The organism is Streptomyces sp. NPDC006463 (assembly GCF_042870715.1).
Classification (GTDB): domain Bacteria; phylum Actinomycetota; class Actinomycetes; order Streptomycetales; family Streptomycetaceae; genus Streptomyces.
Genome location: NZ_JBIAHP010000010.1, coordinates 194955 through 252375, shown reverse-complemented (window position 1 = coordinate 252375; position 57421 = coordinate 194955). Strand labels below are relative to the sequence as shown.

Annotated in this window: 50 protein-coding genes (1 of these 50 running past the window's edge); 24 read left to right on the top strand and 26 right to left on the bottom strand. The window is 70.0% G+C overall.

Going from position 1 to position 57421, the window contains the following annotated elements:
• Nucleotides 1-77 precede the first annotated feature (77 nt).
• The 4 genes from ACFYOB_RS20225 to ACFYOB_RS20210 are packed head-to-tail and all read right to left on the bottom strand — an operon-like array spanning nt 78 to nt 4399.
• Nucleotides 78-749 (bottom strand): response regulator, encoded by a 672-nt coding sequence (locus ACFYOB_RS20225; protein ID WP_388561250.1) that lies wholly within the window; start codon nt 747-749, stop codon nt 78-80.
• Between the two features lie 6 nt (nt 750-755).
• On the bottom strand, nt 756-2066 hold the full coding sequence (locus ACFYOB_RS20220) for a histidine kinase (RefSeq protein ID WP_388561248.1): 1311 nt from the start codon (nt 2064-2066) through the stop codon (nt 756-758).
• A gap of 22 nt (nt 2067-2088) precedes the next feature.
• A complete protein-coding gene (locus ACFYOB_RS20215; protein WP_388561246.1) occupies nt 2089-3318 on the bottom strand; it encodes an acyltransferase in 1230 nt (409 codons plus the stop codon).
• A complete protein-coding gene (locus ACFYOB_RS20210; protein ID WP_388561244.1) occupies nt 3311-4399 on the bottom strand; it encodes an alpha/beta hydrolase in 1089 nt (362 codons plus the stop codon). The genes ACFYOB_RS20215 and ACFYOB_RS20210 overlap by 8 nt, the downstream gene beginning before the upstream one ends.
• Nucleotides 4400-4587: 188 nt before the next feature.
• On the opposite strand from ACFYOB_RS20210, the gene ACFYOB_RS20205 reads away from it, so the two are divergent.
• Nucleotides 4588-5100 carry an HIT family protein gene (locus ACFYOB_RS20205; protein ID WP_388561243.1) on the top strand — a complete coding sequence of 171 codons (513 nt, stop codon included), beginning with the start codon at nt 4588-4590 and terminating at the stop codon, nt 5098-5100.
• Here the strand turns inward: ACFYOB_RS20205 and ACFYOB_RS20200 are convergent.
• From ACFYOB_RS20200 to ACFYOB_RS20180, 5 genes are all read right to left on the bottom strand, one after another.
• Nucleotides 5097-5780 carry a LysE family translocator gene (locus ACFYOB_RS20200; RefSeq protein WP_388561241.1) on the bottom strand — a complete coding sequence of 228 codons (684 nt, stop codon included), beginning with the start codon at nt 5778-5780 and terminating at the stop codon, nt 5097-5099. The genes ACFYOB_RS20205 and ACFYOB_RS20200 overlap by 4 nt on opposite strands.
• Before the next feature lie 5 nt (nt 5781-5785).
• The gene (locus tag ACFYOB_RS20195) at nt 5786-6175 is read right to left on the bottom strand and encodes a nuclear transport factor 2 family protein (RefSeq protein WP_388561239.1); all 390 of its coding nucleotides are present in this window, start codon (nt 6173-6175) and stop codon (nt 5786-5788) included.
• A gap of 90 nt (nt 6176-6265) precedes the next feature.
• A complete protein-coding gene (locus tag ACFYOB_RS20190; RefSeq protein WP_388561237.1) occupies nt 6266-7822 on the bottom strand; it encodes a serine/threonine-protein kinase in 1557 nt (518 codons plus the stop codon).
• A 153-nt stretch (nt 7823-7975) separates the two neighbouring features.
• Nucleotides 7976-8518 carry a MarR family winged helix-turn-helix transcriptional regulator gene (locus tag ACFYOB_RS20185; protein WP_388561235.1) on the bottom strand — a complete coding sequence of 181 codons (543 nt, stop codon included), beginning with the start codon at nt 8516-8518 and terminating at the stop codon, nt 7976-7978.
• The gene (locus ACFYOB_RS20180; protein WP_388561234.1) at nt 8511-9140 is read right to left on the bottom strand and encodes a DJ-1/PfpI family protein; all 630 of its coding nucleotides are present in this window, start codon (nt 9138-9140) and stop codon (nt 8511-8513) included. Before ACFYOB_RS20180 ends, ACFYOB_RS20185 begins: the two co-directional genes overlap by 8 nt.
• 209 nt (nt 9141-9349) lie before the next feature.
• Here ACFYOB_RS20180 and ACFYOB_RS20175 point away from each other — a divergent pair, with 209 nt between their 5' ends.
• The 3 genes from ACFYOB_RS20175 to ACFYOB_RS20165 all read left to right on the top strand — a co-directional run bounded on the left by ACFYOB_RS20175 (nt 9350) and on the right by ACFYOB_RS20165 (nt 12328).
• Nucleotides 9350-10717, top strand: coding sequence for an aspartate aminotransferase family protein (locus tag ACFYOB_RS20175; protein ID WP_388561232.1), 1368 nt, complete (start codon nt 9350-9352; stop codon nt 10715-10717).
• Nucleotides 10718-10865: 148 nt separating this feature from the next.
• Nucleotides 10866-11534, top strand: a complete 669-nt coding sequence (locus ACFYOB_RS20170) for a GntR family transcriptional regulator (RefSeq protein ID WP_388561230.1) — start codon at nt 10866-10868, stop codon at nt 11532-11534.
• A 143-nt stretch (nt 11535-11677) separates the two neighbouring features.
• On the top strand, nt 11678-12328 hold the full coding sequence (locus ACFYOB_RS20165; protein ID WP_388561228.1) for a hypothetical protein: 651 nt from the start codon (nt 11678-11680) through the stop codon (nt 12326-12328).
• A gap of 115 nt (nt 12329-12443) precedes the next feature.
• On the opposite strand, the gene ACFYOB_RS20160 is transcribed toward ACFYOB_RS20165, so the two are convergent.
• A complete protein-coding gene (locus tag ACFYOB_RS20160; protein WP_388561226.1) occupies nt 12444-13190 on the bottom strand; it encodes an SLATT domain-containing protein in 747 nt (248 codons plus the stop codon).
• Nucleotides 13191-13445: 255 nt separating this feature from the next.
• On the opposite strand from ACFYOB_RS20160, the gene ACFYOB_RS20155 reads away from it, so the two are divergent.
• The 7 genes from ACFYOB_RS20155 (at nt 13446) to ACFYOB_RS20125 (ending at nt 19559) form a co-directional block, all read left to right on the top strand.
• Entirely contained in the window at nt 13446-13790 is a 345-nt protein-coding gene (locus ACFYOB_RS20155; RefSeq protein ID WP_078892798.1) for a YbaB/EbfC family nucleoid-associated protein, read from the top strand.
• A 43-nt stretch (nt 13791-13833) separates the two neighbouring features.
• Entirely contained in the window at nt 13834-14433 is a 600-nt protein-coding gene (gene recR / locus ACFYOB_RS20150; protein WP_030010802.1) for a recombination mediator RecR, read from the top strand.
• Nucleotides 14426-15073 (top strand): DUF5063 domain-containing protein, encoded by a 648-nt coding sequence (locus tag ACFYOB_RS20145; protein ID WP_388561223.1) that lies wholly within the window; start codon nt 14426-14428, stop codon nt 15071-15073. Before recR ends, ACFYOB_RS20145 begins: the two co-directional genes overlap by 8 nt.
• A gap of 122 nt (nt 15074-15195) precedes the next feature.
• Nucleotides 15196-16470 carry an aspartate kinase gene (locus ACFYOB_RS20140; protein WP_328926825.1) on the top strand — a complete coding sequence of 425 codons (1275 nt, stop codon included), beginning with the start codon at nt 15196-15198 and terminating at the stop codon, nt 16468-16470.
• Entirely contained in the window at nt 16467-17540 is a 1074-nt protein-coding gene (locus ACFYOB_RS20135; protein WP_388561220.1) for an aspartate-semialdehyde dehydrogenase, read from the top strand. The genes ACFYOB_RS20140 and ACFYOB_RS20135 overlap by 4 nt, the downstream gene beginning before the upstream one ends.
• Before the next feature lie 169 nt (nt 17541-17709).
• The gene (locus ACFYOB_RS20130) at nt 17710-18489 is read left to right on the top strand and encodes a SigE family RNA polymerase sigma factor (RefSeq protein ID WP_388561218.1); all 780 of its coding nucleotides are present in this window, start codon (nt 17710-17712) and stop codon (nt 18487-18489) included.
• Entirely contained in the window at nt 18486-19559 is a 1074-nt protein-coding gene (locus ACFYOB_RS20125) for a hypothetical protein (RefSeq protein WP_388561216.1), read from the top strand. Before ACFYOB_RS20130 ends, ACFYOB_RS20125 begins: the two co-directional genes overlap by 4 nt.
• Before the next feature lie 18 nt (nt 19560-19577).
• Here the strand turns inward: ACFYOB_RS20125 and ACFYOB_RS20120 are convergent, their stop codons facing one another.
• Nucleotides 19578-20399 (bottom strand): SURF1 family protein, encoded by an 822-nt coding sequence (locus tag ACFYOB_RS20120; RefSeq protein WP_388561214.1) that lies wholly within the window; start codon nt 20397-20399, stop codon nt 19578-19580.
• Nucleotides 20400-20441: 42 nt separating this feature from the next.
• Nucleotides 20442-22247, bottom strand: coding sequence for a prolyl oligopeptidase family serine peptidase (locus ACFYOB_RS20115; protein WP_388561212.1), 1806 nt, complete (start codon nt 22245-22247; stop codon nt 20442-20444).
• Nucleotides 22248-22334: 87 nt separating this feature from the next.
• Between ACFYOB_RS20115 and ACFYOB_RS20110 the strand changes: the two genes are divergently transcribed.
• Genes ACFYOB_RS20110 through ACFYOB_RS20100 form a run of 3 tightly spaced genes read left to right on the top strand, consistent with a single transcriptional unit; the run spans nt 22335 to nt 24466 of the window.
• Nucleotides 22335-22511 carry a hypothetical protein gene (locus tag ACFYOB_RS20110; protein ID WP_376679000.1) on the top strand — a complete coding sequence of 59 codons (177 nt, stop codon included), beginning with the start codon at nt 22335-22337 and terminating at the stop codon, nt 22509-22511.
• Nucleotides 22512-22558: 47 nt separating this feature from the next.
• Entirely contained in the window at nt 22559-23860 is a 1302-nt protein-coding gene (codA, locus tag ACFYOB_RS20105) for a cytosine deaminase (protein WP_388561210.1), read from the top strand.
• 6 nt (nt 23861-23866) lie between these two features.
• The gene (locus ACFYOB_RS20100) at nt 23867-24466 is read left to right on the top strand and encodes an HD domain-containing protein (protein ID WP_388561208.1); all 600 of its coding nucleotides are present in this window, start codon (nt 23867-23869) and stop codon (nt 24464-24466) included.
• Between the two features lie 10 nt (nt 24467-24476).
• Here ACFYOB_RS20100 and ACFYOB_RS20095 read toward each other — a convergent pair whose 3' ends face one another.
• Entirely contained in the window at nt 24477-25151 is a 675-nt protein-coding gene (locus ACFYOB_RS20095; RefSeq protein ID WP_388561206.1) for a TetR/AcrR family transcriptional regulator, read from the bottom strand.
• A 101-nt stretch (nt 25152-25252) separates the two neighbouring features.
• On the opposite strand from ACFYOB_RS20095, the gene ACFYOB_RS20090 reads away from it, so the two are divergent.
• Complete coding sequence (locus tag ACFYOB_RS20090) at nt 25253-26059, top strand: alpha/beta fold hydrolase (protein WP_388561204.1); 807 nt, start codon at nt 25253-25255, stop codon at nt 26057-26059.
• Nucleotides 26060-26135: 76 nt separating this feature from the next.
• Entirely contained in the window at nt 26136-26657 is a 522-nt protein-coding gene (locus ACFYOB_RS20085; protein ID WP_388561202.1) for a DUF5956 family protein, read from the top strand.
• Here ACFYOB_RS20085 and ACFYOB_RS20080 read toward each other — a convergent pair.
• Both ACFYOB_RS20080 and ACFYOB_RS20075 read right to left on the bottom strand, forming a co-directional pair.
• Nucleotides 26654-27895 (bottom strand): cation:proton antiporter, encoded by a 1242-nt coding sequence (locus ACFYOB_RS20080; protein ID WP_388561200.1) that lies wholly within the window; start codon nt 27893-27895, stop codon nt 26654-26656. The two genes, ACFYOB_RS20085 and ACFYOB_RS20080, sit on opposite strands and share 4 nt — an antisense overlap.
• Before the next feature lie 152 nt (nt 27896-28047).
• Complete coding sequence (locus tag ACFYOB_RS20075) at nt 28048-29556, bottom strand: SulP family inorganic anion transporter (protein ID WP_388561198.1); 1509 nt, start codon at nt 29554-29556, stop codon at nt 28048-28050.
• Between the two features lie 609 nt (nt 29557-30165).
• Here ACFYOB_RS20075 and ACFYOB_RS20070 point away from each other — a divergent pair.
• From ACFYOB_RS20070 to ACFYOB_RS20060, 3 genes are all read left to right on the top strand, one after another.
• Nucleotides 30166-30441 (top strand): hypothetical protein, encoded by a 276-nt coding sequence (locus ACFYOB_RS20070; RefSeq protein WP_388561197.1) that lies wholly within the window; start codon nt 30166-30168, stop codon nt 30439-30441.
• A 238-nt stretch (nt 30442-30679) separates the two neighbouring features.
• On the top strand, nt 30680-30886 hold the full coding sequence (locus tag ACFYOB_RS20065; RefSeq protein WP_388561195.1) for a hypothetical protein: 207 nt from the start codon (nt 30680-30682) through the stop codon (nt 30884-30886).
• Between the two features lie 585 nt (nt 30887-31471).
• Entirely contained in the window at nt 31472-32944 is a 1473-nt protein-coding gene (locus tag ACFYOB_RS20060) for a sialidase family protein (RefSeq protein WP_388561193.1), read from the top strand.
• 162 nt (nt 32945-33106) lie between these two features.
• On the opposite strand, the gene ACFYOB_RS20055 is transcribed toward ACFYOB_RS20060, so the two are convergent.
• Nucleotides 33107-33316 carry a hypothetical protein gene (locus tag ACFYOB_RS20055; RefSeq protein ID WP_388561191.1) on the bottom strand — a complete coding sequence of 70 codons (210 nt, stop codon included), beginning with the start codon at nt 33314-33316 and terminating at the stop codon, nt 33107-33109.
• 736 nt (nt 33317-34052) lie between these two features.
• Between ACFYOB_RS20055 and ACFYOB_RS20050 the strand changes: the two genes are divergently transcribed.
• The 3 genes from ACFYOB_RS20050 (at nt 34053) to ACFYOB_RS20040 (ending at nt 41889) form a co-directional block, all read left to right on the top strand.
• Complete coding sequence (locus tag ACFYOB_RS20050) at nt 34053-36464, top strand: hypothetical protein (protein WP_388561189.1); 2412 nt, start codon at nt 34053-34055, stop codon at nt 36462-36464.
• A gap of 111 nt (nt 36465-36575) precedes the next feature.
• Nucleotides 36576-40034 (top strand): hypothetical protein, encoded by a 3459-nt coding sequence (locus ACFYOB_RS20045; RefSeq protein ID WP_388561187.1) that lies wholly within the window; start codon nt 36576-36578, stop codon nt 40032-40034.
• A gap of 10 nt (nt 40035-40044) precedes the next feature.
• Nucleotides 40045-41889, top strand: coding sequence for a hypothetical protein (locus ACFYOB_RS20040; RefSeq protein ID WP_388561185.1), 1845 nt, complete (start codon nt 40045-40047; stop codon nt 41887-41889).
• A 273-nt stretch (nt 41890-42162) separates the two neighbouring features.
• On the opposite strand, the gene ACFYOB_RS20035 is transcribed toward ACFYOB_RS20040, so the two are convergent.
• The 6 genes from ACFYOB_RS20035 to ACFYOB_RS20010 form a co-directional block, all read right to left on the bottom strand.
• Nucleotides 42163-42819 carry a hypothetical protein gene (locus ACFYOB_RS20035; RefSeq protein WP_388561183.1) on the bottom strand — a complete coding sequence of 219 codons (657 nt, stop codon included), beginning with the start codon at nt 42817-42819 and terminating at the stop codon, nt 42163-42165.
• 5 nt (nt 42820-42824) lie between these two features.
• Nucleotides 42825-44483, bottom strand: a complete 1659-nt coding sequence (locus ACFYOB_RS20030) for a DEAD/DEAH box helicase family protein (RefSeq protein ID WP_388561181.1) — start codon at nt 44481-44483, stop codon at nt 42825-42827.
• Between the two features lie 10 nt (nt 44484-44493).
• On the bottom strand, nt 44494-46839 hold the full coding sequence (locus tag ACFYOB_RS20025) for an ATP-binding protein (RefSeq protein ID WP_388561179.1): 2346 nt from the start codon (nt 46837-46839) through the stop codon (nt 44494-44496).
• A 418-nt stretch (nt 46840-47257) separates the two neighbouring features.
• The gene (locus ACFYOB_RS20020) at nt 47258-48034 is read right to left on the bottom strand and encodes a very short patch repair endonuclease (protein WP_388561177.1); all 777 of its coding nucleotides are present in this window, start codon (nt 48032-48034) and stop codon (nt 47258-47260) included.
• The gene (locus ACFYOB_RS20015; protein WP_388561175.1) at nt 48031-49365 is read right to left on the bottom strand and encodes a DNA cytosine methyltransferase; all 1335 of its coding nucleotides are present in this window, start codon (nt 49363-49365) and stop codon (nt 48031-48033) included. The genes ACFYOB_RS20020 and ACFYOB_RS20015 overlap by 4 nt, the downstream gene beginning before the upstream one ends.
• Nucleotides 49366-49784: 419 nt before the next feature.
• Nucleotides 49785-50018 (bottom strand): hypothetical protein, encoded by a 234-nt coding sequence (locus ACFYOB_RS20010; protein ID WP_388561173.1) that lies wholly within the window; start codon nt 50016-50018, stop codon nt 49785-49787.
• A 761-nt stretch (nt 50019-50779) separates the two neighbouring features.
• Between ACFYOB_RS20010 and ACFYOB_RS20005 the strand changes: the two genes are divergently transcribed.
• Nucleotides 50780-52666: a WD40 repeat domain-containing protein gene (locus ACFYOB_RS20005; RefSeq protein WP_388561171.1), complete on the top strand. Its 1887-nt coding sequence runs from the start codon at nt 50780-50782 to the stop codon at nt 52664-52666.
• A gap of 141 nt (nt 52667-52807) precedes the next feature.
• On the opposite strand, the gene ACFYOB_RS20000 is transcribed toward ACFYOB_RS20005, so the two are convergent.
• Nucleotides 52808-53443: a hypothetical protein gene (locus tag ACFYOB_RS20000; RefSeq protein ID WP_388561169.1), complete on the bottom strand. Its 636-nt coding sequence runs from the start codon at nt 53441-53443 to the stop codon at nt 52808-52810.
• Between the two features lie 252 nt (nt 53444-53695).
• On the bottom strand, nt 53696-54163 hold the full coding sequence (locus ACFYOB_RS19995) for an NUDIX hydrolase (protein WP_388561167.1): 468 nt from the start codon (nt 54161-54163) through the stop codon (nt 53696-53698).
• A gap of 484 nt (nt 54164-54647) precedes the next feature.
• Between ACFYOB_RS19995 and aspS the strand changes: the two genes are divergently transcribed.
• Entirely contained in the window at nt 54648-55964 is a 1317-nt protein-coding gene (gene aspS, locus ACFYOB_RS19990; RefSeq protein WP_388561165.1) for an aspartate--tRNA(Asn) ligase, read from the top strand.
• A 61-nt stretch (nt 55965-56025) separates the two neighbouring features.
• On the opposite strand, the gene ACFYOB_RS19985 is transcribed toward aspS, so the two are convergent.
• Nucleotides 56026-56808 carry a hypothetical protein gene (locus tag ACFYOB_RS19985; protein ID WP_388561163.1) on the bottom strand — a complete coding sequence of 261 codons (783 nt, stop codon included), beginning with the start codon at nt 56806-56808 and terminating at the stop codon, nt 56026-56028.
• A gap of 14 nt (nt 56809-56822) precedes the next feature.
• A protein-coding gene (locus tag ACFYOB_RS19980; protein ID WP_388561158.1) for a radical SAM protein crosses the window boundary here: on the bottom strand, nt 56823-57421 show its 3' portion. It continues 280 nt past the right edge of the window; only the last 599 of its 879 coding nucleotides appear in the window; its start codon lies off the right edge, out of view; it ends in the stop codon at nt 56823-56825.

Below are 57421 nucleotides of genomic sequence, written 5' to 3'. Positions count from 1 at the left end.
AGGTCGGCACGGCCGTACTCCGCGTCGCCGCTGATGGGGATTTCCCGGGCTCCCTCTCAAGTACTACGTGGGGTGGATCAGTAGCCCGTCGGACGGACCAGGCCCGTCTCGTACGCGAACACCGCGGCCTGCGTGCGGTCCCGCAGGCCCAGCTTCACGAGGATCCGGCCCACATGGGTCTTCACCGTCTGCTCCGCCACGGTCAGGTGCGACGCGATCTCCGCATTCGACAGGCCCTGGGCCACGAGCGACAGGACCTCGGTCTCCCGCTCGGTCAGCTCGTCGATGCGCGCCCGCGACGGCGCCCGCGGCGCCCCCAGCCGGGAGAACTCCGTGATCAGCCGCTTCGTGATGTTCGGCGAGAGCAGCGCCTCCCCGGCCGCCACCACCCGCACCGCCTCCGCGAGCTGGTCGGCCGACGCGTCCTTGAGCAGGAACCCGGAGGCGCCGGCCCGCAGCGCCTCGTACACGTACTCGTCGAGGTCGAAGGTGGTCAGCACCAGCACCTTCACGGTGGCGCCGGCAGCGCCCGTGATGACGGAGGTGGCCTCGATGCCGCCCATCCCCGGCATGCGGATGTCCATCAGGACCACGTCCGGCCCCAGTTCGCCGACCTTGGCCACGGCGTCGGCCCCGTCCACGGCCTGGCCGACCACCTCGATGTCCGGCTGGGCGTTGAGAAGCACGGTGAAGCCCTGCCGGACCATCATCTGGTCGTCGGCGATCATCACCTTGATCGGGGGGTGCATGAATCCCTACTTCGTCTCGGGTGTGGAGCCGCCGGGCAGGTCCTGCGGATCCATCGGGAGTACGGCGGTCACCTCGTACCCGCCGTCGGGGCGTGCACCGGCGGCCAGCTCGCCCCCCAGCATGCCTGCCCGCTCCCGCATCCCCAGCAGCCCGTGCCCCGCACCCGGCGAGGGAAGGGCCGGCCGGGTCGGCGCGGTGTTGGCGACACACAGGTGCAGGTCGCGCGGCCCGTACGCGATGCCGACCTCCACCTGCGAACCCGGGGCGTGACGCAGACAGTTGCTCAGTGCCTCCTGCACGATCCGGTACGCGGTGAGCTCGACGCCGGGGGTCAGCGGCCGCCGTATCCCCGCGATCTCGGTGGTGACATCGAGCCCCGCTCCCCGCACGTTGTCCACGAGGCCGTCCAACTCGGCGAGGGTGGGCTGCGGATGGTGAGGGTTCGCGGGATCGTCCGGCTGCTCTGAGCGCAGCACGCCCAGCACCCGACGCAGCTCCGTCAGGGCCTCCAGCGCGTTCTCGCGGATGCCCGCGAGGTTCTCCTTGAGTTCCTCGGACGGGTTCTCCACGAGGTGCGGGGCGACCTGCGCCTGGATGGAGATCACCGACATGTGGTGCGCGACGACGTCGTGCAGCTCACGGGCGATCCGGCTGCGCTCCTCCAGGAGCGTGCGCCGGGCACGCTCCTCCTCGGTGAGGGTCTCCTGCTCGACGAGTTTGCCGCGGGCCAGGCGGGTGGCCCGCAGGGCGTAGCCGAGGATTCCCACGAACCCGAAGAGGATGGCCACGCCCGCGATGATCGTCTGGCTGTGCGGCGGTCTGAGGACGGCCTCGGCCAGTCCGGAGAGGGCGAGCGTGATGCCGATGACCCAGGCGGTCACCCGGGGCGGCACCCGTAGGGCGACCATCAGGATCAGGGACGCGAGCGTGAACGGCCCGACGGCCGTCCAAGGCCAGGACTGACCCTGACCGACGTGGTCGTGGATCACCCAGGCGACGAGGGCCGCGGTGACGAGGCCGAGCCACCAGGCGGCGATCGGCCGGAACATGCTGAGCAGGATGGACGCGGACGTCAGCAGCGACAGCCCCAGCACGGCGGCGCCGTGGACCCCGTAGTGGTCGCTCAGCTGCATCCCCGTCAGGACACCGGAGGGAATGGCCGCGTAGCAGAGGACCACATGCGGCAGCCAGGCCAGCCAGCGCGGCCGGGACATCTTCGGGAGGGGATCCCGCTTCAGGGTGAACAGCTCCCGGGCCAGTCCGCGCGGCGGGGCGATGCGGGGCTCGGCGGCGGGCGGCTCGGTCTGCTGGTTCACGCCGTCCAGGCTAAGGCCGGCCCTAGACATGGGTGATCTTCTTGGCGGGCGCGGCCGTCCGGGGGCGGGGGACGGCGGCGGGGGCGGGGGCGGGGGCCATGGTGCGGGCCGTGGCGGGGCCGGGCTTCGGACGGCACGAGACCTGTTCGTACGTACGGAACGCGGCCCAGCAGATCGAGAGCGCGGCGGCGAACACCGGCAGCCACAGCAGCCGGGCCGCTATCCACTCCAACGAGCCGGGCACGGTGTGCAGCCCGGGCAGGTCAGCCGGGACCAGCAGCCCGAGCGCGGTGACGGCCATCATGGCGGTCTGGTGCCAGAGGAAGATCGTCATGGCGGAGAGGTTCACCAGGGCCACCTTCGCCCAGGCCGCCGGGCGCCGCATGGCGCGGGCCAGCGGCTCGCGGACCAGCAGGGCCAGCCCGCACTGGGCCAGTCCGAACGCGGCCGCGGCGAGCGTCGGCGGGTTCAGGTTCGAAACGGCCGCCCCCGGGACACCCACCATGGACGCCGGGTAGCCACCCCACAGGATCAGCGCCGCGGTGGCGACGGCCCCCGCGGTGAGCAGGAGGAGAGCAGGACCGCGCCGGGCGAACGCCCCTCGGGACCATGCTGCACCCAGGGTGTAGGGGACGAGCCAGCCGGCGGCCACGTTGACCCAGCCGACCCACTCGGGCCCGCCGAGTCCGAAGCGCCACAGGTCGACGCCCGCCACCACGGCCAGCGGCCACACGGGGCTCAGCCTCACCACCAGTGGGGTCGCGGCGGTCAGCGCGGCGAAGGCGAGGAGGAACCAGAGGGGCGAGAGGACCAGCTTGACCAGCGTCTGGACGGTGTTCAGCTCCACTCCGCCGACGAGCATCCCGAGCGCCACGACCGCCCAGAGGGTGAGCACGGCGGCGACCGGACGGAACAGCCGGCCGAGCCGCTGCCCGACCCAGGTGCGGTAGGAATCGCCGCGCTCCCGTGCCGAGGCGTAACCGCGGGCGGCGACATGGCCACCGACGAGGAAGAAGACTGCGAGGGTCTGGAACACCCAGGACACCGGGGCGAGCCAGGTCATGTGCGCGAGCGGGCTGGTGTTGCTCAGGCCGCCATCGGCGGTGGTCAGCGCCGTGACCAGCCAGTGGCCGAGCACCACGCCGAGGATCGCGAAGGTCCGCAGCGCGTCCACGGCACGGTCCCGGTCGGCCGGAGTGGCCGCGTCGATGCCCTCTGCCAGGTCGGTCCAGCGGGCGCGGAGCTTACGCATGACGGACCTCCGGGGCGGTGGTAGTGGCGGTGGCTGCGGTGCCGAGGACGATGGCGGCCAGGTTGTCGAGTGACTCGCTGCCGGGCTTGAGGTAGTCGCTGTGCCCGGCCGGGCCGGCGGCGAAGGTGCGTGCTCCGAAGGCGGGGTCGACGGGGTCGGTACCGAAGCCGATCCCGCCGAGCCGGACGTGCGGGACGTTTCCTATCCAGTCGCCGCCGCCCCGCCCTGCCCAGACCCGGGCCTTCGTCGGCAGGTCCCGGGCGGAGCCGGCCCCCGTCCCCGGACTGCCGAACAGGACCATGTCGGTGACCTCGGGCGCGGTCCCGGTCCGGGCGCAGACCACGGAGCCGTACGAGTGGCACAGCAGCGAGAGATGGGCGCCGGGCCCCGCCATGTCGCGCAACCGGTCCAGGAAGGGCCCCAGTTCGGCGGCGGCCTCGTCGGCGCGATCGGCGGTCAGGACGGTCGTGCTGACCGTGCCGGGGGTGTCGTACCCGAGCCAGGCGACCACGGCGGAGCGAGGGTGCTCGGCCTGGAGGCGCTGCTGAAGGGAGACCGCCCCGGCACGGAACCTTTGGTAGGTGTCGAGCGTCGTGTCGGACCCGGGCACCAGGACGGTGACCCGGTCGGCGGTCTCCAGGTCGCCGAACACCTCGACGGCCCGGCCCGCTCCGCGGCCGTCGAAGGCGAGGAACCGCGCCGCACCGGCCGCGTCCATGGCGCGCAGCTTGCCGGCCCGGCCGGTGCGTCCCGCGGCCTCGGCCATACGGGACGCCTCGGCGAGGTTGGCACGGTTGGCGTCGTAACGGTCGTGCGGTGCGGCGCCGTCGGCGAACGCGACGGGCGCCGGCGCGGGGACGCCGGGCGAGGCGGCGGCGGCCACGGGAACCACGACCGCCGCCGCGACCAGCGCGGCCAGCAGCGTGCGCCGCAGCCGCCCGGTCGACGCGGCACGCCGCCCCGACCCCGACCCCGATCCTTCCCCTGCGCCCGCCCCCGTCGCCCCGCCGATGCCCGCCGTCGTGCCCACGGTCGTCGTGCCCACGGTCGTCGTGCCCACGGTCGTCGTCCCCGCCGCCATCGTCTCTTCCTTCGGTCAGGAAGAGCCGTCACCGCCCTTCTCTGCTACCGAAGTTAGAAATCCGAGCCCCTCGTCGGCGTCACGCTCCAGAGCCGTGTTCGCGCGTAGCTCTCAGGTATGACAGGGGCTACCTGAGAGTCATGCCGAAACCCAAGTCGCCTGGTCCACAGCCACGTTAGGGTCCGGAGATGGCCGAGACCGACTGGCTCCACGACCGCATCGGCAGCGCACACCGTGGGGAGAACCCCACCGTCCTGCGCCGCCTCGACGCCGGGTTCGCCGTGATCGGGGACCGGCAGTTCCTGCCCGGGTACTCCGTACTGCTGACCGACGATCCCGCCGTGACCCGCCTCTCCGACCTCCCCCGGGCGCGCAGGGCCGCGTACCTCGGCGACCTGGAGCGGCTCGCCGAGGCCGTCGAGCGCGCCTGCCGGCGGCTCGACCCCGCCTTCCGCCGCGTGAACATCGAGATCCTGGGCAATGCCGACCCCTACCTCCACACCCACATCTGGCCCCGCTACGACTGGGAGCCCGCCGACCGCGTCCGGCTGCCCGTGTGGCTGTACGGGGAGGAGTACTGGCGGGGCGGGCAGCACGCGCTGAGTCGCCGGCACGACGGCCTGCGGGCCGCCATCGGGGAGGAACTGGACGCCCTCACCGGCCCGTCCGGACCACCGGGGCCAGCCCGTCGGGACGCCTAGGACGTCGTTGCCACGCGCACGCCGAAGCCGATCAGGACCACACCCGTCACGCGGTCCAGGGCGCGCCGGACGCGCGGTCGCGCGAAGAAGTGCCGGGCGCGCGAGAGGACGTACACGTACGTGCCCAGCCAGACCAGGGTCAGCAGCACGTGGACGAGGACCAGCAGCGTCATGCCCGCCGCCGGGCGAAGGCCGGGCGGGGCGAGGGTGGGCAGCAGTCCCGTGTAGAAGACGGCGATCTTGGGGTTGAGGGCGTTGGCGACCAGGCCGGTGCGCCACGCGCCTCCGCGACTCCCACCCGCTCCACCCGCTCCGCCCGCTCCACCCGTGCCGCCCGCTCCACCCGTCCCGATCGGCTCCGCGAGGTCACCGGCCGGTTCCGCACCCGGCTCCCCGCGCAGCGACCGGACGCCCAGCCAGCACAGGTACGCGGCCCCCGCGAGCTTCACCGCCAGGTACACCTCGGCCGACGCGGCGAGCAGCGCGGCCAGGCCCGCCACGGTGAGGGCGCCCCACAGCAGCAGTCCGACCGCGATCCCGGCGACGGTGCGCAGCCCGTCGGCGCGCCCCCGGGTCACCGCCCGCTTCGTGACGATCGCCATGTCGGGGCCGGGAACGAGGGTCAGGAGCGCCAGGACGCCGGTCGCGCCGAGCAGCGGGGTCAGGTGGTGTCCGAGCACGCGGCTCAGTCTGCCACCAGGGGTTCCACGTAGCCCGCCCGCCAGCGCGGGGCCGGGTCCTGGCCGGGGCTGGTCCAGTACTCCCGCGCCCCCACGATCTCCCCGTCACGCACCGTCCACAGGGAGACGGCCCGGTAGACCACGTGGTCCTGAGGTATCTCCACCTCGGTGACGACGAGGTCGCCGTCCGCCAGGATCCGCAGCAGCTCCACGGATCTCTCGTCCGCGTCCCCGTCGTCGCTGTTGACAGCTACGAAGTTGGCCCGCCCCACGATGCGCTCGCCGCTCACGGGCCACTCGATGACCGCGTCCTCGGCGATGAGCTTGGCCACACCGTCCCAGTCGCGTGCCTCGATCCGCTCCCACAGTTGTGCCACTACGTTCAACGGCTCCATGCCCGGCAGTTTCCGACGGCGCTTCGACGCGTAACAAGCTCTGCTTGCAGGCTTATTGACTTCGACACATTCGGTGCGGTCGCAGATCTGTCACTGCCTGCGGTAGGTCAGCGGGGGATGGTCGCTGCCCGCCAGCTCCCGCTGGAGCGTGCCGTCGGACCGCAGCCGCAGTCGGCTCCGGCCGCCCGGGGTGCAAGTGGGGGGAGTGCCGGAGGTGACGGTCGAGGGGCCGAGTTCCACCGGATCGGGTGCGCTGTGCAGGGGCGCCGTCCAGGCGCAGGCGAAGCCCGGGGCCTGGACGGCGAGAGACATCACCGGGTCGCCGGCCCCGCCGCCGGTGAGGGTGAGCCGCCAGGTCTGGGTGCCCGTGGTGGCCTGCCAGTTGCCGAGGTACGCCTCGGGGAGAACGGCCGCGCCGGTGGCCGTCGTGGCCGTCGTTGCCGCGGTAGCCGTCGTGGCCGGAGTACGGGGACCGCCGACGGGCGGGCGCGGGTCGTCGGCGTCGCTCATCACCGCGTACACCGTGCCGGCGGACAGGACGGCGACGGCCGCGGCCACTGCGAGGAGGAGGGCGGTGGAGGCGGCACGGGGGTGAGGCGGAGGTTCCGCTTCCACCGGCGGGTACGGCCCGTACGACGGGTACGACGGGTACGGCGTGAACGGCGTGAACGGCGCGGACGTGGGCGGCCGCTGCGTGAGCGCCGGCTGCGCCGGGCGGTCCGGCCCGGCGTCCTCGCGGTCCAGGAGCCGTACGGCGTGCCGCCCGAGCTGGGCCACCAGCGCCGCCGGGAGCCAGGGCTCCAGGGCCCTTCCGTCGGCCACGGTGTCGCCCGCGCCGACCCGGGTCAGGATCTCGGCGGGTCCGGGCCGCGCCGCGGGATCACGTCGCAGGCAGTCCCGTACGAGGTCGTGCAGCTCGGGCGGCACGCCGACGAGGTCCGGTTCCGCGCCGGTGATCCGGAGCAGGAGACCGGCCACGCCGCCGGGGTGTTCCGCGTCGCCGAAGGGCAGCCGTCCGGTTGCCGCGTACGCCAGCACCGCTCCGAGGCAGAAGACGTCGCAGGCGGCGGTGACGGGTTCGCCGCGGATCTGTTCGGGGGCCATGAATCCGGGGGAGCCGATGAGTTCGCCGGTACGGGTCGGACCGGCGTCGGGTCCGGCCGGAGCGCGGGCTATTGCGAAGTCGATGACGCGGGGGCCGTCCAGCGTGAGCAGGACGTTCGAGGGCTTCAGGTCGCGGTGGACGAGGCCGGCGTCATGGATGTCCTGGAGGGCGTACGCGAGGCCCGCGGCCAGGATCCGTACGGACCGGAGCGGCAGCGGGCCGGAGTCGTGGGCAACGACCTGGCGCAGGCTCGGCCCGGCGACGTAGCCGGTGGCGAACCAGGGGGTCGCGGCCTCGGTGTCCGCGTCGAGGACCGGGGCGGTCCACTCGCCGCCGACGCGCCGGGCGGCGGCTACCTCGCGGCGGAAGCGGATGCGGAACTCCTCGCGGGCGGCGAGCTCCTGGTGGATCAGCTTCACGGCGACGGTACGGCCGCGGTCGGACCGGGCGAGGTAGACCTGGCCCATGCCGCCGGCGCCGAGGCGGGACAGCAGGCGGTACGGGCCGATGCGGTGCGGGTCGCCTGGGTGCAGTTGTTCCATGGCAGGGTGGTCCCTCCCCCTAGGACAGGACGAACGGCTCCGCAGCGGAGGACGGCCGGGGGCTCCGGACGGTTGCGCCTCGCCCGGCGGGGTCTGCCGGGGCGCCGCCCCGGACCCGCGCCGCAAGCGTCGGCGGGCCCGGGCGGGGGCGCCTCAGGCCTCGGCGGGGCCGGACGGCGGGACCGGGCCTGGGCCAGTTTCCGGACCCGGGCCCGGCACCGAGTCCGAGTCCGAGTCCGGGAGGCTGGACACGGTGTCCAGGGCGGTCGAGAGGCGTTCCAGGACGCGGACCGTCTCGGCGAAGGCGGCGTCGCCCAGTTCCTCCGCGAGCCGGGCGGCCAAGGACGCGTGGCCCGGGCCGATGCGCGCCACGGCCGCCCGGCCGGCCTCCGTCGGCCGCAGCAGCTTCGCCCGCCGGTGCGCCGGGTTCGGGACGTACTCCGCGAGCTCCTTCGCGGCGAGCAGGTCCGCGATGCGCTGCACGCTCTGCCGGGTGATCCCCATGGCCCGGGCGATGCCCGCGACCGGCAGCGGCTCGTGCAGCACCGCGCCCAGCACCTGCCACCACGCGGCCGTCAGCCCGGCCGGCCGGGCCAGTTCCTCGGAGACCGAGAGGAACTGGCCGTTCAGCCGGAACACCCCGAGCGCGGTCCGGCTCAGCAGGTCCTGCCGGGCGCGGACCGAGGGCTCACGCATCCCCCGCCTCCGCCGCCGCCATCAGCACCGGGTACGCGCTCTCGTCCGAGTCGTGGAACAGCCGGTACCACGCGTCCAGGACGTCCGGCTTGTACACGTCCAGGCGGGCGAAGACCTCGCGGGCGAAGGCCACCGGTTCCGTCGGCCCCGCCGTGATCAGGTCGCCGTCCGTCACCGCGTCGGCCTCGACGTACCGCCCGGCGCCGCCGTAGCCCGGCTGCTCCGCCAGGTAGAAGGAGGCCGCGCTGGTGTGGGCGCGGTCGTCCAGCAGACCCTCCCGGGCGAGGCCTGCCGTGGCTCCGCAGATCGCCGCGACCGGCACCCCGGCGTCCAGGAACTCCCTCGCCTTCACCGCGAACGGCGCCAGGTCCCCGCTCGTGTCCCACAGCGAGGCGCCGGTGAGGATCAGCAGCGAGGAGTCCTGCGGCCGCAGCCCGGACAGGGCCAGGTCGGGCTGGATGCGGACGCCGCCCATGGTGGTGACCGGCTGCTCGGCGGTCAGGGCGACGGTGCGGATCCGGTGGCCGCGCTGGGTCAGGTGCGCGGTGGTGTGGCCGGTCTCCCAGTCCGCGTACGAGTCGTAGACCGCGAGGTGTACGGGCTTGCGCGGGGTCTCGCTCATGGTGATCGCCTCCGGGTGGATCCGACTTCCAGGACAAGCTCTATGACAAGAGACTGTCATTTCGACAGTGTGCTGTCAACTGTGCCGTCATCTATTGCTGCCGGCCGCCCTGGCGGGCCCCGCGCAACGACAGACTGCCGAGACCGGCCCCCCACCCCCATACAATCCGCCGATATCCCTTCCCACCTGCGCACTTCTAGCGTGACGCCATGACCCCTCATGTCGCCTCGCACACCCTCGCCGCAGTGAAGGACGCTGACCGCAAGCACGTCTTCCACTCCTGGTCCGCCCAGGCCCTGATCGACCCCCTCGCCGTCGCCGGGGCCGAGGGGTCGTACTTCTGGGACTACGACGGCAAGCGCTACCTCGACTTCTCCTCCCAGCTGGTCAACACCAACATCGGCCACCAGCACCCCAAGGTCGTCGCCGCGATCCAGGAGCAGGCCGCGCGGCTCTGCACCCTCGCGCCCGGCTTCGCCGTCGACGTCCGCTCCGAGGCCGCACGCCTCATCGCCGAGCGGACGCCCGGCGACCTGGACAAGATCTTCTTCACCAACGGCGGCGCCGAGGCCGTCGAGAACGCCGTCCGCATGGCCAGGCTGCACACCGGCCGGCCCAAGGTGCTGTCGGCCTACCGCTCGTACCACGGCGCCACCGCCGCCGCGATCAACCTCACCGGTGATCCGCGCCGCTGGCCCTCCGACACGGCCGCCGCCGGCGTGGTGCACTTCTGGGGCCCGTACCTCTACCGCTCCGCCTTCCACGCAACCACCGAGGCCGAGGAGTGCGCCCGCGCCCTCGCCCACCTCGCCGACACCATCGCCTTCGAGGGGCCGCAGACCATCGCGGCGATCATCCTGGAGAGCGTGCCCGGCACCGCCGGCATCATGACCCCGCCGCCCGGCTACCTCGCGGGTGTGCGCGAACTCTGCGACCGCCACGGCATCGTCTTCATCCTGGACGAGGTCATGTCCGGCTTCGGCCGCACCGGCAAGTGGTTCGCCGCCGACCACTGGGGTGTCACCCCCGACCTGATCACCTTCGCCAAGGGCGTGAACAGCGGGTACGTGCCGCTCGGCGGCGTCGCCATCTCCGCCGCGATCGCCGAGACCTTCGCCACACGCCCCTACCCGGGCGGACTCACGTACTCCGGCCACCCCCTGGCGTGCGCCGCCGCCGTCGCGACGATCAACACGATGGAGGAGGAGGGCGTCGTCGAGAACGCCGCCCGCCTCGGCGAGGACGTGATCGGCCCGGCGCTCGCCGAGATCGCCGAGCGCCACCCCTCCGTCGGCGAGGTCCGCGGTCTGGGCACCTTCTGGGCGCTGGAACTCGTACGGGACAAGGAGACGCGCGAGCCCCTCGTCCCCTACAACGCGGCGGGCGCGGCCAACGCGCCGATGGCCGAATTCGCGGCGGCCTGCAAGGCGTCCGGCCTGTGGCCCTTCGTCAACATGAACCGCACCCACGTCGTCCCGCCGTGCACCATCACGGAGGCGGAGGCGAAGGAGGGTCTGGCTCTCCTGGACGAGGCGCTGACGGTCGCAGACCGCCACACGACGGCTGCGGCAGGGTAGGCGGTCCCCGCATCCGCCGCCTTCCCACAGGTGGCTGGTTCCCGTCCGCATAACGGGCGCTAAATCCACATATCGATCTTCAACCGCTCTATTTCAGCCGCGCTGCCTGGCCTATGGTGTCCGGAGTTCTACAGAGAGACGGACCCCTATGCCAGGCAGCGGAGCTGTCACCCGCAACACACTTCGCCAGCAGATCGCGGACGCGCTGCGTGACGAGGTGCTCGCGGGACGCCTGCCGCCGGGAACCGAGTTCACCGTCAAGCAGATCGCCGAGCAGTACGAGGTCTCCGCGACCCCGGTCCGCGAGGCGCTCGTCGACCTCTCGGCCCAGGGGCTGCTCGAACTGGTCCAGCACCGGGGCTTCCGCGTGCGGATCCTCTCCGTGGACGACTTCCGCGGAATGATCGAGGCCCGTGCGCTGGTCGTGGACGGGATCTTCCGCAGGCTCGCCGAGCGCGGCCCGGACGTCGGCTCCGGCGAGACGCTGGTCTCCGTGCGCCGCCGCGCCGAGGAGGCGCGGCGGGCCGCGCAGAGCGGTTCGCTCGAAGTACTGATCGGCTACGACCTCCGCTTCTGGCGGGAGCTGAGCGGACTGGTCGGCAACACCTACATCTCCGAGTTCCTGCACCGCATCCGCGTGCAGTGCTGGGTCTTCGCCGTACCCCACCTCCAGCGCGATCCGCAGCAGCTGCGGGCGGCGCTGTGGGACGGGCACAGCGACCTGGTGGACGCGGTGACCCTCGCGGACGCGGACGCCGTACGGAGCATCGTGCGGGGCTACAACGAGCACGCCCTGGCCTGGGCCGCCGGACTGTAGCGACCGTGCCGGGCCGGGCGCCGCGGCAGCCTGTCGTGCCCATGGCGTCACCCAACGTGGACCGGGTTCTGCGCACCCCTTCGCGGAGGGTGTTCGGCCCACTACTCTGGCCGGATCGGCGCCAACGACTGATCGGAGCCCGCGTGGCCTGTGACCTGTGGCTGGTCCCCCTTGTCGACGTGCTGTGCCACAGCCCCGACAATCCGTTCGCGGAAGAGATCGCCTCGTACGACAAGGCGCTGGGCGAGGCCGGACTGCCGTCCGTGCCCGTGTTCGCCTACATGCCGGGCCTGAGCGGGGACGTCGCCCCCGTCGCGGGCTTCGACTACGACGCCCTGCACTTCCTGCGGCGGGCGTACCTGCTCCAGATCTGCGGGCTGCCGGTGACCCCGGTGGACGAGCTGGGCGGGGACTACGAGCAGCTGCTGGAGATGTTCGAGCCCACGGCGCAGCAGTCACATCTGGTGTGGCACTACGACCATGCGGGGGCGTACGTTCCCGTGGACTTCGCGGCTCCGCTGGCGAACGAGGAGCTGCTGGCCGGAGGGGGTCCGCTGGGGTCCGCGCAGGGGCTGCTGCGTGAGCTGGCCTTCGTGGGCCCGGCCATCGGGATAGACCCGGCGAACCCGCCCGCGGCGCCGGCTCCGCCGGGGCGGCCGACGTCGCTGGAGGAGCCCGCGGGGCCGATTCCGTACGACGACAACCCCTTCGCACGTGAGCGGCACGTCTGGCTGGGGCTGCACGCGGCGGCGACCCGGAGCCTCGGCCAGGGCTCCATGATCATCTTTAGCTGAGCCGGCCCCGGGGAGGTGCGGGCGCGGGGCCGCTGCGCGCAGCTGCTCGCCGCCCCGCCCTTTCCCCGTGTCCTGTCCCGGGCGGGTCCGAAACGCCCCGGCAAACAGCCCCGGGTCAGCGGGGCTGTTCCGGCGGGCGTTGGCGGGGCATGTTCGGGCGGGTGCCCGGGGGCAGGGGGAAGCGCGCCGGGGGGATGTACGCGTCCGAGCGGGCGCCGACGGCGCCCAGGGACTGCATCACCAGCGGTGCGGGACCTGAGCTGAACTCCACCATCCACTCAGCGGTCTCGGAGCGGACCAGCTCCGTCACGTCCTCCGAGAAGCGCCGCAGCACCGTGAGGCAGCGCTCGGCGGCCTCGCTCGCCGTGCCCTCCGTCGGGCCGAGCACCTCGCGCACGTTCTCCGAAGCCCAGTCGAACTGGAGCGTCTGCAGACGGCGCTGGACCGCCTGCGCGGTGGCGACGTCCCGCATCCAGCCGGACGTCAGGCCGAAGAACCGGTCGCATCCCAGGCAGGCCGCGCCCAGCAGCAGCGCGAGGAACCCGTACGACGTCGCGCCCGGCGCCGAGCCCGTCAGCTCCAGCAGCGGCATGGCGGCGCCCGTGACGGCGCCGAATGCCGCCCCGGCGCGCAGGATGCGCGCTCCCCGGCGCTTCCACGCCCGGTCGGACAGATACCACTCGGCCGTGCGCAGCGCGTCCTCCTCGACCCGGCGGTAGAGCTCGTCGAGGCGCTCGGCGGGCTCGCCCCAGTCCCCGAGGGGGAACGGCCGGCCGGTCAGATCGCCCGCCGACATCGGCCCGCCGCCTTCCTCCCGGGGATCCCGGGGTGGCCCCTCGGGCTGCATCTCCGGCTGGCTCACCCGGCACTCCCTCTGCCTGCGCTGACGTGTGGTGGTGCGCGTGTGCGCAATGGTGCGCATGCTCTTCCTACCTTCGAATGACGCGCGATGGACAACGAATCCCAGGATTTCCGCTCACACGGAGGGCTCCAGCAGGTACGCGCACGCCCCTACTCTCACTCGAAAGAGTTGGTCCTCACGGCGTAGGGCGCAGCGCCCGGGGAGCACGTAGGCTCGGATTGACCAAGCGTCCCGACTGTACGGAGTGAGTGACCTGTGATTCCCGGTGGTGGCCAGCCCAACATGCAGCAGCTGCTCCAGCAGGCCCAGAAGATGCAGCAGGACCTCGCCGCGGCCCAGGAGGAGCTTGCCCAGGCCGAGGTCGAGGGCCAGGCCGGCGGTGGTCTGGTCAAGGCGACCGTCACCGGCTCCGGTGAACTGCGCGCACTGGTGATCGACCCGAAGGCCGTGGACCCCGAGGACACGGAGACGCTCGCCGACCTGGTGGTCGCGGCGGTCCAGGCCGCCAACGAGAATGCCCAGGCGCTCCAGCAGCAGAAGCTGGGCCCCCTCGCCCAGGGCCTGGGCGGCGGCAGCGGCATTCCCGGCCTCCCGTTCTAGTCCCCTCCCGCATCCGCACCGAAAACCGAAAGAAGGCAGTCCGTTGTACGAAGGCGTGGTCCAGGACCTGATCGACGAACTGGGCAGGCTGCCCGGCGTCGGGCCCAAGAGCGCGCAGCGGATCGCCTTCCACATCCTGCAGGCCGAGCCCACCGACGTCCGCCGCCTCGCGCACGCGCTGCTGGAGGTGAAGGACAAGGTCCGGTTCTGCGCCGTGTGCGGGAACGTGGCGCAGGAGGAACGGTGCGGCATCTGCCGTGACCCGCGCCGCGACACCACGGTCATCTGTGTCGTGGAGGAGCCGAAGGACGTCGTCGCGATCGAGCGGACCCGCGAGTTCCGGGGCAAGTACCACGTCCTCGGCGGAGCGATCAGCCCGATCGAGGGCGTCGGCCCCGACGACCTGCGCATCCGCGAGCTGCTGGCGCGCCTGGCGGACGGCGAGGTGACCGAGCTGATCCTCGCCACCGACCCGAACCTGGAGGGCGAGGCGACCGCCACCTACCTCGCCCGCATGATCAAGCCCATGGGCCTGAAGGTCACCCGCCTGGCCAGCGGGCTCCCCGTCGGGGGAGATCTGGAGTACGCGGACGAGGTCACGCTCGGGCGGGCCTTTGAAGGAAGGCGACTTCTCGATGTCTGACGCAACGCTGCACGCCCTGGGACAGGATCCGGACGACTTCGCCGTCCAGATCGCGGACCAGATCGAGTCCTTCATCGTCGCGGTCACCGAGGTGGCCAAGGGCGAGGACCCGGACAGCGCGGTGCCCTTCCTCCTCCTGGAGGTGTCCCAGCTGCTGCTGGCGGGCGGCCGGCTGGGCGCGTACCAGGACGTGCTGCCCGACGAGCGCTACGAGCCCGACCTGGGCCCCGAGCCGGATGTCGACGAGCTGCGCGAGCGGTTCGCGTACATGCTGGAGCCGGTCGACGTGTACTCCGAGGTCTTCGACCCGTACGAGCCGCGCAAGGCCCCGGTCGCGCACCGGATCTCCGACGACGTGGCCGACGTCGTGGCGGACCTGCGGCACGGGCTGGCCCACTACCGGGCGGGCCGGACCACCGAGGCGCTGTGGTGGTGGCAGTTCTCGTACTTCACCAACTGGGGCCCGACGGCCTCCGCCACGCTGCGCGCCCTGCAGTCGCTGGTGGCCCACGTACGCCTGGACCAGCCGCTGGCGGCCCTGGACGGCCTGGACACGGACGAGGACCTGGCCGAAGATGACCTCGCGGAGCAGGCCGGACAGGTGATGGCCGAGGAACTCGGCGGACTCGGCCGCAAGTGAAGGCCCCAGCGGGGGGAACGCATACTGTGGTCTTTTCGTCTCATGATGTGGTACGAAGCGGTCGGATCGCGGCCGCTCGTTAGACTGCACCAGCAATGAGACGGACTGAGCGAGGAGCGCACGTGGGCCTTGTCGTGCAGAAGTACGGAGGCTCCTCCGTAGCCGATGCCGAGGGCATCAAGCGCGTCGCCAAGCGGATCGTGGACGCCAAGAAGAACGGCCACCAGGTGGTCGTCGTGGTTTCCGCGATGGGCGACACGACGGACGAGCTGATCGATCTCGCCGAGCAGGTATCACCGATGCCTGCCGGGCGTGAGTTCGACATGCTGCTGACCGCCGGAGAGCGGATCTCCATGGCCCTGCTGGCCATGGCGATCAAAAACCTGGGTCACGAGGCCCAGTCGTTCACCGGTAGCCAGGCAGGCGTGATCACCGACTCGGTCCACAACAAGGCGCGCATCATCGATGTCACGCCGGGCCGTATCCGCACCGCGCTGGACGAGGGCAACATCGCCATCGTCGCCGGCTTCCAGGGCGTGTCCGCGGACTCCAAGGACATCACCACCCTCGGCCGCGGCGGCTCGGACACGACCGCCGTCGCGCTGGCCGCGGCGCTGGACGCCGAGGTCTGCGAGATCTACACCGACGTCGACGGCGTCTTCACCGCGGACCCCCGCGTCGTGAAGAAGGCCCGGAAGATCGACTGGATCTCCTCCGAGGACATGCTGGAGCTCGCCGCCTCCGGTTCCAAGGTGCTGCTGCACCGCTGTGTCGAGTACGCACGCCGATACAACATCCCGATCCACGTCCGCTCGTCCTTCTCGGGACTGCGCGGGACCTGGGTCAGCAACGAACAGCCGCAAGGGGACGAGCAGGTGGAGCACGCCATCATCTCCGGAGTCGCTCACGACGTCTCCGAAGCCAAGATCACGGTCGTCGGCGTCCCGGACAAGCCGGGTGAGGCCGCGGCGATCTTCCGCGCCATCGCGGACGCCGAGATCAACATCGACATGATCGTGCAGAACGTGTCGGCGGCCTCCACCGGCCTCACCGACATCTCGTTCACCCTCCCCAAGGCCGAGGGCCACAAGGCCATCGACGCCCTGGAGAAGGCGAAGGGCGCCATCGGCTTCGAGTCGCTGCGCTACGACGACCAGATCGGCAAGATCTCCCTGGTCGGCGCGGGCATGAAGACGAACCCGGGCGTCACCGCCTCCTTCTTCCAGGCGCTGTCCGACGCGGGCGTCAACATCGAGCTGATCTCGACCTCCGAGATCCGCATCTCGGTCGTGACCCGCCAGGACGACGTCAACGAGGCCGTCCGCGCCGTGCACACGGCCTTCGGCCTCGACTCCGACAGCGACGAGGCCGTCGTCTACGGAGGCACCGGACGATGAACCGTGCCCGGTCCTCCGGCCCGGCGCTCGCCGTGGTCGGGGCGACCGGAGCCGTCGGCTCCGTCCTGCTCCAGATCCTGTCCCAGCGGGCGGACGTCTGGGGCGACATACGCCTGATCGCCTCCGCGCGCTCGGCCGGCCGGGTGCTGGCCGTCCGCGCGGAGGAGAGCGAGGTGCTCGCCCTCACCGAGGACGCCTTCGACGGCCTCGGACCGGGCGACGTCGCGATCTTCCTCACCCCGGCCGAGGTCTCGGCCCGCTGGGCCCCCGTCGTCACCACGCGCGGGGCCGTCGTCGTGGACCAGTCCGCCGCCTTCCGGGAAGATCCCGAGGTGCCGCTGGTGGTGCCCGAGGTCAACGGGCACGCCGTACGGATCCGGCCGCGCGGCATCGTCGCCGGTCCCGACTGCGTGACCGCCGCGATGATCGCGGCCCTGGGCGCGCTGCACTCCGAGTACGGTCTGGCCGAGCTGTCCGTCTCCTCGTACCAGGCCGCGGGCGCCGCCGGCCGGGCCGGCTCCGAGGTGCTGCGCCGCCAGCTGTCGCTGGTCGCCGGGACCTCCCTCGGGGATCACCCCGGCGACGTCCGCCGCGCGGTGGGCGAGGACACCGGGCCCTTCGCCGCTCCGCTGGCGCTCAACGTCGTGCCGTGGTCCGGTGAGCTGCGCGAGGACGGCTGGTCCTCGCACGAGCTGGCCGTACGGGCGGAGACCCGCCGGATCCTGGACCTGGCGGAGCTGCCGATCGCCGTGACCTGCGTACAGGTGCCGGTGGTGACCGGGCATTCCCTGACCGTGCGGGCCCGGTTCGAGAACGAGGTGGACGCCCCGCACACCCGGGAGATCCTGGAGGCCGCGCCGGGCGTGGTCCTCGTGGACGACCCGGCGGCGGGGGAGTTCCCGACACCGGCGGACGCCGCCGGTACGGATCCGGCCTGGGTGGGACGGGTGCGGGCCTCGCTCGACGACCGGCGCTCGCTGGAGTTCTTCGTGTGCGCCGACAATCTCCGCAAGGGCGCGGCCCTGAATGCGACTCAGATCGCGGAACTGATCGCGGGTGAATTTGCGTAATTCGCTTTGTAGGATCGGTGCTGATCCCTTGATCAAGGTGATGGCCCGACTGCCGTCTCGAAAGACGGGGCAAGCGGGAAGAGCGGGTACGCATGGGCGCAATCGGGACATTGCTGGTGAGGCTGCGTCGCGCGTACAACCCTGACGGGGGGACGCGTGTCCTACAGGCGTGGCAGAGGCACTGCTCGAACTGGCCGTCGTACCGGCGCGCATCGGGATCGTCCCGCCGCGCCGGAGTTCCCGTGCGCCCGGCGACGGTCTTCCCGTGATCGTTCCCGTCCCGCCGACGGGGCAGTCCGAGGCTCCCGTACGGGACGCCGTACCGACCCCGGGCGGCCGCGTGCCCACGCCGCGCGACGGCGCTGACGAGGCCGGGAGCGGCAAGAACGAGACATCTGGAGCTCCGGCGGAGGCTGCCGAGGCGGTGACGGAGCCGGTGGCCGAGGTCGTGGCCGGCACCACCGTCGACCACCTCACGGAGACCTACCAGGCGCACTACCGCTCGCTCCTGGGCCTCGCCGCACTGCTCCTCGACGACACGGCCTCCTGCGAGGACGTGGTCCAGGAGGCGTTCATCCGCGTGCACTCGGCCCGGAACCGGGTGCGCGACCGCGACAAGACTCTGGCGTACCTGCGCCAGACCGTCGTGAACCTCTCCCGGTCCGCCCTGCGTCGGCGCATCCTCGGCCTCAAGCTGCTGTCGAAGCCGATGCCGGACATGGCGAGCGCCGAGGAAGGCGCGTACGACCAGCTGGAGCGGGACGATCTGATCAAGGCGATGCGCGGACTGCAGCGCCGCCAGCGAGAGGTGCTCGTGCTGCGCTACTTCGCGGACATGACGGAAGCCCAGGTCGCCGAGACGCTCGGGGTGTCGCTCGGCTCGGTGAAGGCGTACGGATCGCGGGGCATTGCCGCGCTGAGGGTGGCGATGGAGGCTGCGCAGTCATGATGGACGACCACACTCCGCCCGGGGGGGCGAGCGAGGAGCAGGCGCTGCGGGGCCTGCTGCGAGGGGCCGTCGAGGGCCTGGAGCCCTCCGAGGGCGCGCTGGAGCGGCTGCGGTACGCCGTCCCCGCGCGCAGGGCCTTCAAGCGGCAGGTCTGCGTCGGCGCCGCGGCCGTCGCCCTGCTCGCCGGGACGGCGATCCCGGCCGCGCTGCACATGACGGCCGCGGAGGGCACCGCCACCGACCACTCGGCCATGGCCGGGCACGGCGAGCCCGGCGGGAAGCCTGCCGCCGTGCCGTCCGACCCGCACCTGAACGGCGCCGGGGCCCAGCCCAGGACCACGCACTCCGCCGAAGGCGCCCACGACGCGGGCGGCGCCACCGGGCAGCCGGACCCGACGGCCGGCGGCGTCCCGGCCGGTGGAGTGACGGCGGGCCCGACCGGCGCCGGCCCGGATCCGGTGGCGGGCACGGGTCCGCAGCCGCCGACGGCCGCGCCGGGGGCCCCCGGGTGCGGCGCCGAACAGCTCGGCGTGGTGGGCTCGGCCCGCGCCCCGCGGGCCGACGGCAAGGTGTACGGCACTTTCAAGGTCACGAACGTCTCGGCGCACGGTTGTACCGTCACCGGCCCGGGCACCGTGAGGGCGGCCGCCGCGGCCGGTACGGCGACCGGAGCGGGCGCCGGGGTCAGCGTGGTCGGCCACACGGCGGGCGACCCGGCGAGTGGGCTGCTGCCCGATCCGTCGGCGGAGGCGCCGGTGCTGGTGCTCCAGCCGAACACGGCGTACGAGGTCCAGTTCGCCTTCGTGCCCTCGGGCGAGCCGTGCCCCGCGACGAGCCAGGCGACGGGCACGAAGCCGCCGGGCCAGTCCGGAGATTCGGCGGGGACTTCCGCGATCTCGGCGGACACGCCCGAGCCGCGGACGGACACCACGGCTCCGGCGGCGGCGGGTGTGGCGGTGTCCCACACCCCGCAGGCGGGTTCCCCGACGACGCAGACGACGATCCCCGAGGCGTGCACGGGGACGGTGTACCGCACGGGGGCGATCCCGGTGGACGCGCCCAAGCCGTAGTCCGGCGGGCCGGTACGGCTAGGCGGTCTTCGCTGCCGTCTGCGCCGTCCCCGCTGTCCCTGTCGGCTCCGCTGTCCCTGCCGGCTCCGACGGGAGGAGACCCGCCTCCGTGTCGCGGAGGGTCTCGATCTCGCGGCGGTAGAGGCGGAGCCACATGAAGAGCACGAAGGCGACGAAGACGAACCACTCGCCGGTGTAGCCGAGGTTCTGGAAGGCCTTCAGGTCGAGCCCGGTGCCGTTCGGGGCTTGCGCGGGGACCGGGGTCAGCCCGTCGGAGGGGTTCTGCACGGTCAGCCAGGCGTCGTACACGCCGTACGGGACGAGGTTGACCAGCGAGGCGGCCCCGATCACCCCGAGCTGCCCCGCCGGGAGGCCGCCCTGGGCGTGGACGCCCTTCGTACCGGAGTTCTCCGAGGCCTGGAGCGCGCCGGTGACCTCGACCCGGCCGGCCGGCGCGGCCGGGGCCTTCGCCGGGTCGGCCGCCCCCGGCAGCCAGCCCCGGACCACCGGGACGGCCTTGCCCGAGTCGGTCTTCAGCAGGGTCAGCACGTAGAAGCCGGTCGCGCCGTCCAGGCGCCGCTCGGGGACCAGTAGCTGTTCTCCGTACTCACCGGAGGCGGAGGCAAGCCTTCCGGATGTTTTCTTGTCCACCGGAAGGAGCGATTCCAGCGGCTCGGGCCCCTGGTCGGCGGGCCGCTCGGCGGTCGCCTCCCGGTGGCTGTCGACGCGGTCCTCGAAGCGGCCGAGCTGCCAGGACCCCATGAACAGGCAGAAGGGGACGGCGAGCGCGACGAAGACGTTGATCCCCCACCAGCGCGGGGTCAGGAGAAACCGGTGCACCCCACCACGGTACGGGGGTGCACCGGCCATCCCGCCGGTGGGTCAGCGCGGCAGGTGCTTGAGCGCGAACTCCAGCTCCATCCGGACCTGCTTGATCCGCTCCTCCACGACCAGTGAGCCGTGCCCGGCGTCGTACCGGTACACCTCGTGCAGCGCGCCGCGTGCCGCCAGCCGGTCCACGTAGTTGTCGATCTGCCGGATCGGGCAGCGGGGATCGTTGACGCCCGCCGCGATGTGCACGGGGGCCTTCACCGCGTCGACGTACGTCAGCGGCGAGGACGCCTCGAAGCGGTCTGGGACCTCCTCCGGCGTACCGCCGAAGAGGGTGCGGTCCAGGGACTTCAGCGCCTCCATCTCGTCGTGGTAGGCCGTCACGTAGTCCGCGACCGGCACGGCGGCCAGGCCCACCGACCAGGCGTCCGGCTGCGTGCCCAGCCCCAGCAGCGTCAGGTAGCCGCCCCAAGAGCCGCCCGACAGCACCAGGCGCGCCGGGTCCGCCAGGCCGGAAGCCACCGCCCGTTCGCGGACCGCCGCGATGTCCTCCAGCTCGATCAGGCCGACGCGGTGCTTGAGGGCGTCAGTCCACTCGCGGCCGTAGCCGGTCGAGCCCCGGTAGTTGACCCGCACGACCGCGAAGCCGTGGTCCAGCCAGGCCGCCGGGGCCGCCGCGAAGGCGTCGCTGTCGTGCCAGGTGGGCCCGCCGTGGATCTCGAAGACCGTCGGGAAGGGGCCGTCGCCGTGGCCGACGGGGCGCTGCGCGAGGGCGTGGATCCGCCCGCCGGGGCCCTCCACCCACACGTCCTCGACCGGTACCGAGCCAGGCGGCCGGAAACCGGGAGGGTCCAGGACGATCCCGCCCGCGGTGGACCGTACGGCCGTGGGCTCGGCCGCCGAGGACCACTGGTACTCCACCGTCCCGTCGGGGCGCGCCGTCGCGCCCGACACCGTCCCCGGCGGCGTGTCCACGCGTACGAGCTCCCGTGCGGCCAGGTCGTAGCGCCAGAGTTCGCTGCGCGCCTCGAAGCTGTGCGCGATCAGCAGGGCGGAGCCGTCCGGGTACCACTCGGCGCTGACGTCGCCCGGCAGGTCGATCGCGAGTTCCTCCTCGGCGCCCGTGGCCACGTCCCAGACCATCGGCTCCCAGCGGCCGCGGCGCTGGTGGCCGACCAGGAGCCGGGTGTCGCCCGCGACCGGCGCGAAGCCCAGTACCTCCAGGCCCAGCTCCTGCGTCCCGCCCCGGGAGTCGTCCAGCTCCGCGACGGTGGTCCCGTCGAGGGTGAGCACGCGCAGTGCGGAGTGCATCGCGTCGCCGTGTTCGGTGTGCTCGACGGCGATCAGCGTCCCGTCGCGGGACAGGTCGCCGACCCCCGCGGACTCGCGGTGCCGGTAGATCACGGCGGGCGCCGAGCCGTCGGGGCGTACGACGTGGATCGTGGAGCCCTCCTCGTCGGTGGAGCGGCCGACGACCGCCGTGCCGTCCCGCCCGATGGCGAGCCCGGCGGGGTAGGAGGGCTCCAGGCCCGGGGTGGCCGGCTCGTCGGGGCCGCCCGCGAAGGGCTGGCGCACCCAGGTGCCGAACTCGTCGCCGTCGGTGTCGGAGAACCACCAGATCCACTCGCCGTCGGGGGAGAGGGTGCCGTCGGTGGTCCCGTTGGGGCGGTCGGTGGCCTGCCGCTGGGCGCCCGTGGCGCGGTCCCAGGCGTAGAGCTCGAAGGTCCCGGTCGCGTTGGAGACGAAGAGCGAACGGTCCGGGGCGTCCTGCGCCCAGTCGGGCAGCCCGACGCGCGGGGCCCGGAACCGCTTCTCCCAGTCGGGCATCTCGGGGGTGATCTCGCTGTCGCTGGTCATGCGCCCATTGTGGCCGCAGCGTCCGCCGGGATGCCGACTGCTCCGTACGGGCGCACAGTGGTACCCGTAGCCCAAGGAGGAACGATCATGGCGAAGAAGGCCCGGACCGCTCACCACGGCCACCACGCCCACCAGGACTCCGAGCGCGCGATGGCGAAGAACACGGCGGCCGAGGCGCGCGCCAAGGCCGCGGTCAGGGACGCGCAGTCGCTCTCCGCGAAGACCCGCGGCATGCAGCAGAAGGCCCAGGCGAAGCGCGGCTGAGTCCGCCGGTCCTCGAAGACCGCCCGGACACGGCCTACGGTGGCGGCATGCGGGTGATCGTCCGGGGCGCCCGGCTGCTCCATACCGATGGGCTGTTCGACGTGGAGGTCGCCGAGGACGGCCGGATCGCGCGGGTGATCCCGTACGACGACCAGAAGGAGCCACCGGCCACGGGCACCCTCATCGAAGCCCACGGCTGCCTCCTGACCGCCCCCTTCGTCGAGCCGCACATCCACCTCGACACGGCTCTTACGGCGGGGGAACCGGGCCCCAACATCTCCGGCACCCTCTGGGAGGGCATCGCCCGCTGGAGCGAGCGCAAGCGGACCCTGACCCGTCAGGACGTGCTCGCGCGGGCCACCGAGGTGCTGCGCTGGCAGGCGGCGCAGGGGGTGCTGCACGTGCGCACCCACTGCGACATCACAGACCCGGCCCTCACCGCGCTCGACGCCCTGCTCGAAGTGCGCGACCGGCTCCGGGACGTCATGACCCTGCAGATCGTGGCCTTCCCGCAGGAGGGCATCGTCTCCTTCCCCGGCGGCGAGGCGCTGCTGCGGGAGGCGATCGCGCGCGGTGCGGACGTCGTCGGCGCCATCCCGCACTTCGAGGACACGCGCGAGGACGGCGTGGCCTCGCTGCGGACGGCCTTCGCGCTGGCCGAGGAGAACGGCCTGCGCGTGGACGCCCACTGCGACGAGATCGACGACGAGCAGTCCCGTTTCGTGGAAGTGCTGGCCACCCTCGCGCTGCGTACGGGCCTGCGCGAGCGCGCCACGGCCTCCCACACGACGGCGATGGGCTCCTACAACGGCGCGTACAGCTTCAAACTCCAGCACCTGCTCGCCCGTTCCGGCATCAACCTGGTCTCCAACCCCTTCGCCAACCTGGGCCTCCAGGGCCGCTTCGACGCCTATCCCAAGCGGCGCGGCCTCACCCAGGTCAAGGAGATGCTGGCGGCCGGGGTCAATGTGGCCTTCGGCCACGACGACGTGATGGACCCGTGGAACGCGCTCGGCACCGGCAACCCGCTGCAGACCGCCCTGGTCGGGCTCTACGCCGCCCAGCTCACCGGAGCGGACGAGATCCCGCTGGCCTTCTCGATGGTGACGGAGCGTGCGGCGCGGGTCCTGGGCCTGTCGGACGCGGAGTACGGCATCACGCAGGGCGCGCCCGCCTCCTTCGTCCTGCTCCCGGCCCCGACCCCCGAGGAGGCGCTCCGCCGCCAGGTCCGCCCCAGGTACGTCGTCTCGCGCGGCACCGTCCTCGCCGAGACCCCGCCCGCGCCGGCCCGCCTGTACTGGCCGGGGGAGCCCCCGTCGGACGTCGACTTCGCCCGGAGCCTACGCTGACGCCCCATGACATGGACACTTGACACCGATTCAGCCCGGGCCGCTCTGGAGATCGCGTCGGAGTACGCCGACGCGGACCTCCTCAACCACTCGGTCCGCTCGTACGCCTTCGGCGCTCGGTACGCGGACGCGCACGGCCTGGCGTACGACGCGGAGCTCTTCTACGTGTCGGCGCTCGTCCACGACCTGGGCCTGACCGCGCCGTTCGACAGCCACACCCTGCCCTTCGAGGAGGCGGGCGGCCATGTCGCGCGCGTGCTGACGGCGGGTCTGGGCTGGCCGGCGGCCCGCCGGGCCCGCGCCGAAGAGGTGATCGTCCTGCACATGCGGGACGACGTGAGCGCGGCCGATGACGTGGAGAGCCACCTGCTGCAGGTCGGCACGAGCGCCGACGTGTCGGGCCTGCGCGTCGGCGAGTTCGACCCGTCGTTCACGGCGGACCTGCTCGCCGCGTACCCCCGGGGCGGCTTCGGCCCCTCCTTCCTCGCGCTCGTCGAGGACCAGGCGAAGCGCAAGCCCGAGTGCGCGGCGGCCGCCTATGTCGCGGGCGGTGCGGCCACCCGCATCGCGGCGAACCCGCTGGACCGGTTCGGCCGGCAGGGCTGAGAGCGGGCGGTCACAGACCCCGCTCGATCATGCCGATCAGGTCCTGGCCGGCGTCGTGGGCCTGGGCCTCGGTAACGCCGCGGAGCGGGCCGTCGATCATCAGCACCGCCAGTCCGTGCACCGCCGACCAGGCGAGGAACTCCGCGCCCGGGCGGCGTTCGGCGGGCAGCAGGCCCGTCTCCACGAGGCCGTCCAGGGCGGCGCCCAGCAGCTCGAACGGGGTCAGTCCGCCTGCCCCGGCGGCGGTGGTGTCGGTGGCGTAGGTCATGTCGGCCGGGACGTGGAACGCGGTGCGGAAGAGCCCGGGCTCGGTCACGGCGAAGCGGATGTAGCCCGTCCCGACGGCGCGGAAGCGGGCGCGGGCGACGGCGGGGCCGTCCGCGTCGCCCGCGGGGGCCGCGTCGGCGGTCGCCCGCGCGATCTCGTCCTCCATCGCGAGCGCCACGCGGGCCATGGCCGCCTGCGAGACCCCGTGCACCAGGGCCGCGCGGTCGGCGAAGTGCCGGTAGGCGGCGTTGGGCGAGACCCCGGCGCGCCGGGTGACCTCGCGCAGTGAGACGGCGTCGGGCCCGCCCTCGCGGGCCAGCTCCAGCGCCGCGTCGAGGAGGGCGTTGCGGAGGTTGCCGTGCCGGTAGGTGCTGCGCTTGCGCGGAGGCGGCTCGGCGGCGGGTGTCGTGGAGGACATGCGGTTCTCCCGGATTCAGATGTGGACAGCGTTCACTTTTCAGGTATAGCCTACGGTCAGGAAGTGGACGGCGTCCACATGTGCATTCGAGGGGGTTTGTGATGCAGAAGGTCATATCCCGTGACGGAACCGTCATCGCCTGCGACCGGACCGGCGAGGGCCCTGCCCTCGTCCTGGTCGGCGGTGCCTTCCAGGTCCGCGACGACCCCAAGTGGGTCGAGCTCGCCCGCCGGCTCGGCGACCGCTTCACGGTGGTGACCTACGACCGCCGCGGCCGTGGCGACAGCGGCGACGGCGCCGCCTACGACGTGGCCCGCGAGTTCGAGGACCTGACGGCCGTCATCGAGGGGATGGCCGCGCCCGACGGCCGCGCCTTCGTGATGGGCATGTCCTCGGGCGCGGTGCTGGCCCTGGAAGCGGCCGCCCACGGGGTCCCGATATGCGCCCTCGCCCTGTACGAGCCCCCGTTCGTCCTCGACGACTCGCGGCCGCCGCTCCCCGCGGACTACCTCGACCGCCTGCACGCCGCGCTGGCGCGGGGCGACCGGGGCGCCGCCGTCGAGGTCTTCATGACCGCGGCCGTCGGCATCCCCGCCGAGTACCTCGCCCCCATGCGTGCGGACGCCGCCACCTGGGACCGGCTCTGCTCGGTGGCCCACACCCTCCCGTACGACGGCGCCGTCATGGGCGACACCATGTCCGGCCGCCCGCTCCCCGCGGACCGCTGGGCGTCGGTACGGATCCCCGTGCTGGCCGTCGGGGGCGGCGCGAGCGACCCTTCGCTGCAAGCGGGGGCCAAGGCCCTGGCAGAGCTGTTGCCGACCGCCCGGCACCACACCCTGGAGGGGCAGACGCACGACGTCGACCCGGCCGCCCTGGCCCCGGTGCTGAGGGCGTTCTTCGGCTGAGAGCGGCCTACTGGGTGCGAGTGCCGCCACCACGCAGGTCACCCACATCCGCCACCGCCTCGGATAGCGTGCCCGCATGTCGTGGGACGAGGACGGAACACCGCACCCGCTCGCACTGCGCCGCTCCGGCCGCAGCGAACTGGAGCCGGACCGGCTGCCCGAGATCCGGGAGCTGGAGGCCCTCGGGTGGGAGCCGGCGCCCGAGGAGCTGCGCTGGGCGTTCCTCCCGTACGTATGGCCCCCGGCGGCCCGCACCTGGATCCCGGACCGCTCCACCCACTGGGCGGTGGAGACCTCGCTCGACGGCCACGGCCACGTCACCGACGTGGAATGCGCCCCGCTGCCCGAGGCCGACCTCCACGGCCTCGACGGCGAGACCGACACGGCCCTCGCCGCCCTCGGCCTCCCGCCCCGCCCCCTCGGCCGCCTCTGGCTGCTGCGCCCGGTCGGCCCCTACTCCACGGTCGCCGAGGTCCTCGCCCACCTCGACGCGACAGCCGCCTCCCGTGGCACGGACCCGGGCCTCACCACGGAGTTCCTCACCCTGGCCGGTGCCGAACTCGCCACGCTCGGCGAGTCCCCGCCGCCGGCGGCCTAGACGGAGCCCGCGGGGGTGGCCACCCGGTCACGGGGCGCGGGCGTCCCGGGCTGGAAACGGGTCAGCAGCGGGCCGGTCATCATCGTGGTGACCACCGCCATGACCACCAACATCGAATACAGGGATCCGTCCAGCAGGCCCAGTTTCAGTCCGACCCCGAGGATCACCAGCTCGGTGAGTCCTCGGGTGTTCATCAGGGACGCCAAGGTCGCGGCGGAGCCGTGCGGGAGCCTCTGGGAGCGGGCGGCGAGATAGGTGCCGCCGAACTTGCCCCCTACGGCCACCAGCATGATCAGAGCGAGCTCCGCGAGCCCGGGCAGACCGATGCCCCCCAGGTCCACCTGGGAGCCGGCGACCACGAAATAGACGGGAAGCAGCAACCCCGTGAGATGGCCCGTGCGTTCGTGGAGGTCCTCGCGCAGCGCCCGCGTCCCCTCCCGGGGCAGGAGCAGGCCGAAGAGGAACGCGCCGAAGATGTGGTGCATGCCCATGGCCTCGGTGGCGGCGGCCGACAGCAGCGCCCCCGTCAGGACGACCGCGAAGCGCAGCGGGGTGAAGGGCTTCGCCCCGCCGCCGGGTGCCAGGTACCGGCGCAGCAGGGGCCGCACCGCGAACAGCATGACCAGCAGGTACGGGAGTACGAGAAGGACCAGCCAGTGGCCGTCCCCGGCGCCGACGGAGGCGTTGACCCCGGCGAGCGCCGCCCACGCGACCAGGTCGACGACGGCCGCCGTCGCCAGTGCGATCCCGCCCACCGCGGTCCGGTTCAGCCCCCGGTCGGTGAGGATGCGGGCGAGCACCGGAAACGCGGTGACCGAGACGGACAGTCCGATGAAGACGACGAACGCCGCGGGATCGGCGCTCTCATGGCCGCGCATCAGGACGAAGGCAAGCCCGATGCCGAGGAGGAACGGCACGGCCGACGAGCCGACGGCCGCCGCGGCGGTCACCCGGCCGTTGCCCCGGAGCGTGGCGCCGTCGATGTCCAGACCGACCGCGAACATGAACAGTGCGACGCCCAGACTGGCCATCCCGGCGAGCACGGGACGTACCTCGGCGGGCAGCAGGGTCTCGCTCAGCGGGCCTCCGAGCAGCGTCGGACCCAGCAGCACGCCGGCGATGATCTCCCCGATGACCGCGGGTTGCCCGGCCCTGGCCGCCAGGTGTCCGAGCCCCCGCGCCGCGGCGAGGACGAGTGCGATGTCGATGAAGAGGAACTGCAACTGATGACTGGTCATGTCCCCCGGCCCCGTCGATCGGTGCGTGTGGCTGCCGCCACGGGAACCGCTCGGTCCCGTGGTCGGCGGGCTTCCGGCACGCGCCGGCCACCGCGGTGACGATGCCCGCCACTGCGCCGGTGTAGCGGAAGACGGAGATGAGGATCTTGACCTCAGTGTCCGGGGGAGAGTTCGCCGCTCAGCGTGCGGTGGATGCGGGCGCTGTGCTCGTTCAGGCCGATGATCTCGACGGTCTTGCCGCGCTGGGCGTACTTCGTCTCGATGGCGTCCAGGGCGGCGACGGTCGAGGCGTCCCAGATGTGGGCCGAGGACAGGTCGATGACGACCTTGTCCGGGTCTCCCGCGTAGTCGAACCGCGTCACCAGGTCGTTGGAGGAGGCGAAGAACAGCTCTCCGGTGACCGAGTAGACGACGTGGGACCCGTCGGGGTCGGTGACCGAGGTGACGTCCGCCAGGTGCGCGACGCGCTTGGCGAATATGACCATCGCGGTCACCGATCCGGCGATCACGCCGACGGCCAGGTTGTGGGTCGCCACCACGCACGCCACGGTGATCACCATGACGGTGATCTCACCGGCCGGCATCCGCTTCAGCGTCTTCGGCGCGATGGAGTGCCAGTCGAAGGTCGCGAAGCAGACCATCACCATGACGGCGACCAGCGCGGCCATCGGGATCTCGGAGACGACCGGCCCGAAGACGATGCACAGCACCATGAGCAGGACGCCCGCGAGGAAGGTCGACAGCCGGGTCCGGGCCCCGGACACCTTCACGTTGATCATCGTCTGGCCGATCATCGCGCAGCCTCCCATGCCGCCGAAGAACCCGGTCACGATGTTCGCGATGCCCTGCCCGACGGACTCCCGTGTCTTGTTGGAGCGGGTGTCGGTGATCTCGTCGACGAGCGTCGCCGTCATCAGTGACTCCATCAGCCCGACCAGTGCCATGGCGAAGGCGTACGGGGCGATCGTCGTCAGCGTGTCCAGGGTGAACGGCACGTCCGGCAGCCCGGGCACCGGCAGCGCCGACGGCAGCGCCCCCTTGTCGCCGACCGTCGGCACGGCGATCCCGGCGGCGACGGTGATGGTGGTGAGGATGCCGATGGACACGAGCGGCGCGGGGACCAGGGTGGTGACCTTCGGGAAGAGCACCAACAGCGTCAGCCCGGCCGCGACGAGCGGGTACACGGCCCACGGCACGTCCCGGAGCTCGGGCACCTGCGCCATGAAGACCAGGATGGCGAGGGCGTTGACGAAGCCGACCATCACCGAGCGCGGCACGAAGCGCAGCAGCCGGGCCACGCCGAGCGCGCCGAGCACGATCTGGAAGACACCCGCCAGGATGACGGCGCCCACCAGGTAACCGAATCCGTGCTCCCGGTTCAGCGGGCCGATGACCAGCGCGACCGCGCCGGTCGCGGCGGAGATCATCGCCGACCGTCCGCCGACGACCGCGATCGTCACGGCCATGGTGAACGAGGCGAACAGACCGATCGCCGGATCCACCCCGGCGATGATCGAGAAGGAGATGGCCTCGGGTATCAGCGCGAGCGCGACCACGAGCCCGCCGAGCACCTCGGTCCGCAGCACCTTCGCTGAGAGCCAGGACGGACGACGGCGCGGGACGCGCGGCCACTGCGACGGGGAGAGGGCGTTGGCGAGCATGGCGGAGCGGACCTGTCCTGTCGTGAGTGCGCAGAGACCAACGGTCCGCGCGAGTCGGGCGCTTGCGTCCGCAGGCGTCCGTGCTCGTCCGCCGTCGTTCGTCGGCGCTGTCACGCAGTTAGACACTCACCTGAGGCTGGCGCGGGTTCCTGCAGGGCCCGCCGTCAGGGACCGAGCACGCAGCGCGCAGTCTATCCTCCCCGTCGAGCCACGCCCGGCGGTGTGCAGAGGACAGGGCGGGCGGGACGCTGGGCCGTCCGATCCACCTGGTCGGCCGGACGGGCCGGCTACCGCGCTTCGCGCAATCGCGGTTACCCAGCGCGGCTACCCACCCGGATGCCCAGGCCGGGCGGGGGAGAGGATGCGACGCTGGAGCGAGGGGCCCGCGAGTGGAGGTCCGAGTGCGTCCCATCCGGTCCGGGGCCCTCTGCTTCGGCCTGGCGACCATGTCCCGGTGCGGCTCAATCGATGCGACGCAGAATCGTGCGGTCAGTCTGGAGCCCGCTGGCCAGGGCACCACTCACCGAGCGTCGCCAGGCGGCCTCACCGCGTGGATCCGGCCCGCCCGGACCAGGACCGCGCGACCAACCCGGAAGGCAGGTGCGTCCCATGCGCACGTCGACCCGTATCGCCGGTGCCCTCGCCGGCCTGACCCTCACCCTCGGTGGTGCGGTCCTCGCCGCTCCCGCGGTCCGGGCGGACATCCCCGCCTGCGTACAGATGGCCGAACTGGCCGGTGCCACCGCTTCCGACTCCGTCACAGCGGCCTGCAGCCGTGGCGTGGTCGGAGACCTGCAGAGTTGTGTGAGCGGGCTGACCGAGGCCGGAGTGGCGGGCGGCGCCGCGACCGGTGCCTGCCGGGCCGCGGCCCACGAACCGCGTTAGAGGACCGGGCGGGGCAGCCGCCCGCCGGCACCGGTCGGAGGCAGGTACGGCCCGGCTCCTCCTCCCGATGCGGCCGGTCGAGGTCGGTGAAGCATGCCTCTCCGGGGCCGGGCCGCGGTGCCCAGCCTTGCCGCGCGGGCCTCATGCGCAGCGCCCATGCTGAGTAAGAGGGCGCCGTCGTCTTGAGACTCGTCCTTCCCGAAGGCCGAACGAAGGCGCCTGAGAGGAGGAGGAAGTCATGCGCATGCGAAGAATTCTGGGCCTCGCCCTGGCCGCGGCAACCCTTGCCGGCGTGAGCGCCGTCGGCGCTGTCAGCGCCGGGGCCGCCTCGTCTCCGAACATCTCCAGAGACGACTGCACGGCCGCCGGCGGACAGATCGTTGCACGCCCCTACGCCGGCTACTACTGCACGCTGCCTGACGGGACCACGTCGGCGATCACTTGACCCGTCGGCGCACGGCTGGGCAATCAGTCCGGCCGGTAGACCCGACGCGGGGGGTATGAAGTGACGGCACCCGGTCCACCGTCGGGTGGATCGCCCGCGCCCCTCTCGACGCCGCGGCACTCACCATGGCGGATGCCGACCGTCTCGAAGCCGAGGCCGTCACCGCTTCGAGACGGTCCGCGCCGTCCTGAACACCGCGCTCACCGCCGTCCTGAACGGCGTCGGCCAGGAAGAGGCCCAGCAGGTCTTCCCGCTCCAACCCGTCTGGGGCAAGGCCGACCCCGCCGGCATCCCCGAACGGCACGCGGCCCGCGGCCCTCTCCGGGAACCTACGAGACGGCGCCGTAACAGCACGACCAAGGAGCCGACCGGCACGTGCACCCGCCGGTCGGCTCCGCCGTGCCTCGACGACCCCCGGTACGACGACTCCGTCGTTCGGCCCATCAAGGGCACCGGCTGCAACGCCGAAAAGGATCGAGCGGAGTCGCTGCCCCACACCCACGTACCGGTACTCCTCCGCGCCCCAGGCCGCCCCGGATGACGGCGGTCGCGTACCCCGGCCGACAGGCCCGGAGGAGATCCCGCATGCGCGTCTGCCTGCCCCTGACCGCCGTCGCCACCGCCGCGCTCCTGCTCGTCACGGTCACCGGCGCGACTCCCGCCGCAGCAGACCGGAACCCCGACGGCACACCACTGGTCAAGGTGTCCCACGGCGACCCGTACGCGGGGTGCACCATCGGAGCGAGGTCCCCCGACAGCGTCGTCTACCCGGGCACCGAGGTCGAGCCGTACCTGTCCGTCGATCCGCGCGACCCCAAGCGCGTGGTCACCGTGTACCAGCAGGACCGCTGGAACGACGGCGGCGCCCGCGGCCTGGCGGCCTCATGGACCACGGACGGCCGCACCTTCCGCCAGAGCACGCTGCCGTTCAGCCTGTGCGCCCCCGGCGGCGCGGACTACGAACGGGCCTCCGACCCCTGGGTGAGCACCGGACCGGACGGAACGGTCTACGCCGGCGGGGAGGGCGTCGACTTCACGAAGAGCACGCGCAGCGCCCTCCTGGCAGTCACGTCCCGCGACGGCGGCCGCACTTGGCAGAACCTCACCACCACGCACGTCGACGAGCAGCCGTTCTTCAACGACAAGCCCTCACTCACCGCCGACCCGATCCGCAAGGGCGCCGCCTACCAGGTCTGGAACCGCCTCGACAACGACCCGCCCGGCCCCAGCTCCCTCGACGGTCCCGGCTACATCTCCCTCACCCGCGACGGCGGCCGCACCTGGAGCGAGGCCCGGCGGTTCGTCGACACCAGCGCCGTGCCCAACACCCAGACCATCGGCCATCTGATCGTCGCCGACCGGAGCACCGGCACCCTGTACGACTTCTTCGACACGATCACCATGGCCGACGACCTGACCACCGTCCTCGAAGCCCACTACGCGATGGTCACCTCGACGGACGCCGGAGAGACCTGGAGCGCGCCGGTCACCGTGGCACGGGACACCTCCGTACCGGAGGTCGACCCGAACGACCCCACCAAACTGCTGCGCGCCGCGGCCACCCTGCCGAGCCCGGCCGTTGACCCCGAGACAGGCACGCTGTACATGGCCTACGAGGGCGCGGACTTCTCCGCCGGCAAGTTCAACTCCGTCCAGCTGGTGCGCTCCACCGACGGCGGACGCACCTGGGGGAGCCCCGAGCTGATCAGCCCCGAGGGAGTGCCGGCTTTCTCCCCGTCGATCGCGGTCGACGAGCGGGGCACGGTCGCGCTCACCTACTACGACCTGCGTTTCCTCAAGCCGGGGGACACCACCACCCTGCCCACCGCCTACCAGCTGGCCACACTGCCTCACGGAGGCCCCGAGCTGCGGACCGAACGACGGATCTCGCGGGTCTTCGACTGGCTGCAGGCCCCGTTCGCCGGGGGCTACTTCCTCGGCGACTACCAAGGCCTGGTGGCAGACGGCAAGGGGGTGCGGGCGGTGCTCACCGAGACCCACTCCGATGCACCACAGAACCGTACGGACGTGTACACCGGCAGTTTCCGCACCCGCTGACCGGCGCGGACGCAGTCGGCATGCCCCGCCGCTCTCCGCTCCCGCCCGCCGCATGCTTCCGGGCCGGGTCGGATCTAGCGTGCCCGACGGGCCGGGCGACTCTCCCGGCCACGTTCGCGCGGGAGCGCCCCGCGGCGGGTGGCTGCGGGGCGCCTTGCGGGGTTAGTCGACCTTCTCCCCGTTGTGCGTACCGCCCTTGCAGACGTTGTCCGCCAGATCGGGCGTTCCGCCGCCCTGCTTGCACTCGGAAGGGGTGACGTCGGTTGAGGCACCCTGTGCAGTTGCGGTGGCGGCGGTGGCGGCGCCCGTGAGGCCGAGTCCGGCGAGGGCTGCCGTGGCGATGACCGCGGCGAGCATTCTTCGAATGCGCATTTGGTTCCCCTTTCGCGCATTGCCTCCGTTGGGACACTAGCCAGCTTGATCTTCACCCATGTGGGTGGCGCATTATGTTGCGCCATTCGGGTGACAGGACTGTCGGGTGCGGGGTCGGTGATCCCGGCGGTGACGGCCGCGGTGGGTGCGACCCGCCCGGGACGGCCGTCACCGAGGCCGTCTATGCGCTCTACCGGGAGCAGATCCGGCCCGTGATCCAGACCGGGGCGACGGCCATGGACGAGAACAGGGCCGGTCCGAACCCGTAGTCGCTCAGTTGGTTATCCAGACGCAGAAAGAGCCGGTGCAGGTTTCCCTGCACCGGCTCTCACCTGGTGTTTCTCTGTCGGGGTGGCGGGATTTGAACCCACGACCTCTTCGTCCCGAATGAGGTCCACCCAAGATCCCCACCAGCACGAACGAGGTTTCCCCTGGTCAGAGCCTCGCCCTCGGACGGTCTGGGGGAGTCTCAGAGGCCCTCGGGGAGCAGACCGGCTCCCAGCTGGCTCCCAGCCGCCGACGTCGCCCCGCCCGTGATCACGCGCGATCCGCCCGGATGGCGAGGCGTAGACGACGAGCCGGGCCGGCAACTGCTTCCATCGGAGCCCCTCCGGGCAGCCGGAGCGAGGAACATCGCGGCCGGTCGTCGCCAACTGGCCCGCAGGGCCACCGGCTGTCAGTGCGGACCTCTAAGGTAAAGATGAAGATTCCGTGACGGGGGAAGGCTGGAGCGTAGATGGCCACGCGGGGCTGGAGCGGCCTTTCGGATGTGGTCCGGCGCGGCAAGCTGCGGCGTCGGGTATCCGGCGTGGGCGTCCGCAAGTTCGGGGCCACCCGCTTCGACATGGAACTGCTAGAGGCCGTCGATGCCGCCAGCGCACGGAAGGTGCCGCTGGCCTTGGTCATTCCCCTTCCAGCTGCCGATACCCCGATCGCGCTCGGGGCCGCCAGCCTGGTGGCACAGATCGTTCGAACCGGCAGTCTCGACGTGACCGCCACGGTGGTCTCCAAGCGGCTGTCGCAACGTGCCGCCTATGACCAGCTGTACATCGAGAGCCAGAGGCTGGCCGATTTCATCCCGCGGGCGCGGCTTACGACGGACGGCAAGGTCGAGGTCATCGGCGGTCCCGTTCGTGACCGGTCCGGGCGGCTGATTCTCACGTCGGAGCTGGAACGGGTGAGCGGTCGTGGCGCGCTTGTAATCGATGGGACAGCTACTGATGTAGGCGATCTGGGGCCGCTTCTGCACCGGGACCAGGACTTGGTCTACATCACAGACACACCGTTCGACTCGAATCTGGACGCCATCAGCAAGGCAGGCGGCATCGTATGGGCGTTTGATCCACCATCGCTCGGGGACCTGGCGGCGCCCTTCAACCCGGATGAGGCGATAGGCGAGTTCGCTGCCTCCTCTGAGTTGCTACGTGCCACCGCTATGGCCGAGCGGGTTGTGCGAGCACCAGAGGCCGCGACATCGCTGGATCAGGCGTTAAGCGGCACGTGGAAGGCTCTGGGACGACTCGCCGCCTTGACTGGCGGCTCAGGGAACCTCGCGATGGCGCATGCCGTTCGCTGGGCGTGGGGAGTCCTGTCCACATTCAGCTTGTCGGTCACCTCTCCCACCTCCTACGACGCGCGCGTCTCCCGAGGTCCGTTTTCTGTCCTGCTGGGGGACGTCACCAGCCACGCGCAGGCCGTATCCCGCCAGAGTGCGGGATCGGCCCGGGATGCCTGGGCGGTAGTCGCCGACGGCTTCGATGACATCTACGAGGCCGCCCGCGAACGGCCGAAGTTCGCTCTCGTCCAGGACTGGGTCCGTGAGGAGGCCGGGCGGCGCGGAACTGGGATGATTGTCACGCGCAACCAGTCCGCCGTGGCGGCACTGACTGCCGACTTACACGAGTCGCCGCTGGTCCCGCACGGTTGGGCGGAGCGAATCAGGGTGGTTTCCGTCCGCGACCTCGCCTGCGGACGGGTCTCCGGTCTGCCAGTGTTGTCGATGCTGGTCACGGGTCCGCTGCCGCGAGCCTACGCCAGTCTGCTGGCCGCTCCCGTGGCGACGAGGCTGCTGGTCACAGCCGCCGGGGAATGGGAGGCCGGGCGGGCGGCGCGGCAGGCGAGGACCACGTTCCTGGCGCTGGCCGAGTTACGCGGGAAGACCGCGATGGAGAGCGCGGTCCGACTCGGGACCGACCCGATCGTGGTCCGTCCGGCCGATGCGCATGTCGTCGTCCGGCTGGACACCACTGTCATCAAGGTCACTGACGTGGCGCGGGATGTGGACGACTCGCCGTGGGAGCCGTTTGGTCTCGACGTCCTGAAGGTCCTGGCCAGGATTGGGTCGGCGGGTTCCGACGCGGCAGAGACCCCGCCACCGGTGCATGGCGGTGGCAGCGGCTCCAGGGCCCGAGTGGACGCGATCACTGTTGAGTTCGGCGACGGCCGCGCGATGCTGATGCACCCCAACGACATGGTCTATCGCAAGCGGCAGAAGAACACGCGCCAGGTCGCGGCCAAGTCCCTTCACGCCGGCGATGTCATCGCGCTCGTCGACGCCACCGCACGCAGGAACCTGTTCGACTCGGTCATCGACGTCCTGTCGGAACTGCCCGTGTACGCACCGCTCGCCGCACTGATTGCGTTCTGGCACGAGCGGGTCGAGCGGGTCTCTTCTAGCGGTTGGACCTATCGGGAGATACTCGCGGCGATGCGACGCAACGCCGATCCGACGACGATCACGAGCGAGCAAACCATTGGGACTTGGGTCCGCGGGGACTCCGAGGGCCCGGAAGACCCGGCTGACGTCAGGCGCTTCGCGGAGGCGGTCCGCGACACCGAGTTGCTCCGCCGCGCGAACCCGGTGGGCAAGGCGCTATGCACGAGCCGCACCATCCACCGGTCGGTCGGGCGCTGGCTTTCCGGACAAATCACCGGAGCGCGCGTGAACGACGACGACGCGCTGATCGACCCGGCCCTCGGGATCCACGTCGCCGACCTCCTGGAGGCCGTGACCTTGCACCGGGTCACGGCCGTGCACGCCAAGCTGGCGCGCGTGCCGGCCAGCGCGATCGGCATCCTCATGGAGGGATCCGTAATCCCGCAGCTGGCGGCCCCCCAACTCTCGAGGGGAGAGAGCGCGCTGATCTGAGCAAATGAGGCCCAGCTTATGTGGCCTGACCCAACCCCACGCGTCTGGGCGACGACGTCCGAGCTCGAGGCGCCTTCCATGTCCTTCGTATCACTTGGGACGGAACGAGAGATGATGGCCACCACACCGGCGGCACCCGCAGACGGCACCTCTGCTGTGAATTTCGAGGCTAAGATCCGCGACGCGCTGCTCGCTTCACTTGAACGGCACATCCTCACCGAGGCGGCTGGCGGGCAACTGACCGCCCGAGTTCGCCTCACCGACGCGCAGAGGCGCGCGATCTGGCTCGGACAGCTGTCCAGCGAACCGCAGTTGACCGCCGACCGCGCCAAGGGCCTCAGCGGCGATCGCCTGGTCCCGGCGGCTCAGGGCTTCTCATTCCGGCTCGCCGGGTCGGATCCGGCCGAGATCAACGTTGAGGTCAGCTTCGCGGTGTACATCGCGCTGCACGCCTCCGAGGCCGAGCAGCGCGCGTTCACACACGCGGTCACGGGCAACATGGGCACCCCTGCGGCCGCCAAACCCGCCGCCCAGGTCGGCGGGAGGACACCCGGCCGCCAACTGGCCGCAGTGTGGATGAAGGTTCCCGTCGGACCGGTCAACGTGCGCGTGGAGGTCCACAACGGGGCACACGGGTCCACGCGCTTCGGCGCCCAGGCCATCGCGGACGCGATCCGAGCTGCTGTGCGTCCGGCCGCAGGCATGGAGCCCTTTCGCCCCCGGCGTACGGCGTCACCAGCCGGATCGCTGCCGCGCGACCCCGACATGGCCGACGACGTGGCTTGGGCGTCGTACTGCGCCGACAACCTGATCGCTGCGGCCGACGCCGCCCTCCCCGACTTCGCCGCCGCGCTCGATGTCGATGTCTTGGCAACCGAGGCAGGACGCGACGTCCTGATCACCATCGTGAACACCACGCCGCCCGAGGAGGCCCAGTTTGCCGACCAGGCGCGTACCATCCCCTTTGGCCGGCAGCACCTGGACACCCGACTGTACGAAGCCAGAGTCGCGGCGCGCACCGACGCGGCCCTCGCCCCGTACACCCTGGAACAGGTGGCGAACTCCCACCGCTATGACCGCACCGTGCCCGCCTTTGGGCAGGCCTCCCCGGTGGTCGCGGCAACCGACCCGGCCACCGGCGTGACGACGTTCGAAACCGGTTACGGGGCGACTGCCCTGACCCAGCGCCCCCACCCCCGGACTACCTCTGGCGAGGGCGAGGTCATCGACGCCACGTTCGACGCCGTGATCGCCGACCCGGTCGGGGCGGTCACCGCGATCGTCGACGCCCACGCCGCGTGGGTGGCCGAGCACTGGTCGGACACCGCCCTTACGGGGCGCGCGACAGCTCGAGGCTGGAGCGATGAAGCCATGGCCGAGGCCAAGAAGGATGCTGACATCGCCCGGGACGAGGTTGAGTGGATCCGCGCTGGCGTCCGCACCATCGAGCGCGACAAGGTGCTACGTGAAGCCTTCGTCCTCGCCAACCGGGCCATGAAGATGGTAGGCGCGAGCAAGGGTTACGACTCGTGGCGCTTGTTCCAGATCGCCTGGATGGTCGGCTGTCTCCCGGCCGTCGCGGACCCAGAAGCCGACCCCAGCGTGCAGATCGAAACCGTGCAGACCGGTGGCGGTAAGTCCGAGGCCTACCTCGGTGTCATGCTCATTCACCTGTTCCACGCCCGCCTCACCGGAGGAACGGCCGGCGTGAATGTCTGGGCCCGCTTCCCTCTGCGACTGCTGTCCACGCAGCAGACGGCCCGCTTCGCTGAAGCCGTGTTCGCGGCAGAGGTCCTGCGCCAGGCCGATCCGCGAGTCAGCGCCGGAGATCCGTTCGGCGTCGGTTTCTTCGTCGGTAGCACCAACACGCCCAACCGCATCTACGCGGCCAACAGCCGGTTTTCGAATGGCGTCGACCCGCACTCGCCGAATCTCGCCGAACGCTGCCGAGTCCTCGAGCACTGCCCTGTCTGCGACCCATCTGGCAGCGGCCGCAGGGTCCTCGTCCAGTTCGACGAGGCCAGTTGGACCATGCGGCACACATGCCAGAACCCCGCCTGTCCGCTCTCCGGAGTGCTGCCACTCTGGGTCGTCGACGACGACATCTACCGAAAGGCCCCCTCCGTACTGGTCGGCACGGTCGACCGGCTCGCTCAGATCGCCCAGAACAAGGCGTTCCAGATCATCTTCGGCCAGGCGCAGTCTCGATGTCCTCACCACGGATATACAACGGACCCGACCTACTGTGCCGTCTTCGGCTGCAAGGCGCCGCGGGTGTTGGTCCCACCCGGGTTCGGGTCCCTGCGCTGCGAGATCGCCGACGAGCTGCACCTCCTGGAGGAGAGTCTGGGCGCCCTTGACGGCATGTACGAGACGCTCCTGCAGCACATCGGTGCCAGGCTCGGCAACCGGCCCCTCCACATCGTGGCGGCGACCGCCACCCTCGAAGGCTACGAGAACCAGGTGCGCCATCTCTACCAGCGTTCGGCCCGCCGTTTCCCCGCCCCCGGTCCTGACGCCGGCGAGACGTTCTTCTCCTACACAGACCCCGAGGACCCGCTGCGCCGCTATGTCGGCGTGCGGCCTCGCGGCATCACCATGGTCACCGCCGCCGCTGAGGTGACCCGCATGTACGCCGCATGGCTCGAGCGATCCATCGCAGACCCTGCCTCAGCGGCTGGCGACGCCGGACTCGACCACGCCGAGCCTCACGTCCTCGCGGTAGTGGGGAGGGCGCTACGCGACGACTACGCGGTCCTGCTCGGGTACTGCCTACGCAATGAGGATCTCTCCTCGTACACGCGCGACGATCGCGTCAAGTCGCTGGTCGAGACCAGCGACAACCTCGCGATCATCTCCGGCAGCGCCGAGCCCGCCGCTGTCCGCGAAGCGGTCCGCCGACTCGGTGCTCCACCGGAGGACCCCAGCCGCCGCATCCGGCTCATCGCCGCCACAAGGGCGATCGGCCACGGGTTCGACTCGCCGCGTCTCGGCTTCATGGTCCTAATGGGCACGCCCACCCAGGCGGCGGAAGTCATCCAGGCCACGGCCCGGGTCGGACGCACGCACCCCGGCTTGATCGTGCACGTCTTCAATCCGTCACGGGACCGCGATGCGTCGGTCTTCCGCTACTACACGGCCTGGATCACCTACCTCGACCGGCTCGTGCACAAGGTACCGGTTAACCGCGAGTCACTGCCCGTGCTGCGCAGGGTGCTCTCTGGGGCTCTCATGGCCTGGACCCTCCAGGTCTACGAGGTCCCATGGAGCACGTCGGGCAAGAGCCGGTACGCGCTCAGCAAGTCTGACCAGTTCCGCAAGGCCCTCGACGCGGGATTCCTCGATCGGACTCTCCTGATCGAGGATCTGTCGGCCGGCCTCGGCCTCAACCCGGCTAACCACTACCACGACATGCACCGCGCGGAGGTCGCGCGGTACGTCGACGAGATGATGTCCGTCCTGGCTGTGTCTGGGGAGTCCAATACGAGGACGGCCGACCTCCTGGACCCGTCCGTTCCGCGCTCGCTGCGTGACATCGAGGCACCGATCACCATCCACGGAAACGTGTGAGGAGCGCTCCATGACCTACGACACGTTGAATCGCACCGCCACCCAAGCGCTGTGGAACCACATGCCAGGCCAGCCATACAACTGGGGCAACCAGGTATCCGTCATCGGTGAGCCGCCCCGCCATGCCTCACCACTCGATGTACCGGAAGCATGGCTCGCCCCGCTGTTGAAGCGACTGATCCGGCCCTTCGCCCAGCAGCATTCCGGAATCCCGAACTCCGGTCCGGAACTCGACATCATCGAACGTGGGCAATACAGCATCGTCGAGGCCCACGACCTGCAGGCCTCACGATTCCCAAACACATTCATCTGCCGCGAGTGCGGACACCTAAGCATCGTCAATCCCGCCAGTCAGAAACCGACTTGTCCCTCCGGGCACGGCCTCAAGCCCCAGTTCCAGTTCGCCGAGGCGCATAACTGCGGCCTGCTCCGCGAGATCCGGGCTCCCAGATGCGCCAACAACTGCTCCGGGCCGATGCTCCTGCGGAACTGGCGCGTGCTGGACACGCGCCAGTGGGTGTGGCAATGCGGCAAGTGTGGCACGCGTGCAGAGCGACGTGTCGTCTACTGCCCCGACTGCAAGACCAGTCCCACATCTGTGCTGCGCGTGCCGCAAACCTCCCTCCACTATCCGCAGTCCTTGACCGTGATCAATCCGCCCACACGATCCGAGTACACGGGCCTGAAGAGCGACGCGATCGGCGCCGCCGCCGTCGGACAACTCATCGGAGCGGTTGCCCCGGGCCTCGACGCGCTCCGCGCTGCGACCAGCGGAGGCGGTGGTGACGACAAACTGGCACAGGCCAAGGCGACCTGCGAGGCGCTCGGGATCCACCCCGACGACCCTTTGTACGAGTCGATGATGGCCAAGGCCCGTCAGGCCGCTGTGTCCGTAGGCGGATGGCAGAAGGAGGTCGAGTCTCTGGCGCTTCCCCCAGAGACTCTGGAGGTCATCGGAGACGAGGCGTTCTCCCTTACCCGCGCCGCAGCGGCGCCCTCACTGAACGTCGATGGCCTACTGCGGAGCCCCCCGTCGGCCGATCTGATCCCCACCTATGGCGAGTACCGCGCGCTGTTCGACCGATACAAGCTGGCCGACGTTACTCTGCTGCGCGAACTTCCGATCGCGAACGTCGTCGCTGGCTACACGCGGATCTCGGCCCACGCAGTCCAGCAGACACGGGCCGGCGACAAGGGCACGTGGTTCAAGTTCTTCCCAGCGTCCAACAGCAAATACCCCATGTACGGCAAGCGGACCGAGACGGAGGGTTTGCTCGTCCGCGTACAGCCGCTGGAAGTAATCCGCTGGCTGGTCGACTCTGGGGTCGCTCCCGACCCCGAGATCACGGACGAGTCGAACGCGTACAAGTGGCTGCTGCGAGTCCGAGAACCAGTCGTCGATATGTTCAACGCCCCGGAGCAGCGGATCACCCGCAGCGTCCTCGGGCTGCTCCACTCGATGTCTCATCGGTTCATGAAGGCAATCGCCGCCCGGTGCGGACTCAATATCGACTCGCTCGCCGAGTACCTCTTCCCGTCAGCACTGACGTTCCTCGTCTACGCCAACACTCGCAGCGACTTCACGTTGGGCGGCATCGAGCACGTATATCGCTACGACCTCGGCGACGCGTTGTCCGAGCTCGCCGCCGATCCCCGGTGTGTCTTCGACCCGCCATGCCGCCGCTCATTTGGAGGTGCATGCGCGGCCTGCTTGCACACCAGCGAAATCTCGTGCGAGCGCTTCAACACGGTTCTGGACCGCAACCTCCTGTTCGGAACCCTGCCTGCCGTAGATGGCACGGCTCCCGACCGGGCATCCGACGAAATCACATGGCAGGCGTTCTGGACTCCGTGAGCGCGTTGGCCTTCATCGTTTGGTCAAGGCGCCAAGTTTGCTGACCCGGAGGACTCTCGAGGTGGTGGCGGCAGAGTGGCGCGCAGCGGACCCCTGGTCAACCATGATTTCGGCAAGAAGGGCCACCTGCCATTCCTCCCCGGCCGAGGCCCGCTCCGCCGGTTAGTTGCGCAACTTGATCCGCCGGTTCTCGTGGACGGACACGGCCGGATCGAACAGGCCGATGACCTCGTCCAGCACACCGGCGACCCTGAGCGAAACGTCTCCCGGTGGCTAGTCCATGAGCGTGGGCTGCAATTGGCTGCGGCCACCGTCCGTCACCCCGAGGTAGTCCGGGTTGGGGATCATCTCGCGATGCAGGTACCGCAGGTCCGCCCCACAACGCAACGCGAGGCGATCCTGGCGCGTGTGCTCGGCCGTGGAGACAGTCTCGCCGTTGCGGGTCGTGATGACGATCGCGGGCCGCTCCTTCGAGTCGATGGCCTCGTTCAGTGCGGCCCAGATGAGGTCGCGGAAGTTTGCGGCGCGGCCCCAGCAAATGTATCGAGTGGCGTCGCCAGCGACGACATAGCAGTGGTTCGGCTTCTCCCCAACAGAATCGGGCTTGATCACCCAGCCGCTGCCACATGCCGCACGAACAATTTCCTCCGGACCCTGGAACCGATTTACCGCGTAGCGGACATAGCTCCCGATCCCTTCCTGCGCTCGGGCGTACTCCTTCATGGGGACGTCCTTGATCCAGACCCTGGCGTCCTTCTCTGGCCCGTAGGCGAGCAGGACGCCGCCAACCTTGGGGTCCTCGATCCATCGCCGGTACTGATTCGTCTTCTCGGTGTTACTCAAGAACTCCCAGTCCATGTCATTGGCCTGTTGGTAGATCTCGATGAGAAGGCGCTCGCGAATGGGCGCAGGCAGATGCTGCAAGGCCACGGTGATTACTCCTGGGGGGCGCGGGTGGAGGGGAACTGGAGTCGGTGCTCGTCGTACGCGGTCTCAAGACTGGCAGCGTCCTTGATCCACTCCTCCATGAGGGTGGCCACCTTCTGGTCGCTGAAGTCGATGTTCGACGGGGTGATCTTCGTCAGGGTCTCGATCTCGCCGTCTCCGTCGAGCGCGCGTTTGAGTTTGAGTGCGGCAGCGATGCGGCGGAGGTCGCTGACGAAGTCCAGCACCGTGACTCGCTCCTTTCCCTCGCGCAAGCGGAGGCCTCGCCCAAGCTGCTGAACGAAGATGCGGCGGGAGTGAGTGACTCGCGCGAAGCAGAGGATATTCACGTCCGGCACATCGACGCCTTCGTTGAGGATGTCGATCGCCGTCAGGATGGGCACTTCGCCGGCCCGGAAGGCGAGTAGGCGGTTCTGCCGCTCTCTCTTGGCGAGTCCCGCGTGGATGGCGAGGGCACCTGACCAAAGGGGGGTGCGCCGCAGCATGTCAGCGAGCCGCTCGGCGTGTTCGATAGTGCGGCAGAAGACGATGGCCCGGGGATTACGCGTGCCGGCCCATGCGGTGGCCAGCTCGTCGCGGATGGCTTCGTCCCGCTGGGGCAGGAACAGCTTGGCGTTGAGTTCGGCCAGTCCGTACGAGTGGTCGCTGGCCTCGCGGACGATGTCCCAGTCGATGTCGTCGACGAACAGGCGGTAGTCGACCTGAGCGAGGTAGCCGCGCCGCATGCCCTCCTCGATCCCCAGGCTGAAGCTGGGGGCGCCGAGCTGATGGGTGATGTCGTGCTTGTCACCGCGCCATGGGGTCGCCGTGACGCCCAGGTGCCTCGCCGAGCTGAGGAGTTCCAGCAGCTCGTCGTACTGGCCCTCTTCCCCTACGTGGTGCGCTTCGTCGATCATGACGAGGCCTGGGCGGTATCCGAATCGCGCGGCCGACAGCGCCGAGCCGACCGTCGCGCAGGTGAGACCGGAGAGATCGTCGGGGCGGGTGTCACCCGTGAGGAGCCGCGTCGGGACATCTTTGGGAAGGTGTCGCCAGAGGGCCCGCTCTAGTTGCTGGACGAGGTCTTTCGCGTGCGCGACGACCAGGACCTGGTCCTGGGGGACGCGTCGCAGGTGCGCCGCGATCATCTCGCCTCCGACGACCGTTTTGCCCAGGCCGGTGGCCAGGACAAGGAGCGCACGACCCGAGGCGTCGAGATCGGCGGTCAGTGCCTGGAGTGCTTCGGTCTGGTACGGCCGTGGTGTCACTAGCCCAAAGCGGGGTGGTACCCGGTCGAAGCTGGTCGTCAGGTCAGTTCCGCCCCACAGGAGGATCCCAGGACCTAGGCGTGCCAGATTCGCCACCCGCTTCCGAGCATCAGGGCTGAAGCGAGTGTTGGTGACGACGACGGCTTTGTGGGCGCGGTAGTGATCCCGGGCGCGAGCGACCTCATCCACCGCGTCGGCTCCTACGGCTCCGTGCCGCTTCCACTTGCACTGGATCACCCAGGTCTCGCCCCTGTGGAGGGCAAGGATGTCGCCTCCCTCGTCACCGGAGCCATCGATATTGGACACATCGGAGAAGCCCAGGTGCCACAGGAGGCGTTCAATGCGGCGAGGAAACTGCAGTGGGCCCGAGTCCAACAGCGAGGCCGCGTCAAGGAATCGCATTCCGCTCCCCCTATGTGTTGTCGGCGAGGTCGCGCGCGATGAGTCTGCAGCTGATCCTGATCCGGGCCAGCTCCTCCACGTCGAGGCGTGGACGGTGCTGTTCCAGGAGCGCGAGGTCCCCCAGGGGGTTGAGCAGTCGTTCCACGACGAGCGCTCGAGCGCCGGGATCGCTCAGAGCGATGTACCCGCGCTTGAAGACGCACCCGTCGAGGAAAGTCTCCGGGGAGTCCTGGATGATACGGATGACCGCACTGGCCGGGACATAGCGGATGAACTCACCGCTGGAGATCGCGTCGTTCCAAGGGGACGCTCCGCCGGCCTCGACCGCGAACCGGCGCTCGGCATCGGCTCGTTCATCCTTCGTGAGCAGCAGCCAGTGCACCGCGGGGTTCGCCGAAACAGGCGCCACCATCGCCATGCGCACCTGTTCCAGCAGCCTCTCGGACTCCTCCGCCGTCGCCGCGGGCGTCAGCCGAGGACTGGAGGTGTGGCTCTTGAGCTGCGCCACGATCTCACTCAAGGGCATCGAGACGATGTTCGCCCGTACCCGCATAAACTCCGCGACCTCGACGAGCGCCAGGTCACGCATGTCCGCCCCGTGCTCTCGGAAGAGCGGGTGGCCGGTGTCGACGAAAACATCCAGGTGCGGGGCTCGGACCATCGAGACGATCGCAGGTGCGGGCCGCTCATCCTTGGTAACGAGGTTCTGTCCGCGGACCGCCCAGGCCGTCAGATCCACGCGGCCCAATTCTTCAAGGTAGTACGGGCCTGTCAGGTCCACGATGGGGTCGGCATTGTCTCGGTATCGCTGGAGCCTCTGATCCAGCGTCTCCGCTGGTGCGACCTCGTCCTCGGGCGGTTCTTGACCAGCTGCGGTCATGCCCGTCGCACCCGGCGCCGCACCGCCTTCCGGCTCGTCATCCAGGTCGAGGAGTCCAGCCCCGAACCCGGGGAGGATGTCGTCATTCTCCGGTTGCGGGTCCACCGCTATCGGGTTGTCGTGCTGATAAGCGGCTCGGTACCACACCTCATCGGTCTGGTACTCGTAGCCGCCCTTGCGCATCAAGCCGGCCCACTTCACCGCCGTCTCGTGGAGAGCGTTACGTCCATCGCCGGGGATCAGGTAGTTGAGCCCCGGGTCCTGGCGACGAAAGCCCGCGTATAGCAGGGCAAGCGGGCTGCGATTCTCCGGCAGCCCAAGGTTCTTGGCGATCTTAGGGCGCAGGGGACTGGTTCCGCGGACCTCGCGCAGGACTTGACGCCATTCGGCTGTATCGAACTCGAAGGCGGTCTTCTGATAGTTCGGAGTGACGTGGTCGCAATGGATCTCACCGACGATCCGGCCCATCGGCACGGCCCCGGAGTCGATGGGGTACTCCAGCTCCGGCTCCGCGATGCCGTCCTCGTCCTCCCAGTGGAAGGCACGCTTGTCCTTGAGCATGATCTTGCGCCCGTTACGGAGGAAGTCCAGCCCGTAGTCGGTGCGGTGGAGGTAGCGCTGAATCCCGATCCAGCCCCAGATCCTGCGCTCCCGCAGTTCCAGGCGGTCCTGTCCGCATTCCTCGCAGTGCTCCGCATCGGCGGTGCTCCAGTATCCGCACGCCATGCACGCGTTCTTCGTGCTCAGAACGCGGTCGATCCTCTGTACAGCATGAATCTCCACGCCCTGGCGGGTGACGGTCCGCTTCTCATCCCAGACACAGGGCAGGCGCGGCCTGATCTTCTTGCCGTTGAGCGTGAGCAGGAAGCCCTTCTCCGCCAGCAGGTAGCTGTAGACGTCTCCGAGCTTCTCCCTGATCACGGTCTGCGTCTGAGGGCGGCAGAGCGTCGCGTACTGCTCCTGCTTGAGCTCGCTGATCGTGACCGTGGTGCCGTGCTCGTCACGATTGTCCTTGGGCGTCAAGCGGTACGGTGCCTGGTACTCGGAGGAGTTGGCGATCCGCGCCAGATCCAGGGTCACCTCGATCCAGTCCGGATCGCCCGCACGACTGGTGCGTACCGTGGTACGTCGACCAAGCCGGGCGGTGCTGATGTTGAAGCCCATGCCGAACAGGCCGAGGGAACCGTGTCGACCGTTGCTCGTCCAGCCCGCGCTGATGGCGTTGGTGACGGCCTCCAGGCTCATGCCCCGGCCGTTGTCCTGCACTTTGATCTCAGCCGTCGCACGCTGCGAGTTCGCCGGCGGGAGCGAGATCGCGACCGAGGGTCGGTCCACAGTCCCGGCGGCCGCCTGGAACTCGTCGAAGGAGTTGTCGACCAACTCGGCCAGGCACTGCCAGTGAGAGAACTCGATGTCGCCCAGCACACCCAAGATGCGCGGGTGTGGCGTGACATTGATGTACTGGCTCTCGGTCACAGTCGGCCCCCGTCTTCGTCGTGAACAAACGCGTTGCCGGCAGACGCGAAGCGCGCCCACCAGCGTCTAGACGCCCCCACCGGTCCCGGTCCCGGTGCATCCACCAGCATGGCGTCAACCCTAATGGGCGGCACCGGTACCCGCGGGACATAGATCTCGAAACCCCGCTGGAACCCACTCCGCACCCCGCCCCCACGGTTCACAGCGTGCGAGAATCACCCTCATGATCCGGGAACCCGCGCAGGTCCCAATCGATGCGAGCGGCCAGGTGCAGATCCCCTTGGGGATCCTCGCCGAGGCCGGTCTCGACGCGGGGAGTGCCGTCCTCGCATACAGCGATGGTGACGGCCGAATCGTCCTACGCAGGTTGACCGACGCTATGGACGACCTACTGCATGGTGAGGAGCTGTAGGCACAGCTAGGCGGTCGCACGGCGGACCGCTGCGATGACCCGTCGCGCCACCTTGTCCGGCGCCTCGTGCTCCCAAACCCGGATCACCGTCCAGCCCGCTTCCTCCAGGATCCGGTTGGTCTCGGCGTCCCGCCGCTGGTTCTCGGCGAACTTCTCCGTCCAGAACTCCTTGTTCTTCGTCGCCGGCCGATGATGCTCCGGACAGACGTGCCAGAAGCAGCCGTCGACGAACACCGCGACTCTTGCCTTCGGGAACAGCACATCCGCGCTACGTCGGAGGCCCTGGACGGGCGGTGCGTTGACCCGGTAGCGAAGCCCTTCCTTGAAGAGGAGGGACCTGAGTACCTTCTCGGGCTTCGTGTCCCTTCCACGGTTGCCTTTCATGGAGGCACGGACCGCCGGCGTCGAAGCCGTCGAGCCCTCCGGCAGGGCGTGCTCCCGCAAAAGGCCCTTAGCCCAGGCCAGCCGCCACCCCTCAGCGAGGTTGGCCCCACGGCTGTCGTGTTCGACCTCCCCCAGATAGCGCTCCGGGGACTTCCTCCCATCGCCCCAGCGCAGTGACGCGCGGATACGCCGCGTCTTGGGTAGGACCCTCAAGGAGACCGAGGCGTGAACCACGCGGCCGTCTTCCAGGACAACCTCACGCCGATGGCGACCACCCGCCGCTTTGTCCTGTTCAGCGGACAGCGCCTTCCGGGTCCTTCCCGGCCGCCCTTTCCAGGCGCGATCGGGGGGCAACCTGTCGTTCCATCGACCCTGAGGCGGCTTCGAGACGTCAATCACGTCGTCGGCCCCGACGCCGTATCGAGGGCCTTGGCCACCGCATTGGCGAATACCGCGCCGAGCTTCACCGGGACCGCGTTGCCGAGCTGCCGCATCTTCTCCCCACGAGGTCCTTCAAGCTTCCAATCGTCGGGGAAGGTCATGACGCGGGCCGTCTCTCGCACGGTCATATACCTGTGCTTGTAGGTAGTGCCTCCGGGAGTCTCCAGATCATCAGTCAGCATCACGGACTCCCCGCCCGGGACCCCGTGCACGCCAGCCTTCACGGTCTTGGCGGGACGGTCCAGCTCATTGGGTGTGTGGCCCTTATAGATCCGAGCCCCGGGCCACCCGATGTGGTCAGTGAATCCCCCAGCGCGATGCTCCTGGCGGTCGAGCCTGTCCCAGGAGATCTTCGGCAGCGGATCACCCTCGTTCTCGTCGATACCGGCGATGGCGTCCCGGAAGGTCCGCCAGGGCTTCGATCCGTCCGGGATGAGCGCGGCGCCCTTAGCGATCCCGGCCCTGGCCCTGGCCATGGCCGCGGCGCGTACGGGTTCGGGAACCTCGGGATGGCGGCTCCAGTAGGAGTCGTCGGAATCATCGAGCATGGCCCGGAAGAGCGCCTCCTCGGAGTACTGGGGAAGTACATCCTTCTTGAACTGCTCGATGTCGACACCGAGGTCCTCCCGGAAGGCGACGATGATGATGCGATGCCTGATCTGCGGGACGCCGTAGTCCGCGGCGTTCACGCGCGTCATCACCACCTTGTAGCGCTCCGCCGGGTCACCCGAAGCCCTGTCTCTGGCCTTGACGAGGTCCATGAGGTCTTGATTGTGCTTCTGCCAAGGGGTATTGGGGTCTCGCAGCTCGAAGGGCATCTCCATCTCACGCAGGATGTACTCGAGATACGGCTTGAAGGACGGCCTAAGCAGTCCCACGACGTTCTCGCAGATCACGGCCTTGGGCCGGATCTGGCGCATCGCCTTGAACATCTGCGGGAACATGTTCCGCTTGTCCTCGTCCCCCTTCGCGATACCCCCGAGGCTGAAGGGCTGACAGGGAGGACCGCCGGCGAGCACGTCGACACGACCGAGCAGATAGCTCATGTCCAGGTCTTGGACGTCGCCCGCCACCAGCGGCCACGGCTCCCCAGGCTCGGGGATGCGTTCCTCGTCCCCCCGAGGCTTCGCCCCGTTCGCCTCCAGGGTCTGACAGGCTCGCGGGGCGAACTCGTTGAACAGCAATGGCCGGAAGCCCGCCTTGTGGACCGCCATGGCCAGGCCGCCCGCCCCCGCGAACAACTCGACCCCGGTGCGATCACGCTTTGGCTCTTCTTGCAGCTCAGACATTGTGAAAGCATACCGCGGATTGGATGGTACATGTAACCGCTGTCGAGAAAGTTCACCTCATTCTTGTGGGTGGCCGAGCACGGCGCGATTGGTGATCCCAACGCGGAGGACGATCACCTTTCGTAGTTGGTCGACCACCGATTCCGAGGGTTCGAGGGGGCCTCGCCCAGGCCGCGCACGGGCGGTGCCAGGCAGGTCCGTGAGAGAGAGGCCAGCCCAAGACCGCCGGGACATCGATGGGGGCATCCGTCGGATAAGTCCCGACGCCGGGCGGCTCGGTGATGGGGCCGGCGTCGCGCCCCCGCCCTACCGATCAGGCGGGGATCGCTCGATAGATCGCGAGTGGGCCTGAGGGGCGCCTCGCGTAGTTCCATCAACAGGAGGCGACCATCGGCAACCGTCGGGGCCTCCACCGCGACTCACGGTCTCGGCGGCCGGCCACGCCAGGCCGCGAACAGCCCCAACCCGACACTGGTGACTGCGGTGAACGCCTCGGGGCCGGCGAGCATGAAGACGCCCGTCGCCAAGGTGATCAGGATCAGCAGCGCGGCCAGGTCGAGCATCCGTTCGTGGATCGGCGCCTCCCGCGCCGGCTCTGCCGTGGCGGGAGTCCGAGGAGCGGGCGGCGCGGTGGTCTCTTCGTTTTCATCCATGCCCTCAGCACACCAGCCCGGCCAGCAGCGCCCAGCACGGCACGAAGAGACCCGGACAAGCTCGATCGGCGCAGGCCATCGCCGTACCGAGTGGCCCGCCGAGCGAACACACACTATGTATGGTGATGTTCGGCAGAGTTCGGTCCTGTTCGGTAAACCGCGTCCTACGCTGAATCCCACAGACCATCAGGGGGACGTACGTGGCGGATGAGGACGCTCCCGGAGTCGTGTTCCAGCGCGAACTCGCGGACTTCGCCTCCAATCTCGAGAAGTTGCGGATCGATTGCGGCAAACCGACCCAACGTGCGATCAGCCTCGCCGCGCCTCCGGGGCAGTCGCTGTCAGCCTCCGCGATCAGTGAAGCCCTTAATGCGAAACGTCTGCCCCGCCTCGACTTCCTCATCGCGCTCGTCCGGACACTTCTCAGCATCTCGAGCGATAGCCGTCCAGTGGGCCGAGATCATCCGACAGTCGAGTGGTGGCGCGCGGAGTGGACCCGAGTCGAAAAGCTACGCGTTGGGGTCCGCCACGCGCGCTCGGCATCCAAGCCCATGCGAACGCCCGTCCCGGCTAACGCCCCGCCGACCGCGTCGACTCCCGATACGCCAGTACGTGCGGCGGACTCGGCCGCATCCGGGGAGGGCGGTCGACGCTCGAGATCTCGTCTCGAGTCGCCGACGCTTCCACACTCCGGTTTCGTGTGGTCAGTGGCGTTTCGCCCCGCTGACAACCTGATGGCAACCGCTAGCGGGGTTGGAGTGGTGACGCTCTGGGACCCGGTCACCCAAGAAGCGGTCGGTGAGCCCCTGCTTGGTCGCGGGAGCATCACGCGGTCGGTCGTGTTCTCCCCCGACGGCAGCTTGCTCGCCACCGCCAACGACTACGGCGAGGTGCGCCTTTGGGATCCTGGCACCCAGGATGAGGTCAAGGCGCTCCCTACCACGAAGAATGTCGCGGTCACGGAGGTGGCTTTCTCCCCCGACGGCAGCCTGCTGGCCGCCGTCAGCTTCGATTGCACGGTGCGCCTCTGGGATCGATTCAGTCACGAACCTATAGGCAATCCCCTGACCGGCCACTCCGGACCCGTCACAGCGGTGAGGTTCTCCCCTGACGGCGGCCTGTTCGCCACCGCGAGCTTCGACGGCATGGTGCACCTATGGGACCCAGCAACTCGTCGTACAGTCGGCAAACCCTTGATGGGCCATTCCGGTCCCGTCAGATCGGTCGCCTTCTCCCCTGACGGTGACCTTCTCGCCACCGCCAGTGACGACGGCATGGTGCGCCTTTGGAATCCCGCGACCCGGCGGACAGCCGGAGCGCCCCTCACAGGGCACACCGGCTCCGCCACGGCCGTAGCGTTCTCCCCCGATGGCAAACTGCTCGCCACCACCGACTTCGATGGCGTGGTGCGGCTTTGGGATCCCGCCACCGGGCAGGCTGTCTGCGCGCCCCTGATCGGCCATACTGGCAAGGCCACAGCCGTAGCTTTTTCCCCCGACGGTGGGTCGCTCGCCACCGCCGGATTTGATGGCACGGTGCGGCTGTGGACGGTCCAGGACATCCTGCCAGCGTCAGTCCCGACACAGCGTGCGCGGCATGAAAGCGACCCGCACGAGAACCTGATCACACAGCACGCCGAGCCACGTGCCCGGCTCGATTTCCTGACCGCACGGGGGCTCGCCAGCAGGAGTGTCCTCACCGCACTCAAGAACGGGGAAGCCATCTCCTTGGCGCCTATTGTCGGGCACCGCGATGCGGTCCGCGCTGTGGTGTTCTCCCCGGACGGGACCCAACTCGCGACTGCCGGTGCCGACGACACGGTGCGCTTCTGGGACCCCGCCAGTCGGCGATCAGTCGGCCGGCCCCTGACCAATCACCGTGACTCCGTGAGTGCGGTGACCTTCTCTCCCGACGGCACCCTGATCGCCACGGCGGACCGTGGCGGCGCGGTACGTCTATGGGACGCGGCCACTCGGACGCCAGCAGGCAGTCGCTTGACTGACCACCTCGGCCCCATCACGTCAGTGGTCTTCTCGCCTAACGGAACCATCCTCGCTGTCGCCAATGACGGAGGCGCCGTACGGCTCTGGGTACCAACCACCCAGCGAGCCGCAGGTGAGCCGTTGACCGGCCACGACGGACTCGTCACCGGGATCGCGTTCTCCCCTGACGGCAGGTTGATCGCAACCGCCACCGACGCCGGCACGGTGTGGCTGTGGGACTCCACGAGCCGAGTGCCAACAGGCAAGCTCCTGGACGGCCACGGTGGCTCCGTCACCTCGGTGGGCTTTTCGCCCGACGGCAGCCTGATCGCTACCGCGGGAGATGATCACTTGATTCAACTGTGGGACGTACCCACCCACCAGCCGGTAGGAAAGCCCCTGAAGGGCCATGATGATGCCGTTGCGGCCCTGGTTTTCTCTCCCGATGGCGGCCTACTCGCTACGGCCAGCGACGATCGCACCGTCCGCCTTTGGGATCCTGTCACCCACCAGCCCGTCGGAGACGCTCTCGTCGGTCACCACGGCGCAGTGACGGCTGTCACCTTCTCCCCGGACAGCTCCGTGCTCGCCAGCGCTAGCGTCGACCGCACCGTTCGGTTGTGGGTGCCTCCGGCGGCAAGCAGCCCGCCTGGAGCCCAAGGTTGATCCGACAGGAGCCGAGTGGACAACCTGCGGCCTGTTCTGACCAAGGATGAGCAGGTCGCACCCCGCTGATGACCAGTTCCTGGGCTCAGGGAGGGGTAGCACGCTTGCGCGGCGGCCTCTGCGGGCTTCCAGGAGGTCAGATCAGTAGTCGTCGATCCTCTCGAGCTGCTCCATAAGGCCATCGACCCACTTCGGCTCGGGAAGCGCGTCGAACGCGTCTCGCTGTTCCAGGATCAACTGCCCAAGGGCGTGCGTAGCACTCAGCGACTCGGCGTAGAGGTACCAGCGGCCCCACTGCTGTCCGATTCCGCAGCCGGCGCGTTCCGCGAGTTCGGCGAGCAGGCACGCTCGCTGAGCGTCAGGCACGACGCCCACCATCGGGTACTCGGCATGGTGGTGACTGTCGAGACCGCTGGAGCAGGAGTAGAAGGTGGCTCCCCGAGCCGCGCTGAGGGCCAAGCTCAGGCCAGCCACTCCGACGTCGTTCCCGTAGAACGCCGCCATGAACTCGGCGAACTCCACCCCGTCCCCGTCCTCGTCGTCGATCGCGTCAAGTACCTCCTTGATGCCATCCGGCGCACTCGACTGTCTGGCCTGCGCGAGGATCTCAGCCTCAGCGCTGAGGCACTCCGCGACGTCCTGCCAACTGGGCAGGCCGAGGCTCTCGTACCCGTGGTGGTCAGTGAAGCCACTGGCTACCTGCTCGGCGGTCAAGTCTGTCCGTAGGTCGGCCACGTCATAGTCGTGGCGAATTTCGACATCGAACGTAGGAATCATGCCTGTCATCATTCCGGAGATTTGGTACAGCGGGGCTTCTATGAAGACATCGACCGGTCTACGAGATCGTGTCGCGCAGCCGATCCTCCTACCCAGCTGACTGAAGGAGACGGCCCGGCTACCAAGTCTGCGCGACACCCCGAATGGGTTCGAAGCACCAAGTTGATGTCGTCCCGGAACCAGCCACATGTAGCGGGTGGTGTCCACGCAGCCTCACGTACGGATCTTTGCAGTGGAGGCGGCACTGGTGGCTCAGCCCAGGTAGGGGTACGTGCCAGCGAGGTAGTCGCCGATCTGCTGGCGCACGCTGGCGTGGATGTCGTATTGGTCGAGGTCGGCGGGCTGGATGAGGCGGACGCCGTCTGCCTCGTCGTTGATCGTGGGCTCGCCGCCGACGGGGCGGCCAATGTAGGTGTTCTCGTACTGCTGGCGGATCTCACCGTCGGTGTATGCCACGATGTGGCGCGGGTTGGTGTAGATGCCGAGGAAGCCGGTGATCTCGGCGACGATGCCGGTCTCCTCCAGGCACTCGCGGACAGCGCACTCGGCGGCGGTCTCGCCGATGTCCTGGGCGCCGCCGGGCAGCGCCCACTGGCCGGTGTCCCGGCGACGCTGGAGCAGGATGGCGCCGTTGTCGTCGATGACGAGCAGGTTGCTCGCAGGGATGAGGGTGTTGGCCTTCGGTGCGGTGGGGTCGTTGTAGTACTCAGTCCTACCCATGTGCGGCGGTCCCCTCCTGGTCGGGAGTCCAAGGCCGCGAGCGGCCCGGACGGCTTCGCGGCCCGATCGTAGTTCCCGCGCACTCGTGACGGCCTTACACGGCAGCGATGGAAGAAGGGGCGTCCTATCTGGCCTCGGCAGGGGTGACATCCGGCCACCTGGCGCGCCACCGTTCTGAATCCGTTGCGAGGGGCTTGTGGCATCCCTATCCTCGTGACCAACGCGTCGACGGAGACGAGTAGCCACGGATCACGCGAGCAGAGAGAGCCGCCGGCAGCTGTGAAGGCGGACTCGCACCCATGGTGAAGACCCTCCCGAGCGCGGGGAGGAAAGGCCTTCGGGCCCAATGCCCCGCCGGTTTGCCCCCGTCATCGGGCTGAATGAGGCCGCCGCTGTCTGGCGGTGGCAAAGGCGTGGTGGCACCGCGAGTACCCTTCTCGCCCACGCTTCCAAGGGATCATGACGACGCCCCTGGAGGGCTGCGATGATCCACACCACTAGCCGCGTACTGGCTTCCGACCTACGCGCACACGTCGACCAGACCGTCAGCGTCTCCGGCTGGGTGAACGCACTCCGGCTGCAGCGCAAGATGCAGTTCGTCATCCTGCGGGACCACTCCGGCATGGTCCAGGTGACCCACAAGCGTGACGGCGGCCCGCTCGAAGCCATCATCGAGTCGCTTACCCCCGAGTCCGCCGTCCGGATCACAGGCCGTGTCGTCGAGGCGGCTCAGGTCAACCTGGGTGGCCGGGAGATCGTCCCCGAGACGATCGAGGTGCTGAACCGGGCAGAGACGCCCCTGCCGATCGACGAGCACACCGGCCCCGAGCACCGACTCGACTGGCGCTTCCTCGACGTACGCAAGCGGGCCACCGCGCAGATGGTGTTCGCCGCGCAGACGACCCTGGAGCAGGGGCTGCGCGAGTACGCCATGCAGAACGGCTGCACGGAGATGCACACGCCGAAGCTGATGGGCACCGCTTCGGAGTCCGGCGCGGAGGTGTTCAAGCTCGGGTACTTCGACCGCTCGGCCTACCTCGCGCAGTCGCCGCAGTTCTACAAGCAGATGGCCGTGGCCGCCGGCATCGACCGCGTCTTCGAGATCGGGCCCGTTTTCCGCGCCGAGCCGTCGTACACCTCCCGGCACGCGACCGAGTTCACCGGCGTGGACGTCGAGCTGTCGTGGATCGACGACGTCGAGGACGTGATGGCGTTCGAGGAGCGGATGCTCGCTCACGCCATCGCCAAGGTCGCCGAGGTCCACGGTGAGGCGATCCAGGAGATCTTCGGCATCGAGGTCGTCGTTCCGAAGGCCCCGTTCCCCAGGATCACGATGGCCGAGGCACAGGAGATCCTGCGGGCCGGCGGCTGGGACCCCGAAGGCGTCAAGGAGGACCTGGACCCGGAAGGCGAGCGCACCATCGCCGCCCACATGAAGGAGCGCACGGGCCACGAGTTCGTGTTCATCACGCACTACCCGGCCAGCATCCGGCCCTTCTACCACATGCGTCCGGCGGACCGGCCGGACCTGACGCTCAGCTTCGACCTGCTCTGGAAGGGCCTGGAGATCACCACCGGGGCCCAGCGAGAGCACCGCTCCGACGTGCTGCTCAAGCAGGCCGAGGAGAAGAGCATGGACACCGAGCCTATGCAGGACTACATGAACATCTTCCGCTTCGGGTGCCCGCCCCACGGCGGACTCGGCGCCGGCCTCGGCCGGATCCTGATGGTCATGCTCGGCCTGGACTCGATCCGCGAGGCCGCGTTCCTGTTCCGGGGACCGAACCGCCTCACCCCCTGAGCCAGGGGTAGACGCACTGCTGCCCCACCGCTGGCTTGGCGGTGGGGCAGCAGGGCTTTGCTCAGTACCGGGTGTGGCCCAGGTCGAGGGTCCATGCCTCGTCGGGGTTCTTGTCCCAGTGCTCGCGCAGAGCCAGCTCGCGGTCGGCGTACCGGCCACGGCGGGAGAGGCCGCCATGGGAGAGGGTGACGCTGAGAGCGAGCGGCGATTCAGTGGTGACCCAGTGCGGGGTCAGGGCATGACTCCACAGCTGGTCGCCCGGCTGCATCGTCACCGACTGCCGCTGCGCCTCATCGTGCGGTGGGGGATCTTCGGCGGTGGTCTCACCGAGGACCGCGGCTTCGGGGGACAGGTGCATGTCGGGGTTGTGGTAGCTGTGGAAGGTCTTGACCCCTTGGACCTGCCACACCAGACCGTGCGAGTTGTCGTTGTGGTAGGTCGAGGCCGCGCCTTCGGTGGACAGGAACAGGATGGGCGCGCACCGCTGCCACGTGAATCCCTGCGCCGACAGGTAGGTGCGCCAGGGGACCATGACCTCCTCCTGGAAGCCAGCCAGGAGCTCGCCGTAGAACCGGGCGAGGTTGAAGTGCACCAGGCGGAACGGCCAGGTGGCGATCTCCTCGACCGGGGCCGTGCGGAACGCGGCGGTGCGCTCCATACGCACCGCCCAGTCGTCCTCGCCGAGGACCGTGAAGCGCACCTCGTCGTCCCGGCGGACGTGGTCGAGGATGTCGATCGCCGGTAAGAACAGGTAGTCGAAGGGGACCTGCATACGGAAGTTCGGCGGCTGTCTCCAGTGGCTGTTGAAGTCGTCGGGATCGGTGACGGAGACCGACGGTTGCACGTGGACTCCCAAGGTCAGGCCGCCGCGCAGTCGCGGGACGCGGGGCGGCAGATGGCGGCGCAGTCGGGTCCGACGCGGTCCGTGGCCGGCGCGTCGAGGAAGGCTCGGATCTCGGTACGGGGGGCGTGGACACTGACCTCGGATGCTCCGTAGGGGCAGTGCCGCACCTCTCCGTCAGCCGACATGTAGAGGGTGGCCGACCGACAGGGGTGGCTCTCCTCCTTGGACAGCTGTAGCTGCCGCAGGTCGTCGAGGTAGGACCGGTATCCGTTGGACAGGCGGAAGTACTGGTCGAGTGCCGCCGTGTCGCGGGCCCTCTGCATCAGGGAGTCCTGGATCGATCGGCCGTCCCGGCGCAGGGCGCTTTCGGAGAGGAGAACGGGGCTGAGCTGAACGTCGATCCCCGTTCCCGCTACGAGGTCAGCGAGCTGCTCGGATTCCTCGACGTCCACATCCCAGTAGGTCAGGTGCAGGACCTTCGAGGGAGTGTCGACGGCGTCCAGCGTCGCGACAGCCGAGGCCGCACTCCGGGTGGTGCGGCCGAGTGTCATCGCGCCCTGGGAGTCCGCGGAGACGGTCACGTTGGTCAGAAGGCGGCCGACCTCCGCGAGGG

Bases quoted from the DNA above. Each gene is read 5' to 3' on its own strand.
- ACFYOB_RS20055 (WP_388561191.1), bottom strand. From the start codon at position 33,316: ATGCGCATTCGAAGAATGCTCGCCGCGGTCATCGCCACGGCAGCCCTC.
- ACFYOB_RS20185 (WP_388561235.1), bottom strand. From the start codon at position 8,518: ATGCGTGAGCCCTCGGTCCGCGCCCGGCAGGACCTGCTGAGCCGGACC.
- ACFYOB_RS20215 (WP_388561246.1), bottom strand. From the start codon at position 3,318: ATGCGTAAGCTCCGCGCCCGCTGGACCGACCTGGCAGAGGGCATCGAC.
- ACFYOB_RS20170 (WP_388561230.1), top strand. From the start codon at position 10,866: ATGCCAGGCAGCGGAGCTGTCACCCGCAACACACTTCGCCAGCAGATC.
- ACFYOB_RS20135 (WP_388561220.1), top strand. From the start codon at position 16,467: ATGAACCGTGCCCGGTCCTCCGGCCCGGCGCTCGCCGTGGTCGGGGCG.
- ACFYOB_RS20175 (WP_388561232.1), top strand. From the start codon at position 9,350: ATGACCCCTCATGTCGCCTCGCACACCCTCGCCGCAGTGAAGGACGCT.
- ACFYOB_RS19995 (WP_388561167.1), bottom strand. From the start codon at position 54,163: ATGGGTAGGACTGAGTACTACAACGACCCCACCGCACCGAAGGCCAAC.
- codA (WP_388561210.1), top strand. From the start codon at position 22,559: ATGCGGGTGATCGTCCGGGGCGCCCGGCTGCTCCATACCGATGGGCTG.
- ACFYOB_RS20190 (WP_388561237.1), bottom strand. From the start codon at position 7,822: ATGGAACAACTGCACCCAGGCGACCCGCACCGCATCGGCCCGTACCGC.
- ACFYOB_RS20040 (WP_388561185.1), top strand. From the start codon at position 40,045: ATGACCTACGACACGTTGAATCGCACCGCCACCCAAGCGCTGTGGAAC.
- ACFYOB_RS20180 (WP_388561234.1), bottom strand. From the start codon at position 9,140: ATGAGCGAGACCCCGCGCAAGCCCGTACACCTCGCGGTCTACGACTCG.
- ACFYOB_RS20050 (WP_388561189.1), top strand. From the start codon at position 34,053: ATGGCCACGCGGGGCTGGAGCGGCCTTTCGGATGTGGTCCGGCGCGGC.
- ACFYOB_RS20085 (WP_388561202.1), top strand. From the start codon at position 26,136: ATGTCGTGGGACGAGGACGGAACACCGCACCCGCTCGCACTGCGCCGC.
- ACFYOB_RS20045 (WP_388561187.1), top strand. From the start codon at position 36,576: ATGATGGCCACCACACCGGCGGCACCCGCAGACGGCACCTCTGCTGTG.
- ACFYOB_RS20065 (WP_388561195.1), top strand. From the start codon at position 30,680: ATGCGCATGCGAAGAATTCTGGGCCTCGCCCTGGCCGCGGCAACCCTT.
- ACFYOB_RS20030 (WP_388561181.1), bottom strand. From the start codon at position 44,483: ATGCGATTCCTTGACGCGGCCTCGCTGTTGGACTCGGGCCCACTGCAG.
- ACFYOB_RS20000 (WP_388561169.1), bottom strand. From the start codon at position 53,443: ATGATTCCTACGTTCGATGTCGAAATTCGCCACGACTATGACGTGGCC.
- ACFYOB_RS20095 (WP_388561206.1), bottom strand. From the start codon at position 25,151: ATGTCCTCCACGACACCCGCCGCCGAGCCGCCTCCGCGCAAGCGCAGC.
- ACFYOB_RS20210 (WP_388561244.1), bottom strand. From the start codon at position 4,399: ATGGCGGCGGGGACGACGACCGTGGGCACGACGACCGTGGGCACGACG.
- ACFYOB_RS20080 (WP_388561200.1), bottom strand. From the start codon at position 27,895: ATGACCAGTCATCAGTTGCAGTTCCTCTTCATCGACATCGCACTCGTC.
- ACFYOB_RS20205 (WP_388561243.1), top strand. From the start codon at position 4,588: ATGGCCGAGACCGACTGGCTCCACGACCGCATCGGCAGCGCACACCGT.
- ACFYOB_RS20195 (WP_388561239.1), bottom strand. From the start codon at position 6,175: ATGGAGCCGTTGAACGTAGTGGCACAACTGTGGGAGCGGATCGAGGCA.
- ACFYOB_RS20225 (WP_388561250.1), bottom strand. From the start codon at position 749: ATGCACCCCCCGATCAAGGTGATGATCGCCGACGACCAGATGATGGTC.
- ACFYOB_RS20060 (WP_388561193.1), top strand. From the start codon at position 31,472: ATGCGCGTCTGCCTGCCCCTGACCGCCGTCGCCACCGCCGCGCTCCTG.
- ACFYOB_RS20100 (WP_388561208.1), top strand. From the start codon at position 23,867: ATGACATGGACACTTGACACCGATTCAGCCCGGGCCGCTCTGGAGATC.
- aspS (WP_388561165.1), top strand. From the start codon at position 54,648: ATGATCCACACCACTAGCCGCGTACTGGCTTCCGACCTACGCGCACAC.
- ACFYOB_RS20090 (WP_388561204.1), top strand. From the start codon at position 25,253: ATGCAGAAGGTCATATCCCGTGACGGAACCGTCATCGCCTGCGACCGG.
- ACFYOB_RS20125 (WP_388561216.1), top strand. From the start codon at position 18,486: ATGATGGACGACCACACTCCGCCCGGGGGGGCGAGCGAGGAGCAGGCG.
- ACFYOB_RS20010 (WP_388561173.1), bottom strand. From the start codon at position 50,018: ATGGATGAAAACGAAGAGACCACCGCGCCGCCCGCTCCTCGGACTCCC.
- ACFYOB_RS20115 (WP_388561212.1), bottom strand. From the start codon at position 22,247: ATGACCAGCGACAGCGAGATCACCCCCGAGATGCCCGACTGGGAGAAG.
- ACFYOB_RS20145 (WP_388561223.1), top strand. From the start codon at position 14,426: ATGTCTGACGCAACGCTGCACGCCCTGGGACAGGATCCGGACGACTTC.
- ACFYOB_RS20015 (WP_388561175.1), bottom strand. From the start codon at position 49,365: ATGTCTGAGCTGCAAGAAGAGCCAAAGCGTGATCGCACCGGGGTCGAG.
- ACFYOB_RS20110 (WP_376679000.1), top strand. From the start codon at position 22,335: ATGGCGAAGAAGGCCCGGACCGCTCACCACGGCCACCACGCCCACCAG.
- ACFYOB_RS20070 (WP_388561197.1), top strand. From the start codon at position 30,166: ATGCGCACGTCGACCCGTATCGCCGGTGCCCTCGCCGGCCTGACCCTC.
- ACFYOB_RS20075 (WP_388561198.1), bottom strand. From the start codon at position 29,556: ATGCTCGCCAACGCCCTCTCCCCGTCGCAGTGGCCGCGCGTCCCGCGC.